This is a genomic window from Nocardioides sp. NPDC127503 (assembly GCF_040302165.1).
In the GTDB taxonomy this organism is placed as follows: Bacteria; Actinomycetota; Actinomycetes; order Propionibacteriales; family Nocardioidaceae; genus Nocardioides.
This window is the reverse complement of sequence record NZ_JBEORH010000003.1, coordinates 243,242-300,076: the sequence shown is the minus strand read 5'-3', so window position 1 is coordinate 300,076 and position 56,835 is coordinate 243,242. Positions and strand designations below refer to the sequence as shown.

Genomic DNA, 56,835 nt, shown 5'->3' with positions numbered 1-56,835 from the left:
GGCGACCTGCCAGCCGCGGTCCAGGAGCGTGCCGAGACCGAAGCGCGCGGTGTCTCCCTCGCTGATCGAGTCGGTCGTGATCAGCCCGATCTCGCCGCGGCTGAGGGCAGCGGCCCGGAGCAGGAAGTAGATGACGTAGTCGGCCCGCCTCGTCGTGCCCGCGGCGAGCGTGTGCGCGAGGTAGTCGCGCAGCTCCTGGCCGATCGCGTCCCGCACCCGCTTCACCCCGAGGTAGGGCGGGTTGCCGACCACCGCGTCGAAGCCGCCGCGGGCCATCACCTCGGGCGCGGCCAGCGCCCAGTGGATAGGCCGGACGGCGGGAACGGGCAGGCGGCGGCAGCGACCCAAAGCTGCGTACGCCTCCTCCAGCCGTCTCCCGGGCCGACCGCCCAAGGGCAGCGCGACCGCGACCATGGCATCGGCGTACGCCTTCGGGTCACCCACGCCGGTAGGCAGCTCGCCCGCGTCGACGAGCCCGACCAGCGAGTTTCCGCACAGGATCCGGTCGTCGAGGAAGGTCAGCGGGAGCGAGGGGTCCTCGCAGAGCAGCCAGAGGGACAGCTTGGCGATGTCGACCGCGACCGGGTCGATGTCGGCGCCGTAGAGACAGCGAGTGACGATCTCGGCCACCGGCTGCTGGCACGACGACGCCAGATAGCGGGCGGAGGCGAGGAGGAAGACGCCGGTCCCGGCGGCGATGTCGACCACGGCTGCATTGGCGGAGGCGACCGGTGCCAGAGCGTGGGCGACGACCTCGTCGGCGAGCTCGGGCGGGGTGTAGTGGGCGCCGTTGTCGCGCCGCGAGGAAACCTCGAGCAGCGTCTCGTAGACGTAACCGATCTCCTCCAGAACCAGATCATCGGGCACGGCCCCATCCGGGAACAGATAGTTCGACAACAGATGATCTGGCTGCGGACCGTCCGCGACGCACGACAGCAGCCCCGCAGCGTCCAAGGCCGCATCGGTGACCACCAGACCCCGCGCCTGCGCGAACCCCGCCACGACGCAACGCATCACCGTCGCCACCGCCGAGGGACCACCACCCAGCTCGGCAACCGCCGACCGCGCTCGAGTGCGCAGTGCCCGGGGGGTGATCACAGGATGAACCATAGAACGCCCGCAGGTTCGGGGAGACGAACCGATGGTGAAGAGTGACGCGCCGGGGTGCCCCCGTTCACCACAACGTCACACCGTGCGTACAGAATCCGGCGCATGTCAATCGACTCGGAGCGGCTCGGGCCCCTCCTTCACATCCGGCCCGGCACGGCACCCCGCGTGGCGATCATCTCCGCGAGCTACGGCGCGGGCCACAACTCGGCCTCCCGGGAGATCTCACGAGCGCTCGGGGAGGCCGGATGCGACGTCGAGATCTTCGACTTCGTCGACCTGATGCCCTGGCGGCTCGGGCACGGACTGAAGGTCGGCTACAAGATGCAGCTCCAGGTCAGCCCTGACTCGTGGGGCACCACGATGAGTCTGGTCATGCCCGGACGCCCGCTCCACAAGCCGTTCAACCAGGTCCTCCGTCTCTCCACGCGCAAGCTCACCGAAGCCATGTGCGGCGCTGATCTGGTCATCTCGACCCACCCGTTCTGCTCCCAGGTCATCGGCCACCTGCGCAGCAGCGGACAGCTCGCCGTGCCCGCGGTCACCTACCTCACCGACGCCGCGGTCCCGGCGCTGTGGATCAACCCCGGCATGGACCTCAACCTCGCCATCCACGAGGTCGCCGCGCGCGAGGCGCGCATGCTCGGCGGCAACGCGGCCGTGGTCCAGCCGCTGGTGCCGCCGGGTGCGGCGTACGTCCCGGGGCAGGTCTTCCCCGACCCCCTCGCGGACCTCGGGCTGGAAGGCCCGCGGGCGCTGGTCACCGGCGGCTCGCTGGGCGCCGGCGCGCTCGAGCAGACCGCCCGCGACATCCTCGAGCACAGCGACATGACCCCGGTGGTCCTCTGTGCGACCGACCCCTGCCTCAAGCGCCGCCTGGAGCGGATCCCGGGTGTCGTGGCGCTCGGCTGGCGCACCGACGTACGTGCCCTGATGGCGACCAGCGACTGCGTCGTCCAGAACGCCGGCGGCTTCACCTCGCTCGAGGCCCTGGCCTCAGGCACCCCGGTGATCACCTACCGCTCGATCTCCGGCCACGGCGCCGCCAACTCGGCCAACCTGGACCGCGCCGGGCTGATCCCGTGGGCCCGCGACGAGCTCGAGCTCGCCAAGCACCTGGAAGTCGCCGCCCAGTCGCCGCGGTTCAATCGGCTCGCGCTGGGCGTCCCCGACATCGTCCAGCTCCTCACCGACAGCTACGACGAAACCGCCGTGGCCTAGAGCGTCGGCAACCCGAAGAGCCGCGCGGCGTTCTCGTAGAGCACCCCGCGCGTCCACTCGTCACCGAGCCCGAGGCCCAAGACCCCGTCGACCGCCTCCAGATAGGGATAGGGGATGTTCGGGAAGTCGCTCCCGAACGTCACCCGCTCCCCCAACGCCTTCAGCCGCGGCAGCTCCTCGGCCGGGAAGGGCGTCGACGCCTCGGTGAAGGCGGTGAAGGCCATGGTCGTGTCCAGGTGCACCCCGTCGTACTTCTCCACCAGGTCTAGGAACCGCGAGTAGTCCGGCAGCCCCATGTGAGCGACGATCAGCACCAGATCCGGGTAGCGTCCGAGCAAGGCCTCCATGCCGGTCGGCCCGGTGAACCGACCCGGAGCGGGGCCGTGCCCGGAGTGGATCACCAGCGGCGTACGCGACTGCGAGAGCACCTCCCAGACCGGGTCGAGCAGCGGCGAGTTGGGGTCGTAGTCGCCGACCTGGACGTGCGCCTTGAAGATCCGCGCACCTGCCTCGACGGCCTCGCGCACATAGTCGCCCGCACCCGGCTCCGGGTAGAACGTCGCCGACTGCAGGCAGTCCGGCTTGTCCGCCGCGAACTCCGCACCCCACTGGTTCAGCCACGCCGCCATGCCCGGCTTGTGCGGATAGGTGAGCGCGGAGAAGTGACGTACGCCGAGGTCCCGCAGCACCTGGAGCCGCTCCTCCTCGGAGTGCCGATAGGCGATCGGCCACTGCTGCCCGGTCAGTGGCCCGACCGCGTCGAAGTAGGCCCACACCTTGTCGAGCATCCGCTCGGGCAGGAAGTGGGTGTGTACGTCGAAGATGCCGTCCAGGCCCAGCGCATCGAGCCGCGCGCGGAGCTGCGCGGGCTCGTCGGGGGCGATGGTGACCGTAGGAGGGTTCACGACGGCCGAATTTACCCCGCGGTGGCAGAGCCAGAGGCCACGGGCGCAGCGAACGTCTCCGCGATCGCCCGAGCCCTCCCTGGCACCTCGTCGGCGGTCAGCCCCCAGGTCCCCTCGGCGAAGCGACGGGCGAGCTTCGCGAGCGAGTCGGCACCCTCGTTGAGCGCCTCGCCGACGTGGCCGCGTACCCACTCGAACGAGAGCCGGTCGGCCTCGCGGCACAGGTCGTCGTGCATCCGGGTCAGCCCGGCGAGCTCGGCGCGATGCTGGGTGTCATAGCCCTTCGGCATCGACAGCTCACCTCGGAGCCAGTCCTCGATCATCGCCAGCGCGACCCGGGAGTCGGTCCGGATGGTCAACGTGCGGCGGGGCAGCGCCCGCACCGCCTCCGCGATCGCCTGAAGCTCGGCCAGGACCACCAACGAATGCGGGTCGCGGATCCGGGCGTTGGGCACCTGCCGGCCGAAGCCGTGCTGGCCGTCTCCGGCGAGCCATCCCCAGCCGATGAACCCGCGGTGCGCCGAGCCGTCGGTCGCCACCACCAGCGGCGGCAGCGGGCCGGCCCGATGGATCGCCAGCGCCTCCACCGCCTCCGAGCGGATGTCTGCGTCCTCGTCGGTGAACGGCACCACGGTGACCCCGGGATAGGCGTCCGCGATCTCGTCGGTCAGCATCCAGAACCGCGAGTTGGACGGCAGCGCGACCACGACCTGCACCGGCGCGAGCGTCTCCAGCGAGTCGTGCGCCGCCCCGACCGCCGCGATGATCGCGTCCTCGGTCCCGCGGGCACCCAGCGATCCCGCCGCGTGCAGCCGCGGACCGGCCAGAACCCAATCCCATTTCTCGGCGTCGCTGCGCTCCTTGACGACGATGAAGCAACGCATTGCTGACCTCCTGACCCGCCCGAACAAGTCGATCTCGACGTTACCGGGCGGCCCCTGAGAACGAGACCGCGGCGTCAGGATCCGGACACTGGCGGTCAGACGAGCCCGAGCTCCCGGGCGCGTACGCCGGCCTGGAACCTGGACGAGGCGCCGAGCGCCTCCATGAGCTCGGCGACCCGGCGCCGGTAGGTGCGTACGCCGAGCCCGAGGGTGCGCGCCGCGGCCTCGTCCTTCACACCCCGGCCGAGCAGGTCGAGCACCTGCGGCGCGATGTCGCGCAGCTCGGCGATCCGGGCGTCGTAGGCGTCCACCGTCGTCGCCGAGCGCCAGGCCGCGTCGAAGAGCGAGGTGACGCCCTGGACCACCTCGGGCTGGGTGACGATGCTGAAGCTGCGCTCGCCCAGGCGCGGGTCGCCGGCGAGGATCGCGATCCGGCGGTCGATCAGGATCGTCTCGTTGATCTCGTCGGGAGTGATCCGGATCTGGGCGCCGCGGACGTCGCGGATCTCGCGCAGATGGGCGGCGGAGACCGGGTCGAGCAGGACGTTGGGCCGGTAGACCTTCCGCAGCCGCACCTCTGCGCCGTCGCGACCGCACAGCGCGGCCCTGATGCCGGACTCGGTTCGCGCGGCCGACCAGGTGCGCAGGTCGATCGCCGCACAGGCGATGTCGGTGGCGGCCGCGAACAGGTGCGAGGTGCCTCGCACCAACTCCTCCTCGCCGCGTACGACGGCGACGGTCCCGCCCGTCCGGATCGTCCCCACCGTGTTGGTCACGGCATCGATTCTCCCCCGCTCGCCAAGGCGCAGGCGGCGATCGGCAACAACCTGCCAAGGGCGTGAGTACGCGGCAGCGGGTCGCGACGCTGGAGAGCATGACCACGAACCACATCACCGCCGGGACTGCCGGCACCTGGCAGCTCGGCGACAAGCGGATCAACCGCATCGGCTTCGGCGCGATGCGCCTGATCGGCAACCTGTCCACCCCGATCGCCCCCGACCGCGACAACGCGATCACCGTGCTCCGCCGCGCCGTCGAGCTCGGCGTGAACCACATCGACACCGCGGCGATCTACTTCACCCCGACGCGCTCGGCCAACGAGCTGATCGCGACCGCCCTCCAGCCGTACGCCGATGACCTGGTGATCGCGACCAAGGTCGGTCCCACCCCACGCAGCCGCGACGGCGCCTGGGAGTCCGACCCCCGACCCGAGCACCTGCGCCACCAGGTCGAGGAGAACATCCGCCAGCTCGGCCTCGACCACCTCGACCTGGTGAACCTGCGCTGGGGAGTGGGGCGCGAGCGCGGCCCCGGGTCGATCGCCGACCACTTCGGCGCCCTGCTCGACCTGCGCGAGGCGGGACTGGTCGAGCACGTCGGCCTCTCCAACATCTTCCCCGAGCAGCTCACCGAGGCGCTCGCGATCGGGCCGGTGGCCTGCGTACAGAACCAGTACGGCCTCACCACCCGCCGCGAGGACGACGCCCTGCTACGGCTGTGCGGCGAGCACGGGGTCGCGTTCGTGCCCTTCAACTCCGTCGGCGCGGCCATCGCCGGCGCGGTCCCCGGAACATCCCCCGACGAGACCGGTCGCGACATCGTCGAGGCCATCGCCGAGGAGCACTCCGCGACCCCCTCCCAGGTACGCCTCGCCTGGACCCTCCACCAGGGCCCGCACGTGCTCGCCATCCCCGGCACCGCCGACCTCTCCCACCTCGAGGAGAACATCGCCGCCGGCGCCCTCCGGCTCACCGACGAGGAGGTGAGCCGCCTGGACGCCGTCGCCGCGCCGGTGGCGCGCTGACCGACGCAAGCCCGCAAGAGGTAGTCCGGGACGTTCCATCCCATCTACCCGTGAGTAACGGACCGGATCGTCCCGGACTATCTGCGGCGCGCGGCAGCACTCACTCCTGCGCGGCGTAGAGCCCGTCGATGACGTCGGCGTACTTCTTGCTCACCACGCGCCGCTTGAGCTTCAAGGTCGGGGTGAGCTCCTCGGACTCGGCGGTCCACTCCTGGCCGAGCAGCTCGAAGGCCTTGACCTGCTCGGGGCGGGAGAGGCGGGCATTGGCGGCGTCGACGGCCTTGGCCACGGCGCCCCGGATGACCGGGTGCTGGGCCAGCTCGGCGAGCGAGCCGGCCTCGACGCCGAGCTTCTGAGCGACCACGGGAGCGATCTCGCCGTCGAGGGTGAGGACCGCGACGACGTACGAGCGGCCGTCACCGACCACCATCGCGTGGCCGACGAGCGGGCTCTCCTTGAGGAGGTTCTCAATGTTGGAGGGCGCGATGTTCTTGCCCGCGGAGTTGATGATCATCTCCTTCTTGCGGTCGACGACGGTGAGGAAGCCGTCCTCGTCGAGCGAGCCGATGTCGCCGGTGTGCAGCCAGCCCTCGGAGTCGAAGAGCGCGGCGGTGGCATCGGGGCGGTTCACGTAACCCGGGGTCATGATCGGGCCACGGAACAGGATCTCGCCGTCATCGGCGATGCGCAGCTCGATCCCGGGCTGGGCGCGGCCGACGGTGCCGAGCCGGAAGGCCTCCGGCCCGTTGCCGGTGGCCGCGCCGGTGGTCTCGGTCATCCCGTAGACGTCGTAGATCTTCAGCCCCAGGCCGGCGAAGAACTTCGCCACCTCGAGCGGCATCGGTGCGGCCGCGCTCGCGGCCCACTCGACCTTGTCGAGACCGAGCAGCGCGCGCATGGTCGACAGGACGGCCGCGTCGACCTGTTCGAACTGCGCCTGCAGCTCAGGTGAGGTGGTCTGCCCGAACTGCTGCGACTCGACGTAGGCCAGCCCGACCGCCATCGCCTTCTCGACGCCGGCCTTCTTGGTCTCGTCGGTCTCGGCGGCGAGCAGCGCGGTGACTCCGGTGCGGATCTTCTCCCACACCCGCGGCACCCCGAAGAAGCTGGTCGGGTGCACCTCCTGGAGGGTGCCGAGCAGCAGGGCGGGGTCCTGGACCAGGTAGACGTGGCCGCCGTTGAACTGCGGGATGTAGAGGCTGAGCACCCGCTCGGCGATGTGCGCGAACGGCAGGTAGGAGACGAGCACCCCCGGCTCCTCCACGCCGGAGACCGTCAGCGAGCTAGTCGTCTCGAAGACGATGTTGCGGTGGGTCAGCACCACGCCCTTCGGCTGCCCGGTCGTGCCCGAGGTGTAGAGCATCGTGACAGTGTCATCCGGGGTCACTGCGGCGCTGCGTGCGTCCAGCTCCTCGCCGACCTCGCCCAGCGCCGCCGCGCCGGAGGCCACGAAGTCGTCCCAGGCGACCGCGCGCGGATCGTCCTCCACGGCGGTGTCGATGGTGACGACGCGTACGACCTCCTCGCGCTTGAGCCCGAGCGCCCAGCGGGCGACGTGGTCGTCGGTCTCGAGTACCACGATCCGCGGGTCGGCGTGCTCGGCGACGTAGCCCACCTGGTCGGGTGCGAGGGTGTTGTAGATGCTGATCGGGACACCGCCGGCGAGCACCGTGGCCATGTCGGCGACGACGTGCTCGATGCGGTTGGCGGCCATGATCGCGACCGACTCCCCCGGCTTGAGACCGGCCGCGATGTAGGCGGCGGCGAGCTCGCGGGCGCGCTGATGCAGCTCGCCCCATGTCAGCGTGCGCCAGCCCGTGCCGTCGGCGGTGTGCCGGTCGGAGAAGGCCGGCTCGGGGCCGCGTTCGGCGACGACCTTGGCGAGTACGTCGACCATGGTCTGGTCGCCGATCTGGGACTCGATGGCGGCGCGGTCGGCGAGGACGTCGGGCATCGGGGCGCTCCTTCTATGGGTTGTGACTCGGGTCACAATCGGGGTGCCTCGACCGTAGGGACGAGTTGGCCCGGAAACAAGAGCCCGTCCGCGCTATTTGGAAATCCACCCCACTGGAGCGTTTTCCATCCAGCGGAAGAGCGCTCTGGCGGCGGCTGCCCGAACAGGGGTTGACTCACCCCATGGCAGAAGAACGTACGCAGGTTGTGATCGTCGGCGCCGGCCCCGCAGGGATGCTGCTGAGCCATCTCCTCGCCGCCGACGGGGTCGACTCGGTCGTGGTGGAGACCCGGTCGGAGGAGTACGTCGCGGCCCGGATCCGCGCCGGGATCCTGGAGCAGTCCAGCGTCGATCTGCTCACCGAGGTCGGTCTCGGCGACCGGCTGGCTCGCGACGCCGACAAGCATCGCGGGATCTACCTGCAGTGGCCCGAGGAGCGCCACCACCTCGACTTCGTCGACCTGGTCGGTCGAGCTGTCTACGTCTACGGGCAGACCGAGGTGCAGAAGGACCTGATCGACGTCCGCAAGGCCGCCGGGCAGATCATCCACTACGAGGTCAGCGACACCGCGCTGCACGACATCGAGTCCGACCGGCCCTCAGTCACCTTCACCGACGCCGCCGGGCTCCCCCAGCGGATCCGGGCGGATGTCATCGTCGGCTGCGACGGCTCCTTCGGCCCCAGCCGCGCCGCGATCCCGGCCCGGGAGAGCTGGGACCGCACCTACCCGTACAGCTGGTTCGGCATCCTCGCCGACGTCGCACCCTCGACCGACGAGCTGATCTACGCCTGGCACCCAGAGGGCTTCGCGCTGCACTCGATGCGCTCGGAGAGCGTCTCGCGGTTCTACCTCCAGGTGCCCAACGGCACCGACCCGGCGACCTGGTCCGACGACCAGATCTGGGATGCGCTCGCCGCCCGGCTCGGCCACGGCCAGAACGGCTGGAGCCTGCAGCCGGGCCGGATCACCGACCGCAGCGTCCTGCCGATGCGCTCGCACGTCTCGACGCCGATGCGCCACGGCCGGCTCTTCCTGGCCGGCGACGCCGCCCACATCGTCCCGCCTACCGGCGCCAAGGGGCTCAACCTCGCGGTCGCGGACGTGGCGCTCCTGGCGCCCGCGCTCACCGCGCTGCTCAAGGGCGACCCCCGCCTGGCCGACGACTACTCCGAGACGGCGCTGCGCCGCGTCTGGCGCTGCACCCACTTCTCCTGGGGGATGACCACGATGCTGCACACCGCTGAGGACCCGTTCGACACCCAGCTCCAGCTCTCCCAACTGCGCTGGGTGACCTCCAGCGAGCACGCCGCCGCCGGGCTCGCGGAGAACTACGCCGGTCTGCCGATCGGCTTCTGAGTGGTCCGCGGGGCCCGCCTGGTCAGCCGGTGACCAGATAGCTCACGACCTGAAGCGCCCGGTCCTTGGCGCGACTCAGGTCGTGGTGATGGCGACCTTGCCGCGTACGTCGCCGGAGTCGAGGAGACGCATGGCCTCCGGGACGCCGTCGAGCGGGAAGGTGTGGCCGAGGCTCGGGACGACGGTGCCGGCCTCGAAGAAACCGGCAAGCCGCTCCAGGTCGCTGGCGCGCTCCTTGGAGATGCACATGGCGAACCGCTGACCGATGAACGGCGTGAGCAGCAGCGCCCGGAGGGATCGGTTCATGCCTCCGGTGAGGTCGCCGCCGTGCTCGCCACCGACCAGCACCGCAGTGCCGGTCGGGGTCAGCGCTCGCCGCAGCCGGGACAGGCCGGGGTTGCCGGCGATGTCGAGGATCAGGTCGTAGCGGCTGGTGCCGTCGGCGAAGTCGGCCTGGGTGTAGTCGATGACATGGTCGGCGCCGAGCGAGCGGACCAGGTCCAGCTTCTCCGTGCCGGCGACGCCGGTGACCTCGGCGCCGAGGGCCTTCGCGACCTGGACGGCATAGCTGCCGACACCGCCGGACGCGCCGATGACCAGCACCGACTGGCCGGCTTCGAGGTGACCCTGATCCGTCAGGGCCTGCAGCGCGGTGCCGGCCGAGATCGGCACCACCGCGGCCTGCTCGAAGGAGAGCCGGGTCGGCTTGTGGGCGAGCTTGGCCTCCGGCGCGACAGCGTGCTCGGCGAAGGTGCCCCGGCCGATGCCGTAGACCTCGTCGCCGATCGCGAACTTCGTGACCGCGGACCCGACCGCCTCGACCACGCCCGCCAGGTCGCGACCCGGCACCCGGTCCTTGGGCCCCTTGAAACCCATTCCGGCGATCCGCATCAGGTACGGCTTGCCCGTCATCAGGTGCCAGGTGCCGCGGTCGAGCCCGGCGGCGTGGACGCGTACGAGAACCTCGCTGTCCGCGACCTCGGGAACCTCGATGCTCCCGAGGTGGAGGTCACCGGCATCGCCGTACCTGGTCTGGACGATCGCGCGCATCTTGGTGGACGTGGCGTTGTGCTCGGTGACCATGTTCAGCTGCTTTCAGAGGGGGTGTCCGCAAGCTAGGGGCCGAGCGGGCAACGACAGATGGCGGCGACGGTTGCTCACCGGGATTGGGTAGGGATCGCCCGAGGATGTGAGCAGCGGCTCTTGCTCGATCAGCCGCAGTCGTGTTTAGGTAAGCCTTACCTAAACAGGAGGTGCCATGGATTCGACCGCCAGCATTGCCCGCAGCATCCTGTCATGCCCCCGTGGCGGCAGCGTGGTGATCGACGGGATCCCCTACTCGATGGAGGAGCTGGAGATGCAGGGCTTCGCCGACGACGGCGGGCGCCCGACGTTCCTGTGCCCTCCCGAGCAGCGGATGGCGTACGCCGGGCGTCGCGGCAGCCATGTCGTGCTGGTCCTCCAAGGCATGCTCGGCAACGGCGAGGCGGTTCGCCTTACCGGCGCGCTGCGGTGGCTGCGTACGGATGCCTGCACGTGCTGCGAGACGGAGTGGGAGGAGGTGGTCATGGACGTCTCCAACGTCATGCTGGTCCGCCGCACGGGCGAGGCGGTCCCGATCCCCCTCAACGCATTCACCGACCGCGACCTCGACCTCAACGACGGTGTGCTCCACCGCAACCAGGACCACCTCAACAACCATCACGGCAACGAGCTGCGCGAGGCGGTCGCGACCCGTTCCTACATCCCGGTCGACACCATCCTGGCCGCCCAGATCACCGGGCTCAGCGCCGAAGGCTTCGAGTTCCAGTGGGTGGACGAGGGCGGGGCGCACAGCGCGCGCACCACGTTCGACCGCCCGGCCAGGACGCCGGATGACCTCGTCGCCGGCGTCCGGAAGGCCCTCGCCGCCGAGATCTGCTGAGCGGAACACACGCACCCAACCTGTTTCCTGGTACACAAATCCCATGTACCTTGGTGACGTATCAACGTCGTGCAAGGAGGCTCGGATGGTTGTGCAGACACTTCGCTCGATCGGTGGCTACGTGGGTGCCGTCGCCGGCACCCCGGTCCGGATGATCGCGCCGACCAGGCCCGTGCCCCGCAGGGAGTACGACGAGACGCTGCGTACGTTGTCCGAGGCGTCGGTCGAGATGTACTTCAACGCGTTCAAGGACGTCGACTGGGACGCCCCCGAGATGGCCCTGCCCGAGGACGACGAGCGCTGGATCCTGCCCACGATCGACCTGCTCGGCGCCCACCCGTGGTACCAGTCGCTGCCCAAGGCACGGCAGATCGAGGTCGGCAGGCACCGCCTCACCGCAATCGTGAAGACCGGCTCCCAGTTCGAGCAGCTGCTCCTCCTCGGCGGCACCCAGTTCCTGATGGGCGTCGACAACGGCGACCCCGAGTTCCGCTACTTCATGCACGAGCTCACCGAGGAGACCCACCACATCCAGATGTTCCAGGAGTTCACCAACCGGGTCTGCCCCGACGTCGCGGGCGCACCGGGATGGCTGATGCGCTCCATTCCGCTCGTGGGACACCTCGGCGGGCTCTACCCCGCCCTCTTCTTCGCCATCATCCTGGCCGGCGAGGAGCCGATCGACCACGTGCAGAAGGAGGCGATGCGCGCCGGCGGGACCCATCCGCTCCTGGACCAGATCATGGCCATCCACATCGCCGAGGAGGCCCGCCACATCGGCTTCGCGCACGCCTGGCTCGAGGAGCACGCCCCCTCGCTCAACCCGGTCTCGCGCCTGGCCCTCGGCCTCCTCACCCCGCTCGCGATGCGTCTGGGCTCCGACGCGATCATCATCCCCTCGCGCGCCGACCGGGAGCTCATGGGCCTGCCCGACTCGGTCGCTCGCGAGGTCTGGGGCACCGGGCCCGAGGCCGCCGCGTTCCGCCGTCATCTCTTCGCCGACGTCCGGATGCTCTTCGACAACCTCGGGCTGCGTACGCCGCTGACGCGGTGGTCCTGGAAGGTGCTCGGCGTGGATGGACGGCCGGCGCGTTTCCGCGCCGAGCCGCCCAGCGCAGCGGCCTAGGCCCAGGCCTCAGGCCGGGACCGGCAGCGATCGGCTGATGATCTCCTTCATGATCTCGGTCGTGCCGGCGTAGATCTGCTGGACGCGCAGGTCCGTGAAGGCGCGGGCGATGGGGTACTCCTCCATGTAGCCGTAGCCGCCGTGCATCTGCACGCACTTGTCGACGACCTTCATGGCCCGCTCCGAGCACCAGTACTTCGCCATCGCGACCGTCGAAATGTCGAGCTCGCCCTTGATATGCAGTTCGATGCACTCGTCGATGAACGAGCGGGCCACGCGGGCCTCGGTGGCGACCTCGGCCATCGTGAACTTGGTGTTCTGGAAGCCGAAGACCGGGCGGCCGAAGGCCGTGCGGGAGTGGACGTAGGCGATCGTCTCCGCGTAGGCGAACTCCATCGCCGCGACGCAGCCGAGCGCGACGATCAGGCGCTCCTGCGGCAGCTGCAGCATCAGCTGGACGAACCCCTCGCCCTCCTGGCTGCCGAGCAGGTTGGTCGCGGGGATGCGTACGTCGTCGAAGAAGAGCTCACAGGTGTCCTGACCCTTCATGCCGATCTTGTTCAGCACCCGGCCACGCCGGAAGCCCGGGGTGTCGGTGGGGACGATGACCAGGGAGATCCCGGCGCCCTTCTCCTCCGGGTTGGTCTTCACCGCGACCAGCACCATGTCGGCCTGGAGGCCGTTGGTGATGAACGTCTTGGCGCCGTTGACCACGTAGTCGTCGCCGTCGCGGATCGCCTTCGTCGTGATCGACTGCAGGTCCGATCCGGTGCCGGGCTCGGTCATCGCGACGGCGGCGACGACCTCCCCGCTGGCCATCTTGGGCAGCCACTCCTGCTTCTGCTCCTCGGTGCCGTACGCCACCAGGTAGTGCGCCACGATCCCGCTGTGCAGCGGGGCACCCCACGAGGAGTCGCCGACGCGGGCCTGCTCCTCGATCACCACGGCCTCGTGGGCGAAGGTGCCGCCACCGCCGCCGTACTCCTCGGGCACGGAGAGGCAGAGCAGGCCGACCTCGCCGGCCTTGCGCCACAGATCGCGGTCGACCTGCTTGTTGGCGATGAACGACTCGATGTTGGGCTTGATCTCCTTCTCGCAGAAGGTGCGGGCGAGGTCGCGCAGGTCCTCGAGGTCCTGGTCCATCCAGGGAGAGCGGCGGGTCACGGGCATTCCTTCCGGTCGGCACCCACAAGTACGTGGGACACGATGTGCTGGATACAGGTTGTATCACCGTACCGGAACCGGATACAAGGTGTATCAGCGCTACGGTGAACACGTGGTGGACGTTGCGAAGTGGGTCGACTCGACAGTGCGGCGCCGCTCGGCGAAAGAGGCCCTCGAGGACGACTCACGACGCTCACGCGTGGTGCTCGCGGCGGTCGAGGCGATCGAGGAGGCCGGCCCCACGGTCGGGATGGCACAGATCGCCGAACGAGCCGGGCTGCCGCGCCCCAACGTCTACCGGCACTTCGCCAGCAAGGACCAGCTCGACGCCGAGGTGACCCGATTCGCCGCGAACGAGCTGCTGCGCCGCGTACGTCCCAACCTGGCTCGCACCGGAACACCGCGCGAGGTGATCGGCGGGGTCATCGCGCCATGCGTCGACTGGGCCGCCGAGCATCCCAACCTCTACCGCTTCGTCGCCGCCCAGCAGCAGACCAAGGCACTGCACCGCGCCCGGATGGGGCGCACCCGGTTCCTCAACGAGCTCGTCGAGGCGATGCACGGCTACCTGAGCGAGTCCGAGCTCAACGGTGAGCCGCCCGACGGCGTCCTCGCAGGCCTGATGGGGATGGTCGACGCCAGCATCATCTGGTGGCTCGACCACGAGGACGAGACCCGCGACGAGGTGGTCGAACGGCTCACCCGGCAGGTCGCCGGGGTGCTTTTCGACCTGCTCGCCCAGCTCGGGCTCGAGATCCCCGAGGACATGGTGTTCACCCCACGGGCATGATGGTGGCGACCCTGCCCGTCAACAGACGCAGCATAGAAGCAGCAACGAGGAGCAGCGATGCCGAACACCGACAACAGGTCCGCGAACATCGGCGTGGTGGGCCTGGCCGTGATGGGGTCCAACCTGGCCCGCAACCTCGCCTCTCGCGAGGGCAACACGGTGGCGGTCTACAACCGCACCTACGCCCGCACCGATGAGCTCATCACGGAGCATCCCGAGGCCGGCTTCCTCGCCTCCGAGACAATCGACGACTTCGTCGCGACGCTGGCCAAGCCGCGTACGGCGATCATCATGGTCCAGGCCGGCAAGGGCACCGACGCGGTGATCGAGCAGCTGGCAGAGCGGTTCGAGCCGGGCGACATCATCGTCGACGGCGGCAACGCCAACTTCAACGACACCATCCGCCGCGAGCGCGAGCTGCGTGAGCGTGGCCTGAACTTCGTCGGCACCGGCATCTCCGGTGGCGAGGAGGGTGCGCTCAACGGCCCCTCGATCATGCCCGGCGGCTCGGCCGAGGCCTGGACGACGCTCGGCCCGATCCTGAAGAGCATCGCCGCGGTCGCCGAGGGCGAGCCGTGCGTGACCCATGTCGGCACCGACGGCGCCGGCCACTTCGTGAAGATGGTCCACAACGGCATCGAGTACGCCGACATGCAGCTGATCGCGGAGGCCTACGACCTCCTCCGGCGGGTCGGCGGGCTTTCGGTCGAGCAGCTCGTGGACGTCTTCAAGGACTGGAACACCGGCGACCTGGAGTCCTACCTGATCGAGATCTCCGCGGAGGTGCTCGCCCAGAAGGACGCCGAGACCGGCCAGCCGCTCGTGGACGTCATCCTCGACGAGGCCGGCTCGAAGGGCACCGGCGTCTGGACGGTGCAGAACGCGCTCGGCCTCGGCATCCCCGTCTCCGGCATCGGCGAGGCCGTCTTCGCCCGGGCGGTCTCCTCCAAGCCCGCCCAGCGCGGCGCGATGCGGGCCTCGGTCACCTCACGCCCGAAGACGCCCGAGGTCCCCGACACGTTCGTCGATGACGTACGCGCTGCCCTCTACGCCTCGAAGGTGGTCGCCTACGCACAGGGGTTCGATCTGATCGTGGCCGGGGCGAAGGAGTACGGCTGGGACATCGACCTCGGTGCGCTCGCCAAGATCTGGCGCGCCGGCTGCATCATCCGGGCCCGCTTCCTCAACCGGATCGTGGACGCCTACGCCACCAAGCCCGACCTGGAGACGCTGCTGGTCGACCCCTACTTCGCCGATGCGGTCGCGTCCGGCGAGGAGGCGTGGCGGCGCGTCGTCGGGATCGCGGTGGCCTCCGGTGTACCCGCCCCCGGGTTCTCCTCGGCGCTCGCGTACTTCGACTCGCTCGCCGCCGACCGGCTCCCGGCCGCGCTCATCCAGGGCCAGCGGGACTTCTTCGGCGCCCACACCTACAAGCGCGTCGACAAGGACGGCACCTTCCACACGCTGTGGTCCGACGACCGTTCGGAGATCCCGACGACGCCCTCCACCCACTAGCGCGCACCCGGAGATACCGAACTTGGGGCTGTCGGCGTAGCGAACGGCGGACCTAGCCTGAAGCATGGCGTTCGACGTGGCCGCAGAGAGATACGCCCGCTTCATGGGGCGCTACGCCGAACCCCTCTCTCCCCACTTCGCCGAGTTCGCCCGGGTCAGCATGGGTCAGCGTGTGCTCGACGTCGGCTGCGGCCCGGGCACGCTCACCCGTCATCTCGTGACTCTCACCGAGGCGCACCTGGTGGCCGCCATCGACCCCTCGCCGCCCTTCATCGAGGCGGTCGCGCGGCAGCTTGCCCGGGTTGACGTGCACACCGGCGTGGCCGAGGCGCTGCCCTTCGCCGACAACTGGTTCGACGCCTCCTTGGCCCAGCTCGTCGTGCACTTCATGACCGACCCGGAGGCCGGCATCAAGGAGATGATCCGGGTCACCCGGCCCGGCGGCACCGTCGCGGCGTGCGTCTGGGACGGCGACACCGGTGCCGTCGCGCCGTTCTGGGCGTGCGTGCACGAGATCGACCCGGAGGCCGAGGACGAGGCACTTCTCGCCGGCTCCCGGCTGGGTGATCTCGAGAAGCTGTTCAAGAAGGTCGGCCTGCGCAAGGTCGAGCCCAGCGGCCTGGTCGTACGCGTCACGCACCCCACGTTCGAGGACTGGTGGGACCCCTACACCTTCGGGGTCGGGCCTGCCGGCGACTACGTGCAGTCCCTCGACGACGCCGGGCGCACCGCGCTCGAGGAGGTCGCTCGGCGCCGGTTCGGCAACGGCCCGTTCACCGTGACCGCGACGGCCTGGGCGGCCCGCGGCACCGTCGCCTAGCAACACGCCGGGTACTGCCGGATTTGCATCGGACCCCTATCCTCCATATGGTTGTAAAAGTCAACCAACTTGGAGGGATGATGATCGGGCACGCGACGTACCAGGAGCTGATCCATCAGCTCAGCGAGGTCGGAGCCGTACGGAAGGGCCTCGTACGCAGGCTTCCGCCCGAGCTGTCGGCCGGCTCCGCGGGGGTGCTGACGATGCTGCGCCGGCACGGCGACATGACCATGAGCGAGCTCACCGAGTTGCTCGCCGTGGACATCTCGGTGACCAGCCGACACGTGGCGTGCGTCGCCGACCAGGGCTGGATCGAGCGCTCCCCCAACCCGGCCGACGGACGCTCCCGCATCCTCCGTCTCACCGACGCCGGGCGCGACCTGCTCGACGACGCCTCCCACCAGCTCACCGACCTGATCGCAGACCGGCTCAGCGGCTGGGACGAGAGCGACGTACATGAACTCGTACGGCTCGTCACCAAGCTCCGCGACAGCCTCGGCCACTGCGGCACCACCAGCAACTAGCCAGCACCACCAGAAAGGAAGTCCATGGCAACGACGACAGCCGAACGGACTCACGCCGGTCCACCGGGAGGCCCGTCCGCGGGCTCGCCCACCTCGCACGGTCAGATGTCTCACCGCGAGATCATGGAGGCGCTCTCGGGTCTGCTGCTCGGCATGTTCGTGGCGATGATCTCCTCCACGATCGTCTCCAACGCTCTGCCCGAGATCATCGCCGACATCGGCGGCGGGCAGTCTGCCTACACCTGGGTGGTCACCGCCTCCCTGCTGACCATGACGGCCACCACCCCGCTGTGGGGCAAGATGGCCGACCTGTTCAGCAAGAAGCTGCTCATGCAGATCGCGCTGGTCCTCTTCGTGGCGGCCTCGGCCGTCGCCGGTCTCGCCCAGAATCCGGGGCAGCTCATCGCCGCCCGGGCGGTCCAGGGCATCGGCATGGGCGGTCTGACCGCCCTCGCTCAGGTCATCATGGCCGCGATGATCTCCCCGCGTGAGCGTGGCCGCTACTCGGGCTACCTCGGCGCCGTCTTCGCGGTCGCCACCGTCGGCGGTCCGCTGATCGGCGGGGTCATCACCGACGCCGACTCGCTCGGCTGGCGCTGGTGCTTCTACGTCGGCATCCCGTTCGCGGTCATCGCCTTCATCGTGCTGCAGAAGACCCTGCACCTGCCCGTCATCAAGCGCGACGGCGTCAAGGTCGACTGGGCCGGCGCGTTCTTCATGGCGGCCGGCGTCTGCCTACTGCTCGTCTGGGTCACCTTCGCCGGCGACAAGTACGACTGGACCTCCTGGGAGACCGCGGCCATGGTCGGCGGCTCCGTGCTGCTCCTGCTGATCTTCGTCCTCGTCGAGTCGAAGGCCGCCGAGCCGATCATCCCGCTGCGACTCTTCGCCAACCGGACGATCACGCTCTCCTCGCTCGCCTCGCTCTTCGTCGGTGTGGCGATGTTCGCCGGCACGATCTTCTTCAGCCAGTACTTCCAGCTGGCCCGCGGCGAGTCGCCGACGATGGCCGGCGTGATGACGATCCCGATGATCGCGGGGCTGTTCCTCTCCTCGACCATCTCGGGCCAGGTCATCACCCGGACCGGGAAGTGGAAGGCCTGGCTCGTCGTCGGCGCGATCCTCATCGTCGGTGGGCTGGGCCTGCTCGGCACGATCCGCTACGACACCGAGTACTGGCACGTCGCCGTCTTCATGGCGCTCCTCGGCCTCGGCGTAGGCATGACGATGCAGAACCTGGTCCTCTCCACGCAGAACCAGGTCGCGCCCGCCGACCTCGGCGCGGCCAGCTCCATGGTGACGTTCTTCCGCAGCCTCGGCGGCGCGATGGGCGTCTCCGCGCTCGGCGCGCTGATGGCCCACCGGGTCACCGACTACGTCCAGGACGGCCTCGCCGACCTCGGTCCTCGCTACGCCACGCTGGCCCAGGGCACCTCGGGCGAGATCCCGGACATCGACAAGATCCCCGAGCCGCTGCGGACCGTGCTGGAGAGTGCGTACGGCCACGGCATCGCCGACATCTTCCTGGTCGCCGCCGGGGCGGCCGTCGTTGCGCTGCTGTTCGTGGTGTTCATCAAGGAGGTCCCGCTGAAGACCAAGGGCGGGCTCGCCCAGGCTGCCGAAGAGGCGGCCGAGGTCGACCGGCCCGCAGCGGTCGCCGAGGCCGTCGCCGGGGTGCCCGAGCAGCACGCCGCCGCCCCTGCGCCGGTCGCCAACGGGATCGCGCTGCATGGCTTCGTCCGCGGCTCCGGGAGCATCCCGATCCCGCACGCAGCGGTCACCCTGATCTCGCTCTCCGGGCGCCAGCTCGGCCGCTCGGTCGCCCACGCCGACGGCTCCTACGCGGTGGACGCGCCGGGGCCGGGGACGTACGTCCTGATCGCCTCGGCCGACGGCTTCCAGCCGCAGGCCTCCACGGTGGTCGTGGGCGGTGAGCCGGTGGCGTACGACCTCCTGCTCAGCGGCACCACGGGCCTCAAGGGGATCGTGCGCGGCGGCGAGGACGGCGCGCCGGTCAAGGACGCGATGGTGATCGTGACCGACGTACGCGGCGACCTGCTCTCCACCGGCACGACCGTCGCGGACGGCACCTTCTTCATCGATGAGTTGGTCCCGGGACCGGCGACGGTCGCGGTCAACGCCGAGGGCTACCGCCCGCGCGCGGTGCCGATCGAGATCGGCGCCACCGGTGTGACCCGGATCGAGGTGGAGATGGTCACCGGCGCTCGCCTGACCGGTGTCGTCAAGGCGGCCTTCGGGCCCCTCGCCGACGCTCGGGTGACGCTGGTCGACGCGGCCGGCAACGTGGCCGGGACCGCGACGACGGGAGCAGACGGGGCGTACGCCTTCGCCGACCTCGACGGCGGCGAGTACACGGTCCTGGCGACCAGCTACCCGCCGGCGGCCAGCGCCGTGAGCCTCACCGGTCACGGCGTCGACGGCCACGAGATCGTCCTCTCCCACCCCGAGGACTGATCCGCGATGGCTCTGACCGCACAGATCCGCACCCGCGACGGCTGGGCCGTCGCGCACGCGGTCGTCACCCTCACCGACACGGCCGGCGGTCAGGTGCTGCGCGCCGAGGCCGACGAGGACGGTGTCGTCACCGACGACACCGTCCTCTCCCCCGGGCCGTACGTCGCGATCGTCACCGCGATCGGGTGGTCCCCCACCGCGGCGACCGCGATCGTCACGGCCTCGGGGAAGGCTGCGCTCGGCACCGTCACCCTGACCCGTCAGGGAGACACCTCGCTCCCGGCCCCTGGTCCGTGGACGATCGACCCCGCCCACTCCACCGTCGGCGCGGTCGCGCAGCACCTGGGCATCTCCAGCGTGCGCGGCCGGTTCACCGACTTCGCGGGGGTCGTCGAGATCGCGCCGGACCATCTGGAGAAGTCACGCGTCGAGGCAGTCATCCGTGCCGCCTCGATCGACACCGGCAACCGGATGCGCGACGACCATCTACGCAGCGGGGACTTCCTCGATGTCGAGGCGTTCCCCGAGATCGTCTACCGCTCCACCGGCCTCACCTCGGCCGGCTCGGACCGCTGGACCGTCCACGGCGAGCTCTCGATGCACGGCCAGACCCGCTCCGTAGACCTCGACGTCGCCTACCTCGGCACCGGCCCCGACGCCTGGGGCGGCACCCGAGCCGCCTTCCGCGCGACCGCCCAGCTGCGCCGCGAGGACTTCGCGATGAACTACAACCAAGCCGTCGCCGCCGGCATCGCCGCCATCGGTACGACCCTCAAGGTGGAGCTGGACATCCAGGCCGTCCAGGGCGACTCCCTGCCAACCTGAGCCGAGACGTCAGTTAGGTCGGCCGAGACGTCAGTTGCGTCGGCCGAGTTGGCAATGCGGTGCCATCTCGGCCGACGTACGTGACGCCTCGGCCGACGTACGTGACGCCTCGGCCGGCGGGGGTGACGGCTCGGCAGGTTGATCACTGACGGCCGACTGAGACTCTGCGAATATGAGTGCATGGAGCTGCGCCATCTTCGCTACTTCGTCGCGGTCGCCGAGGAGCGCCATTTCGGCCGCGCGGCCGAGCGGCTCCACATGGCGCAGCCGCCGCTGTCGCAGCAGATCCGCCAGCTCGAAGCCGAGCTGGGGCTGACCCTGCTCACCAGGACGACGCGACGGGTCGACCTGACCCCGGCCGGGGCTGCGTACCTGGAACGGGCGCGGGAGATCCTCGGCGCCGTGGACGCCGCCGCCCACGAGGCCGCGAGCATCGCCTCGGGGCGGCGCGGGCGTCTGCTGATCGGGTGCGTCGGGTCGGCGACGTACTCGCTGCTGCCGGCCCTGGCGCGCACCCTGCGCGCCGAGCTGCCCGAGGTCGAGTTCGGGTTCCGGGGCGAGATGCTCTCGCCGGACCAGGCCGGGGCGCTCATCGACGGCACCCTCGACCTCGGCCTGCTTCGTCCTCTGCCCACGGGCAACTCCGGGGGCCCCGGCCTCTCGATGACCCACCTGCGCCAGGAGAGCCTGCTGGTGGCGATGCCGAAAGACCACCGGTTCGCTGGCCGTCGCCGCGTACGCATCGCCGACCTCGACGGCGAAGGCCTCGTCATCCACGCCGGCAGCGGCCGCTCGGCGATGAACGCGATGATCCAGGAGCTCTTCGACGCCGCCGGGGTCCGCAGCCACATCGCCCACGAGGTCGCCGAGACCTCCACCCTGGTCACCTTCGTGGCCGCAGGTCTCGGCGTCGCCATCGTCCCCGAGCCCACGGCGGCCCTCGCCGTCCCGGGCGTCGTGTACGTCCCCCTCACCGGCACCCCCGGCGTCGAGCTCGTCGCCGCCACCCGCGCCGGCGACGAGAGCCCGCTGCTCGCCCGCGCGCTCGCCATCCTGGCCGGCCTCAGCAACAGCTAGCCGACTCGGCGCGGGCTCAGCGGCAGCGCAGGGTCTGCGAAGGCGTCACACCGTAGGTCTGCCGGTAGGCGGCGGCGAAGCGGCCGAGGTGCGTGAAGCCCCAGCGGTACGCGACCTCGGCGACCGTGTCGCCACGGCTGGCGAGGAGATCGGCGTGGACCCGTTCGAGGCGGATCTCCTGCAGCTTCTGGGTCGGGGTGCGGCCGAGGTAGCGCTGGAAGCCCTGCTGGAGTCGACGGATGCCGACGTCGGCCTCGCGGGCCAGATCGGAGACGGCCCACTCGCGCGCCGGGTCGGCCTCCATGGCCTCGACGACACGGGAGACGATCCGCGGCTGGACGGAGCCGACGGCCGGCTCCTCGGGGAAGCAGGCGGCGACGAAGGCCGCGGTCAGCGTCCCCGCCAACCGGCGACGCACCCGCTCGTCGCCCACCAGCGCCGGGTTGCGCATAGCCTCGGTGCCGAGCGAGCCGAGCAGGCCGATCCAGGCCCGGGCGCCATCGGCACGCAGGTCGAGCTGGGCGGGCAGCCGGTCGGTGTGCAGGCCGACCAGGGCCGCCACCTCCTCGACCAGGTAGTCACGGTCGACGCGCATCCCGACGATCGAGCAGTCGGCCGACCAGCGCGTCATCTTCGTCTGCCGGTCGGGAGGGCACACCGTCGCCTGGCCGTCGAGCGAGAGCACGTGGGCGCCGCCGACGTTGGCCTCGAGCACACCGCTGCGCGGGACGTTGACCGCCCAGGCACCTGGATGATCCGACTCCACCGACACCTCCGCGCCCCAGCCGATCCGGGTCAGCCGGACGGGGCCGAGGTCGACCGCACGAAGCTCCGCCGGCCGCGCTGGCCGGCCGCGCATGATCAGGGCATGCGGAAAGTACGCCCGGGCGACCTCGTCGGAGAAGCTCTCCATGTCGCCGGACGAGCCGGATGATGCGGTGAGTGTGCTGGTCACGCCCATCTGTCACCCCCTAGTGACGTCCTTCACATTAACAGCGCATCCACCCCTCGCCGAGAGCGTCCGGAAACCCGGTGCGCAATCCGGATAGCCCGTTCGCCCAGCGGATCGCCGCCCTCGTGATCCGGATCTAACGTCGCCTCCAACGTGACCGCCGCCACAGACCCGCGGCCCCGACGAAGGAGGAGCACCATGGACCCACGCACCTTGCGGTCGACCTTCGGCCGCTTCGCGACCGGCGTCACCGTGATCACCTGCCGCACCCCCGACGGCGCCCACCACGGCGCCACGGTCACGGCCTTCACCCCGATCTCGCTCGACCCGCCGCTGGTGCAGGTCGCCCTGACACGTACGTCCAAGGCGGCCGCCTATCTCGAGGGCGAGGCCTTCGCGGTCAACGTCCTGGCCGCCGACCAGAGCGATGTCGCCATGCACTTCGCCGGCCGCCCCTGCAGCGACCCTCTCCCCTGGCGCGAGGGCGCGACCGCGCCGCGGCTGGGCGGGACAGCCGCGACGCTGGTGTGCCGGCCGTGGCGCACCGACGACGGCGGGGACCACCTGCTGTTCCTCGGGGAGGTCGTCGAGGTGATCACCACCGACCGCAAGCCGCTGCTCTTCCACGACAGCGCCTTCCACCACATCGGCAACCCGTCCTCGGAGGTCGTCTGGCTCGGCTGCCAGGACGACCCGAACACCGGCTGGTTCGACGCGACCACGTCGTTCACCGCCATCGAAGTCCCCGCGATCCCGCGATCCACCCACTACTGATCCGACCGAGACCCGATCCAAGGAGAAAGACCATGACCGACACCCTCGCCCCGGAGACCCAGCCCGACGGGCCGCCGACCGTCAATCCGGCCGCCGGCTCGCCCGCGAACCAGCAGACCAACTTCGCCTCCCGCCCGATGACCGGCGATGAGTACATCGAGAGCCTGCGCGACGGCCGCGAGATCTACCTGCACGGCGAGCGAGTCGAGGACGTCACCACGCACCCGGCCTTCCGCAACCCGGTGCGGATGACCGCGCGCCTCTACGACGCGCTCCACACCGGCCCGCACGTCGACGAGCTCACCGTGCCGACCGACACCGGCAACGGCGGCATCACGATGCCGTTCTTCAAGACGCCGACGTCCTCGGCCGACCTACTCAAGGAGCGCGACGCGATCGCACGCTGGGCCCGGATGACGTACGGCTGGATGGGCCGCTCCCCCGACTACAAGGCCAGCTTCCTCGGCACCCTGCACGCCAACAAGGAGCTGTACGCCCCGTTCCAGGACAACGCCGAGCGCTGGTATCGCGAGTCCCAGGAGAAGGTCCTCTACTGGAACCACGCGATCATCAACCCGCCGGTCGACCGCCAGCTGCCGCCGGACGAGGTCGGCGACGTCTACATGAAGGTCGAGAAGGAGACCGACGCCGGCCTGATCGTCTCCGGCGCGAAGGTCGTGGCGACCGGTAGCGCGATCACCAACTACAACTTCATCGCCCACTACGGACTGCCGATCCGCAAGAAGCAGTTCGCGCTGATCTGCACGGTCCCGATGGACGCCCCCGGCATCAAGCTGATCTGCCGCTCCTCCTACACCGAGCAGGCGGCCCAGAACGGCGAGCCGTTCGACTACCCGCTGTCGAGCCGGATGGACGAGAACGACACCATCTTCATCTTCGACAAGGTGCTCGTGCCCTGGGAGAACGTCTTCATGTACGGCGACGTCGACCGGATCAACGCGTTCTTCCCGCAGTCGGGGTTCCTGCCGCGGTTCACCTTCCAGGGATGCACCCGCCTGGCCGTCAAGCTCGACTTCATCGCCGGCCTGCTGATGAAGGCGCTCGACGCCACCGGCTCCGGCGGCTTCCGCGGCGTACAGACCCGGGTGGGTGAGGTGATCGGCTGGCGCAACCTGTTCTGGTCGCTGACCGAGTCGATGGCCCGCGACCCCGAGCCGTGGGTCGGCGACGCGGTCATCCCGAAGCTGGAGTACGGCCTGACGTACCGGATGTTCATGATCCACGGCTATCCGCGGGTCAAGGAGATCATCGAGCAGGACGTCGCCTCCGGGCTGATCTACCTGCCCTCCGGCGCCGCCGACTTCAAGAGCCCCGAGGTGCGGCCGTACCTGGACAAGTACGTCCGCGGCTCCAACGGCATCACCGCCGTCGACCGGGTCAAGGTCATGAAGGCCCTGTGGGACTCGATCGGCTCCGAGTTCGGCGGCCGCCACGAGCTCTACGAGCGCAACTACTCCGGCAACCACGAGAACGTGAAGGCCGAGCTCCTCTTCGCCGCCCAGAACCGCGGCGGGGTGGACGCGATGAAGGGACTCGCCGACGAGTTCCTGGCCGAGTACGACCTCGACGGCTGGACCGTGCCCGACCTGTTCTGACCTGCTCCCCGCTGAGGGCGGCGCCTCGATCGGACGCCTTGATCAGGCGTTGCCCTCAGCGCAGCACGATCCAGAGGCCCACGGCGGCGGGCAGGATCCCGAGGATCAGCCAAGGCGTGAATGGGCTGCGCCGGTGGATGAGGAACCCGCCGGCCAGACCCAGCAGCCCGAAGGCCGCCGCGATGATGCACAGCCCGATCCGTGAGCTCTGGTAGACCGGGTCGATCGCCACGGCACCGATGACGAGCCCGACCGCGAGGTGGGCGACGGTGAACACGACGAGCACGGACGCGACCCACTGCTTCACGTGAGTGAGCGACTTGTCGTTGACCGGCCGGATCGGGTTGTCCGGGTCCATCAGGTGGCGTGGTCGTCGCGGTTGATCGTTCACGGTCTAATACTTACCAGGCGAACTGTTTGTGCACCAACTATTGGTACGCTAACTCACATGCCGACGAAGAAGGATCCGCTCTCGGAGATCGAAAACCCGCTGGCTCTCGATCAACAGGTCTGCTTCGGCCTGGCCGTCGCGGCCCGCAGCGTCATCGCCCTCTACCGACCGCTGCTCGAGCCGATGGGGCTGACCCACCCGCAGTACCTGGTCATGCTGGCCCTCTGGGAGGAGGAGCCTCTCCGGGTCTCCGAGCTGAGCCGCAAGGTCCAGCTCGATCCCGGCACCCTCTCCCCGCTGCTGAAACGTCTCGAGGCCCAGGACTACATCCGCCGCGAGCGCAACAAGCTCGACGAGCGCTCGCTCGCCGTCGTGCTGACCGAGCGCGGGCGCGCGCTCCGTGACGACGCCGAGAAGATCCCGCCCGCGATCGTCGAGCGTCTCGACATGAGCGTCGATGAGCTCATGGAGCTCCACCGCCGGCTGCTGGAGGTCATCGCCGCAGCGACCCAGTGAACCCAGGCGCAGGGTTCTAGGAGCCGGACGCCAGCGCGCCCGCAAGCGAGTCGAGGACACCGGGGACGATGGAGAAGTAGGCCCACCGGCCGCGCTGCTCGCGGGTGACGAGCCCGGCCTCGACCAGCAGCTTCATGTGGTGGGAGACCGTCGGCTGGGACAGCCCGACCGGCTCGGTGAGGTCGCAGACGCACGCCTCCTTGTCCTCGGCGGCCGCGATGATCGAGAGCAGCTTGACCCGGTTGGGGTCGCCGAGCGCCTTGAACATCCGCGCCAGCGCCTCGGCCTGGGCGTCGTCGAGGACGCCTGCGGTCACCGGCGAGCAGCACGCGACGGCGGCGGACGGAAGCACGGGAAGAACGGTCATGAGGACGAGTCTACCGAATGATATTGACGAACGTCGATACGTCGCCTAGGGTCGCCGTCATATCGACGTTCTTGAATCTGAGGAGCATCATGACCGACCTTCCCGTTGCCGTCATCGGCGCCGGCCCCCAGGGCCTCGCGGCCGCTGCCCATCTCCTCGAGCGCGGCCTGACCCCGCTCGTGCTCGAGCAAGGGAGCGAGCCTGCGGCAGCTGTCGCCGAGTGGGGCCACGTACGTCTCTTCTCGGCCTGGCCCGAGCTCGTCGACAAGGCCGCCGCCCGGCTCCTGGAGCCGACCGGCTGGACCGCGACCGAGAAGGGATACCCCACCGGTGCGCAGTGGCGCGAGCGTTACCTCGCTCCGCTGGCGGACGCCCTCGGCGACCATGTCCGCTACGGCGCCACGGTCACCGGCGTCTCCCGCAAGGGCCGTGACCGCCTGGTCGACGCCGACCGCGCCGAGCAGCCGTTCGTCCTGCACGTGACCGGTGCGGACGGCACCGAGGAGCGCATCGAGGCGCGAGCCGTGATCGACGCCTCCGGCACCTGGCGCCGGCCCAACCCAGCCGGCGCCGACGGGCTCCCGGCGCTCGGGGAGCGGGCGGCACACGCCGCGGGCGCGCTCGGCTACGCCGTCCCGGACCGCGCCCACCCCGAGGCGTACGCAGGCCGACACACGGTCGTCATCGGCGCCGGTGACTCCGCCTTCAACGCCGTCAACGAGCTCACCGCCATCGCCAAGGAGCAGCCGGGCACGAAGATCACCTGGGCGATCCGCCGCGCGGTCTCGACGAACACCTTCGGTGGCGGCGAGGCCGACGAGCTCCCGGAGCGGGGCGCCCTCGGCGTACGAGCCAGGAAGGCGGTCCAGGACGGCTCGGTCGAGCTGGTGACCGGGTTCCGCACGGAGCGGGTCGACGGCGCCACGGTCACGGCCGAGGACGGCCGCACGATCGAGGCCGACCAGATCGTCGTCCTCACCGGCTACCGTCCCGACCTGGGATTCCTGAGCGAGATGCGCCTCGACCTCGACCCGACGCTGGAGGCGCCGCGGAACATCGCGGTCCAGATCGACCCCAACCTGCACTCGTGCGGCTCAGTCAGCGCGACCGGAGCCAAGGACCTCGCCCAGCCCGAGCCCGACCTCTACCTCGTCGGGATGAAGTCCTACGGCCGCGCGCCGACCTTCCTGGCGATGACCGGCTACGAGCAGGTACGCAGCGTGGTGGCCGAGCTCGCCGGCGACCACGACGCAGCCGCCCGGGTGGAGCTCGAGCTCCCCGACACCGGGGTCTGTGGCGGCGCCGGCGTCTTCGACGACCCGGAGAGCGCCAACGGCGGCGGCTGCTGCGGGACCGCCGCGCCGAGCGAGGAGATCTTCACGATCAGCCGGACGCCGATCACTCTCTCGTGATCGAGCGCTGCGGGGTCACGCCGAGCTCGTCGAGCAGGGTGAGCACGCGCTGCTCGATCTCGTCGCGGATGCCGCGTACGTGCTCGATGCCGCCGCCCTTCGGGTCGGTGACCTTCCAGTCCTCGTAGCGCTTGCCGGGGTAGAACGGGCAGGCGTCGCCACAGCCCATGGTGATGACGGCGTCGGCGCTGCGGACGACCTCGTCTGTCCAGGGCTTCGGGAACTCCCCGGAGATGTCGATCCCGAGCTCGGCCATGACCTCGACGGCGACCGGGTTGATGGCCGCGGCCGGAGCCGAGCCCCCGGACCAGCCGATCGCCTGGTCGCCGGCGTAGTGGGCGAAGAAGCCGAGCGCCATCTGGGAGCGGCCGGCGTTCTCGACGCAGAGGAAGAGGACGCCCGGCTTGTTGTCGGTCGGTGATGCATCAGCGTTCATCGAGGCACTCCTGGGGGTGAGGGGGATGTGGGGGTCAGGAATCGAAACGGGTGGCGAGCGTCCTGATGCGGCGCTCGAGCTCGATGTACGCGGCGTCGAAGGCCTCGGGGCCCTTGTCCACCGGGTCGGGGATCGACCAGTGCAGCTCACCGCGGACCTTCGGGGTCTCGTGGGCGCGGTCGCACACGGTGACCACCAGATCGTCCGGGTCGAGCACGTCGTCGAGATGGCGGGGATCCACGACGGGGAGATCCAGGTGGTGGCGGGAGGCGACCTCGACCGCGCCTGGATTGATGTGCTCGGCGGGGTGGGTGCCGGCGGAGGCTGCCGGGATCGGGCTGACCTGGCGCCACAGCGCCGCGGCGAGATGGGATCGCGCCGAGTTGCCGGTGCACACGAACAGGACGCGCCTGGGCACCGCCACGGGGGACGCGGTGCCCAGGCTCTCGAGCGCATCCTGCTCGAGGTGCAGGTACGTACGCCTCCCGTCGCCCTCGGAATGATGACGGGACACGACACCTGCGCTCACCAACGTCTGCACGTGGTGAGCAAACAAGTTCGACGAGACATTGAGCATCCCGGCGAGCTCTGTGGGGGAGGCATCACTGATCTGGAGGCTGTCGACAATCCGGAGACGCACCGGATCACCGAGCGCTGCGTGCATCTTGGCCCGGCGTACCAGCTCCGGCTGTCTCTCAACCTCCATTGACTCAATGTTGACTGAGTAATCGTCGAACGTCAAGAATGCGGACGTGATCTCTTCCCTCCCGCGCCGACTGCTGGCCGAATTCCTGGGCACTGCCCTGCTCGTCGCCGTGGTCGTCGGGTCAGGAATCGCCGCCCAGCAGCTCTCCCCCGACGACGTCGGCCTGCAGCTTCTGGAGAACTCGATGGCGACCGTCTTCGGGCTCGCCGCGCTGATCCTGATGTTCGGCCCGGTCTCGGGGGCGCACTTCAACCCGGTGGTGTCACTGGCCGACTGGTTCCTCGGCCGCCGCGCCGGGAAGGGGCTCTCGCTCGCCGAGGTCGGCGCCTATGCGATCGCCCAGATCCTCGGGGCGGTCGGTGGTGCGTTGCTGGCCAACCTGATGTTCGACGTCGACCAGGCGATCTCGACCAAGGACCGCGCGACCAGTGGCCACTTCGTGGCCGAGATCGTCGCCACCGCCGGTCTGGTGGCCCTGATCTTCGCCCTCGTACGCAGCGACCGCGGCGCCCTCGCCGCGCCCGCGGTCGGCGGCTACATCGGCGCCGCCTACTGGTTCACCAGCTCCACCTCGTTCGCCAACCCGGCGGTCACCATCGGCCGGATCTTCTCCGACACCTTCGCCGGAATCGCGCCGGGCTCGGTGGCCCCGTTCATCCTCGCGCAACTCATCGGACTGGTCGTCGGCGTACTCCTGATCCTGGCTCTCTACCCTGGTGCCGGCGACAAGGCCGACGACGTCGTCGTCCCGCATCCCTGAGCTGCGACCTACCCTGCCCACCGGAACGGATACGCCATGGCGCTCGAGAAGGCACGCACGAACGACGTGATCCCGCTGCGGGAGGCGACCCGCGCGTGGTTCGCGATCTCCTTGCAGACCTTCGGCGGGCCCGCCGGCCAGATCGCGGTCATGCAGCACAAGCTGGTCGACGAGAAGCGCTGGATCGGGCAGCAGCGGTTCCTCCATGCGCTCAACTACTGCATGCTGCTGCCCGGCCCCGAGGCCCAGCAGCTGGCCATCTACGTCGGCTGGCTGCTCAACGGCACGCTCGGCGGGTTCATCGCCGGCGTCCTGTTCGTGCTGCCCGGCGTCGTCGCGCTCCTCGCCCTCTCGGCGCTGTACGTCGGCGCCGGCTCCACCGCGCTGGTGACCGGGCTCTTCGCCGGCCTCGCGCCCGCGGTGATCGCGATCGTGGTCCAGGCAGTGCAGCGCGTGGGCAAGCGAGCGCTGCACCATCCGATCCTGGTGGCGATGGCGGTCGCCTCGTTCGTCGCACTGACTGTCTTCAAGGTCCCGTTCCCGGTCGTGATCCTCGTCGCGGCTCTGCTCGGCTGGCTGGCCGGCACGCGGGTCCCCGCCTTCACCCGGAGCAAGGGTCACGGCGGCACGGACGACGGTCCTGAGCCGCTGATCAGCGATGACGCCCTGCACCACGACGCCCCCTCGAAGGCTCGCGGCCTGAAGGTCCTCGTCCTCGGCCTCGTGCTGTGGTTCGCCCCGGTGGCGGTGGCGGCGGTCCTGTTCAGTCGCGACAGCGTGTTCGTGGACCAGGGCCTGTTCTTCTCCGGCGCCGCCGTCGTCACCTTCGGAGGCGCGTACGCGGTCCTTGCCTACGTCGCCCATCAGGCTGTCTACGTCTTCGGCTGGTTGAAGGCCGGCGAGATGGTCCGCGGTCTCGCGCTCGCCGAGACCACCCCGGGACCGTTGATCATGGTCGTGCAGTTCGTCGCCTTCGTGGGCGCCTACCGCAACCCCGGCTCTCTCGACCCCTGGGTCGCCGCCGTCATCGCCTCGCTGCTGGTGACCTGGGTGACCTTCGTCCCCTGCTTCCTGTTCATCTTCCTGGGTGCCCCGTACGTCGAACGGCTTCGGAACAACCACCACCTCACCGCGGCGCTCACCGGGATCACCGCAGCAGTGGTCGGCGTGATCGCCAACCTCGCGCTCTTCTTCGCGCTGCACACGCTGTTCGACCGCTCCCGCACCCTGGCGTGGGGACCGGTCGACCTCGACCTGCCGGTCCTGTCCTCGTGGGATCCGGTCGCGTTCGCGATCACCGCGGTGGCGATCGCGCTCGTCTTCTGGCGTGGGTGGAGCACGATGCGCACCCTCGGCGTCTGCGCGCTGCTCGGACTCGGCTCGACCCTCATACCTCTCTGACCGCGGTGAGCAGGTGCGGCCAGGCCACGGAGGTCGGGTCACCCCAGGCGGCGTGGTCGGCGCCGTCGACCACCTCCAGACGTACGCCGGGGTGTGCCGCCGCGTAGCGCTCTGAGATCGCGAGCGGGATCACGGTGTCGGCGGCGCCGTGCAGGATCCGCACGGGGACCTGTGGGGCGAGGCCGAGCGGGTCGGCGGCGGCGTACGCCTCGGGCTTCTCGGGCGGGGTGCCACCGAGGAACTCCTCGACCGCGCCGTCGCCGAGACCGTCCTGGCTCATCGCGGCCAGCGCGGCGGCGGGAGCCAGGGCCACGACGCCGGTGACGGGGGTGCCTGCCCGGGCGGCCGCCCACAGGGCGAGCTGGCCGCCGGAGGAGTGTCCGACCAGGGTGATCCGGCGGGGTGCGTCGTTGTGGATGGTCCACTCCCGGCCGCTGAGCTGGATCGACTCGATCGCGGTCTCGATGTCCTCGAAGGCCTGCCGCCACTGGCCGGGTCCGTGCCGGTACTCCACCGTCGCGGTCAGATGGCCCGCCTCGGCCAGCGCCCGGCCGGCGGACCAGGTGCGCATCCGGTCGGAGTCGCGCCACATCCCGCCGTGGAGCAGCAGGACCAGCGAGTCGGTCGCCTCCGCCGGCTCGAAGACGTCGGCGACCTGGCGGGCGGTGGCGCCGTAGCGCATCGTCGCGTCGGGATAGGTGGTGTCGGTGGTGATCATGACTTCTCCCTGCTGTTGTTTCGGCTGTCGCGGTCGAGCAGCAAGCTCACCGCGGCACCGACCACCAGCCCCCAGAAGGCGGAGCCGATGTTGAAGACGGTGATGTCGGCGACGGTCACCAGGAAGGTGACCAGCGCGCCGGTGACGTAGGGCCCGCTGAAGGCGGTCTGGAAGGCGCCCTGGAGCGGCTTGAGCATGGCCAGGCCGCCGAGCACGGCGACGTACGCCTCGGGCATGGTGGTGATGACCCGCACCATGCCGGGGGCGAGCAGGCCGAACCCGATCGCGAGTACGCCGCACCAGATCGCCGCGGCATAGTGCCGTCGTCGCTCGCCCGAGGCGGTGACCAGCGCGTTGGTCGGCCCGGCCAGGCAGGTGGAAACGCCGCCGAACGGGGCCGCGACCAGCGAGGTCACCCCGCACCAGCCGGTCACGTGGTTCATCCGCGGGTCGTGGCCGGCGGCCCGCAGGACCGCCATGCCCTGGCCGTTCTGGACGACCAGGACGGTGATCAGCAGGGGGATGGTGAGCTCGCTGAAGGCGGACCCGGTGAAGACCGGCGTGGTCCAGACGGGCTCGATCACCCAGCGGCCGGAGACCTCGACGGCGGGTCGGTCGGCGAGGCTCACCGCGACCGCTCCGACGGCGAGCGCGACCAGCACCGCCGGGAGCCAGCGTGCCAACCGTGGGACCGCGCTGACGGCGAGGAAGGCGACCACCATCGGCCCGGCGACCGCCAGGTCGCGGTCGACGGCGAGGACCAGGTCGGTGCCGAAGCGGAGGAAGACACCGGCCACCATCGCCATCACGATCGGCATCGGCAGCAGGTGCATGACCCGGTCGACCTGCCGGGTCAGGGCCAGCGCGACCAGGAGCAACGCGGCCATGATGAAGCCGCCGACCGTCTCCGGCCAGGTGGTGCCGGCGGCCATCGCCTGGCCGACGACCACGGTGCCGGGGATCGTCCAGAAGTAGACCAGCGGCTGCCGGCTCCAGCGCGAGGCGATGATCGTCAGCACCCCGTTGAGGCAGAAGACCGCGCTCACCCAGGAGGCGACGACACCGGCGGAGAGCCCTGCCCCTTGGCCGACGGCGAGAATCACGGCGACCGGTCCGGTGCAGGAGAAGAGGAAGCCGATGAAGCCGTTGACCAGCTCGTGACCGCCCAGGTCGCGCCGCAGGCCGGGTCGGGCTTCTCGGACGTCGAGGTCGGTGCTCATGGCTCCTCCGTCGGCTCGGCCGCCATCGCGGCGAGCTCGGTCCGGCTGCGTACGCCGAGCTTCGCGTAGATGCGGGTCAGGTGGTACTGCACGGTCTTGGGCGAGACGAAGAGCTGTGCGGCCACCTCGCGGTTGGAGAGCCCCGAGGCGACCATCTCGGCGACGGTCTCCTCCTGCGGGGTCAGGTCCACCGGGCCGCGCTGGCCGCGAGGCGCCCGCACTCCCCCGGCGCGCAGCTCGCGCTGGGCGGCGTCGACGTAGGTCAGCGCCCCGAGCCCGTCCCACAGGTCGCGCGCGGAGGAGAGCAGCGCCTCGGCGTCACGACGACGGCCGGCCCGGCGCAGCGCCTGCCCGTAGGCGAAGGTGATCCGGGCGCGCTCGTAGCGCAGCGGCATCCCGTCGAGCAGGCCGAGCGCGCGGTCGAACGTGTCCCGGACCCCGGCGAGGTCGCCACGGGCGCCGTGCCAGCGGCCACGGGCGGTGGCCAGCCTGGCCTGGGCGGAGCGGTGCTGCTCCTCGCGGGCGCGGGTCTCGTGCGGGCGGAGGAAGTCGTCGGCCTCCTCCAGCCTGCCCTCCGCGATCAGCGCGGCGGCGTACGTCTCGGCCCAGGGCCAGATGGCCGGCTCGGTCAGCGCACTGCCGGCCGGGGCCTGGGTGAGCGGCTCGAGGATGCGGAGAACGGCACGGAAGTCGCTGCGGGCCTCGGCGATGTGGGCGCGAGCGAGCAGCGCGGGGACGCGCATGATCTCGTAGCCCTGCGCCCCGATCTCGGCGGCGCGGGCGGTGCGGGCCGCCTCCTCCCAGCTTCCGCGCAGCAGGTGGGTCTCGGTGGCCGTCCACTCCAGCAACGGGGTGACCAGGGCGATGCCCGACTCGGCGGCCAGAGCCCGCCCGGCCGCCACCGTCTGCAGGGCCGCGTCGCCCTCACCGGTCAGGAACTGCACCCGCGCCAGCCAGGCCAGGGCCCACATCGAGATCCGGGTCGAGCCACCGAGGACCCGCGGGTCGGTGACGCCCTCCAGGCGGCTGCGGGCCTCGTCAGGCTCGTCGGAGAGCACGTCGAGCCAGCCGCGGCCCATCGTGACCCGCTGGGTCTGGGCGCTGTGCCCGACGCGGCGGGCGGCCAGGGCGTACGCCTCGTGGGCCTCCTCGAACCGGCCGGCCATCGCCAGCCCGAGCCCGCGGATCGCCGCCGCCTCGACGCCCGCCGCCGAGTCCCGGCCGGCCAGCGAGATCGCCCGGTCGGCCCAGGTGACCAGCTCGTCGCCCCGGCACAGCGCCAGAGAGTGCAGCACGTGCCGGGTGGCGATCAGCGCGGCGGTCTCCGGCTCGCGGTCGGCGTTGACGATGTCCCAGGCCCGCTTGAGGCGCACCTCGGCCTCCGTCGCGCGGCCGCGCAGGATCGCCAGATAGGCGAGCACCGCGTCGCGCAGCGGCGTCTCGCGCAGGCTCTCGACGATGGGGACCAGCGCCGCGGCGCCCATGCCGTCGCCGGCCGCGACGAGGGCGTCGACGGAGCGGATCAGGCGGTCGTCGCGCCGCACGGGGTCCTCGGTGAGCCGGCTGGAGTCGCGGTAGAGGGCCGCGGCCTCCGCCCAGGCGCCCTCGTCGCCGCGGCGTTGGGCCAGCCGGGCGACCTCGTCGGCGAGCTCGGCGTCGGGCAGCGGGGTCGCGGCGACGAGGTGGCGCGCCCGGTGGACCTCGTCGTCGACGATCGCGGCGGCGCGCTGGTGCGCGTCGGCGGACCGGCGAGCGCCCATCGTCGCCAGCACGGCGACACCGACCAGCGGCGTACGCCATCGGGGGCGGTGGTCGCGGGTCCTCTCGACGAGCCCGGCCGAGGCCAGGGCGTCGACCGCGGAGAGCGGGTCCTCGAGGCCGGCAAGGGCCGCGGCCTGACCCAGCGACGCGTCCTCTCCCAGGATCGCGAAGGCCTCTGCGAGCGCGCGTCCGGCGGCACCACATCCGGCGAGGGCGAGTTGGACCTCGTCGCGTACGTGGACCGGGGCCGGCAGCTGGGTGTCGGGCCGTGCCCAACGGGCCGGCGGCAGCTCGTCGAGCAGCGCGACCGCGTCGCGCGGGCTGCCCGCCGTGTGGCGGGTGAGGACCTCGGCCATCGACGGGTGCAGGACCCGCCCGCGCAGCGAGGCGAGCTCGGCGACCGCGGCCGCGTCCAGCCCTTCGATGCGTACGGTCTCGGTGGCGATCTCGCCGAGGAACGCGGTGCTGCGGGTGGCCGCCAGCACCACCAGCACCGGTGCCTCGCGGTGGCGGCGCAGCGCGGAGGCGATCGCCTGCAGCGAGAGCGTGTCGGCGAGGTCGGCGTCGTCGACCAGGACCAGGCCGGGCTCGTCGGCACACCCAGCCAGGGCCCGCACGACCAGGGCATCGGCCGCGGCGACCGGGTCGGCCGGCGGGTTCTCGCCGAGCAGCTGGCGGAGCACCGCGCCGGGCGAGTCCTGCTCCCATGCGCCGGCGCGGGCCCTCAGCGCCGGCGTCGCGACCCGGTCCGCCAGGCCGCGCAGCAGCGCGGTCTTCCCCAGCCCCGGGTCTCCGAGGAGCAGGACGGCGGCGGAGCCGGAGGTGCGGGTGGCTGCCAGCCGCGAGGTGAGCTCGACGAGCTCCTCCTCGCGACCGACACACCCAGCTCGTTCTATGAGCACGGTCACACCCTAGGCCCCTCTCATGCTGGTACGCCGTCGTCGAGCGTGACGCTCACGACGGTCTCTTCCGGGGACCGGGGCACGGCGGAGGCGACCACGGCACCGAGCACCGCGACTCCCGCGAAGATCTGGAAGGCGGTGGTGCCGCCCACCCCGGCGGCGACGAGTGCCCCGCCGATGATCGGTCCGACGATGCCGCCCAGCCGGCCGAACCCGGCACACCACGCGACGCCCGCGCCGCGGGCCCGGGTCGGGTAGTAGTTGGCGACGAGCCCGTAGATGAGCACCTGCGTACCGATCGTGCCGACGCCGGCGATCGCGACGGCCGGGAACAGGATGGCGAGCGGCAGCCCGAGGGGCAGCAGCAACAGCATCAGGCCGGCGAGCACGAAGGTCGTCGAGACCACCTTCTTGGCACCGGTGCGGTCGGCGACATAGGAGGCGAGAAGACCGCCGATGATGGCGCCACCGTTGAGCACGAGCAGGAAGGTGAGGGCGTACGCCTTGCCGTAGCCGTTGTCCTCCATGATCTTCGGCAGCCAGGTGTTCAGGCCGTAGGTCAGCAGCAGACCGGAGAAGCTCATCAGCCCGAGCACCATGGTCGGGAACGCGAGCGGGCGGCGGGCCAGGGCGCTGAAGCCGACCGCCTCCTGGGCGGTGCTGGTCGACGCGACCCGGCCGCGGGAGTCGAGCCACAGCTGCGACTCGGGCAGCTTGGCGATGGCGAAGGGCAGCAGGAGCACCAGCGGGGCGGCGCCGATCGCCATCAGGATCCGCCAGTTGGAGCCGCTCGGGTCGATGATGAGCGCCATCACGGAGGCGGCCACGCCACCCGCGGGGATGCCGCTGTAGACGATCGCGTTGAGCCGGTTCTTCCGCTCCGGCGGCGCGAACTCGGCGACCAGGGCGCCGACGGTAGCCAGGATCGCGCCCAGCCCGATGCCGGTGAGGAAGCGGAGCATGCCGAAGACGGCGATCGACTGGGCGAACGCGGTCACGGCCATCCCGAGCGAGAACCAGGTGATGCTGGCGAGCACGACCTTCCGGCGGCCGATCCGGTCGCTGACCGCTCCGGCGCTCAGCGCGCCGACGAGGACCCCGACCAGCGCATAGCTGCCCAGCGTGCCCGCCTGGCCCGCGGAGAGCTGCCCGATCTGGGAAGGATCGGCCATGAGGGTCGGCAGCACCGTGCCGTAGACCACGAGGTCGTAGCCGTCGAACATCAGGGCCAGCGCGGAGAGCGCGACGACCCAGGCGAGCTGGCGCCCGGTCTTGGCCCGAGTGATTTCATCGGTGTTTTCGGACATGGGTGTCTCCATGGGTCACGCGAGCGCGCTCGCGAAGGGAGGGACGGCCCCGAGAGAGGACCTGGTGGCTCAGCCGAGGTCACCGCCGGCGACGGGAAGAACCGTGCCGGTGATGTAGGAGGCTTCCTCGGAGGCGAGGAAGCAGATCGCGGCGGCCTGCTCGTCGAGCGTGCCGTAGCGGTGCATCAGTGAGGTCTCGAGGGTCTGGTCGATGTGGGCCTGGAACCAGGCCTTCTCGGTGTCGGTACGCGGCTGTGGTGTGCCCCGGGAGATCCGGCGTGGCGGAGCCTCCGTACCTCCCGGGGCCGTCGCGGTGACCCGGATACCCGAGCCGGCGTACTCCAGCGCGAGCGAGGCGGTGATCGCGTTGATCCCGCCCTTCGCCGCGGAGTACGGGATCCGGTGGATGCCGCGGGTCGCAGCCGAGGAGACGTTGACGATGACGCCGTGGCCGCGCTTGACCATGCCCGGCAGGGCGGCCCGGCAGGCGTACAACGTGGTCATCAGCGACCGGGTGATCTCGGCGTCGATCTGCGCAGGCGTGAACTCGGTGAACGGCTTGAAGTTGATCGCGCCGCCGACGTTGTTGATCAGCACGTCGATCCGGCCGTACGTCTCCACAGCCTGCTCCACCAGCGCGGCAGCGCCCTCGTAGTGCTCGAGGTCGCACTCGACCGCGCTGGCCCGGGTGCCCTGGCCGGAGAGCTCGCCGGCGACCTCGCTCACCAGCGGCGAGCGGTCCGCGAGCACGACGGTGCCGCCCTCGGCTCCGACCCGGCGGGCCACCTGGGCGCCGATGCCCTGGGCCGCCCCGGTGACCACCACGACCTGGCCGGCGAACCGGCCCGGCGTGAAGAACAGCGGCCTGGTCGCGGCGGCCGACTCGGCCATCGCGCGCCGCATCGTCTCCTGGGACCGCTCGCTGTGGGCCTTGATCAGCTCGCGGGCTGCCGCCCGGTCGCCACGCTCGAAGGCCTCGACGATGTCGAGGTGATCCTGGGTGCACCGCGGGTGGCACCAGGTGGCGTTGCGCAGCACGTCCTCCATCCGGCCCTTCACCCCGAGCGCCTGGTAGGCGGCGAGCAGGTGGCTGTTGCCGGTGAGGGTGAACAGGTAGTCGTGGAACGCCGCGTTCGACTCGGTGTAGCCGTGGGCGTCGAGGAACCGGTCGCCCTCGACGTACGGGAGGGTCGACTCGGCGAGCAGCCGGTAGCCGGCCAGCTGCTGGGAGTCGAGCCGTCCGATGGTCAGATCGAGCGCCCCCACCTCCAGCGCCGCCCGGGCCTCGAAGATCGCATCCGAGGCCGAGATGTCCGGATGCTCCTCACCGATCGTGTAGCCGTCCGCCGTCGTCGAGGCGTCTCCCCCGTCGGCCGAGGCGTCAGTCGCGTCGGCCGAGCGGTCATCTCCGGCCGGGAACACCTCCTGGCCACCGATTCGCCGGGCGCCGTCGGTCACAGTCAGGGCGTCGTCCTCGAGCACGACACCGCCGACTCCGTCGAGTGCGGGCGGCGCGACCAGCTGACCAGCGATCCGGCGTACGACATCGCCGTCGTCGCGAGCCACGGCAGCCGATCCGCTGGGTTCGAGGTCGAGCGCCGGAAGCACCTGCTGCCCAGCGATGGCCCGCGCCTCCGGATGGGTCTCCAGCTCGACGGGCACGGGTGACGCCTCGGCCGACGCGGGCGACGTCTCGGCCGCCGCGTCTGACGCCTCGGCAGTGGCGGGGACGGCGAGGGCGAACTTCTCGTAGTAGAAGCCGGTGGGCTGGATGCCGGCATCGGCGACATGCGTACGCACCGCCTCGACCATCGGGGGCGGGCCGCACAGGTAGATCGCGACGTCGCCGTCGTGCAGGTCCTCGTCGCCGATCAGGCTCATCACGTAGCCCTTGTTGGCGGCGGTCGAGGCAGGGTCGGAGACGCAGTGGTCCCAGCTGAACCCGGGCAGCCGCGAGACCAGCTCACCGACCTCGTCGAGCTTGACCAGATCGTCGTCGGTGCTGACGCCGTAGACCAGGCGGCCGCCGCGGTCGCAGCCGTCGACCTCGAGCTGGCGCAGCATCGAGAGCACGGGCGCGAGCCCGGTGCCACCGGCCAGCATCAGCAGCGGCCGGCGCGCCTCGCGCAGGAAGAAGGAGCCGTTCGGGCCGGTGAAGGTGACCTCGTCACCGACGGCGGCGCGCTCGGTCAGCCAGGTCGACATCGCGCCGCCCGGGGTGAGCTTGACCAGGAAGACGAGCCGCTCCTCGTGCGGGGCGTTCGCGAAGGAGTACGACCGGGTCACCTCGGTGCCCGGCACGGCGATGTTGACGTACTGACCGGGCAGGAAGGCGAGCTCGCCGCGGTTGGGGATGTCGATGGAGAGCTCGACCGTGGTCGGGCTCAGTCGGTCCAGGCCGACGACGGTGCCGGTGTAGCTCGCGGCGCCGGTCTTGGCGACCTCGGAGGTGGTGGCGATCTGCAGCGCGAGGTCCGAGCGCGGCTTCATCGAGCACGGCAGGGCGTACCCCTCGGCGGCCTCCGCCTCGGAGAGCGCGTCCTCGATGTAGGTGCCGCCGTCGTACTCCCCCGACTCGCACAGCGCCTTGCACGTCCCGCAGGCGCCGTCGCGGCAGTCCAGCGGGATGTTGATCCGCTGCCGGTAGGACGCGTCGGCGACGGTCTGGTCCTCACGCACGGTGATGAACCGGGTCACCCCGTCCTCGAAGGACAACGCGACCTGGTGGGTCGCGATCTCGGTCTCGATTGCAGTCATCGCAGGTGCCTCAGACGTGGTAGATGTCGACGACGTGGTGGATGTAGTCGTTCTTGAGCACCACGCTCTTGCGGCGGATCAGCGGCTGCTCGCCGGAGAAGTCGACGGTGTAGAACGACGTGCCGTAGTAGGGGTCGACGGTCTTGTAGCGGAAGTACATGGTGTGCCAGTTGAAGCGCACGTCGACCAGGTCGCCGCGGCGCTCGATCACCTCGACGTTGCTGATGTTGTGCGACGTACGCGGCTCGGGCAGCGAGGTGGCCGAGGACCGCTCCGTACGGATCCGGAAGACCCGGTCCTCCAGGCCACCCTTATTGGGGTAGTAGATGAGCGACATCTCGGTCTGCGGGTCCTCGGTCAGGAGGTCCGCGTCGTCCCAGCAGGGCATCCAGTAGACGACGTCGTCGGCATAGCACTCGAGCCACTTCTCGAACTCGCGGTCGTCCAGGAAGCGCGCCTCGCGGTAGAGGAACTGCTCGATCATGCCGTGAGTGATGAGCTTCGCTCCGGCAGGAGCACTCTGCGTGATGGTCATGATCAGTTGCCCTTCTCGTTCTCGACGGCCTGGCGCATCACGTCGGCCCAGTAGCCGTGCACGACGGGGTAGAGGCCCTCGTCCTCGTTCTTCGCGCCGGCCGAGATGACGCCCGGCATCTCCAGCGCCTCGGCGACCTCGTCAGGCCCCGTGAGCCAGTGCGAGGCACCACGGCTCATGTCGTTCCACGGCGCGGCGGAGGCCTGGTACGTCACGTAGCAGGAGCGGAACTCCTCCAGGTCGTCGGGCGTGGCCATGCCGGAGGCGTTGAAGAAGTCCTCGTACTGCCGGATCCGCCAGGCCCGCGACTCGGGGCTCTCGCCCTTCGGGGCGATGCAGTAGATGGCGACCTCGGTCTTGTCGACCGAGATCGGCCTGAAGTGGCGGATCTGGGTCGAGAACTGGTCCATCAGATACACGTTCGGATAGAGAAGCAGGTTGCGCGAGCCCTTGACCATGAACTCGCCCTTGGCCTCGCCGAACTTCTCCTTGAGCACGTCCATCTGGTCCCACAGCGGCCGGTCGGCGGGGTTGGCCGCCCAGGTCCACAGGCACAGATGGCCGTTCGGGTAGGACCAGTAGCCGCCACCCGCCTTGCCCCAGCTGCCGGCGTCGACGGTCTTGGTGGTGTTCTTCGACTCGCCGGTGTTGCGGCGCGAGGTCGTCGCCGCGTAGTTCCAGTGGGTGGCGGTGACGTGGTAGCCGTCGGCGCCGTTCTCCGCCTGGACCTTCCAGTTGCCGTCGTAGGTGTAGGTCGAGGAACCGCGCAGCACCTCGAGCCCCTCGGGTGACTGGTCGACGAGCATGTCGATCACCTTGACGGTGTCGCCGAGGTGCTCCTCGAGCGGCAGTACGTCCTGGTTGAGCGAGCCGAACAGGAAGCCGCGGTAGCTGTCGAAGCGGGCCACGTGGGTGAGGTTGTGCGAGCCCTCGGTGTTGAAGCTCTCCGGATAGCCCGCGTCGTCGGGGTCCTTGACCTTGAGCAGGGTGCCGTCGTTGCGGAACGTCCAGCCGTGGAACGGGCAGGTCAGGGTCATCCGGTTGTCGGTCTTGCGCCGGCACAGCATCGCGCCGCGGTGGGCGCAGGCGTTGATCATGCAGTGCAGCTCGCCGTCCTTGTCGCGAGTGATCACCACCGGCTGCCGCCCGATGTAGGTGGTGAAGTAGTCGCCGGGGTTGGGCACCTGGCTCTCGTGGGCGAGGTAGATCCAGTTGCCCTCGAAGATGTGCTTCATCTCCAGCTCGAAGATCTCCTCGTCGGTGAAGATCCGGCGGTTGGCGCGGTAGATCCCGGCCTCGCGATCCTCGACCACGGCGTCCGACAGGACGTTCTCGATGTGGCCCAGGCTCTCGGTGAGTGGTGCGGTCATGGTGATGCCTCCAACGGGTGACGGTCACCACACCTTCGCAAGACGTGGCGACCGTCACACCAGGCGAATGCCCAGTTCCGACCTAGGCATCCATTGATCATTCGAATCAATCAATGGGCGGCAGTTTCGTCCTTGTTGTTTATCTATCGCGGTCCTAGTGTGGCGGTCATCACCACCTCGTGAGGAGCGCTTCATGGAGCTACGCCACCTGCGGTATTTCGCCGCTGTCGCCGAGACCTGCCACTTCGGGCAGGCCGCGGCGCAGCTGCACATCGCCCAGCCGGCGCTCTCCCAGGCGATCCGCCAGCTCGAGTCCGAGCTCGACGTCACCCTGTTCACCCGGACGACCCGGCAGGTCTCCCTCACCCCGGCCGGCGAGTTCCTCCGCACCGAGGCCGCCCGCGTCCTGGCCGCCGTCGACGACAGCGTCCGAGGCGTACGCCGCATCGGGGCCGGCCGCCACGGCCTGGTCCGCCTGGGGCTGACCGGCACCGCCTCGTTCTCGCACCTGCCGGGCATCGCCCGGGTGGTCAAGCGCGAGCTGCCCGAGGTCGCGCTCGAGATCCACGCCGACCTGCTCACCCCGGCCCAGTGCGAACGGCTGCAGAGCGGGGCGCTCGACCTCGGCGTACTGCGGCCGCCGGCCACCGGCGAGGGACTGACCCTGCGCACCCTCGAGGTCGAGCCGCTCGCGCTCGCCATCCCCGTCGACCACCGGCTGGCCGTCGAGCCCGTGGTGGCCCTGGCCGACCTTCGCACCGAGCCGTTCGTGGCCTACAGCGCCCGCGACTCGGCGGTCAACGAGGCGGTCCTGCGCAGCTGTCGCGAGGCCGGGTTCGTGCCGCGCCGCGAGCACGAGGCACCGAGCACCGCGGTCCTGCTGGCGCTGGTCGCCGCGGGCCTCGGCGTCGCGGTCCTCCCGGCCTCGGTCCGGGCCCTTCCGCTGGAGGGCGTGGTCTTCCGCGACCTGCTCGACGCGGGCAGCGTCGAGCTCTCCCTCGCCTACCGCACCGACGACGACAACCCCGTCGTCGACTCCGTCATCGAGGTCCTCGAGGCCGCCGACCTGTTCACCGCACCCCGCCTGGAAGCTCCCCGATCATGAAGATCACCAAGGTCGAGGCGATCCCGTTCGCCATCCCCTACCGCAAGCCGCTGCGCTTCGCCTCCGGCGAGGTCCACACCGCCCAGCACGTGCTCGTCCGGGTGCACACCGACGACGGCGTCGTGGGTGTCGCCGAGGCGCCGCCGCGACCGTTCACCTACGGCGAGACCCAGACCGGGATCATCGCCGTCATCGACCAGCTCTTCGCCCCGCAGCTCGCCGGGCTCACCCTGCTCGAGCGCGAGACCGCCCGCGTCCTGATGGAGCGCACCGTCGGCAACCCGACCGCCAAGGCCGCCGTCGACATGGCCATGTGGGATGCCCTCGGCAAGACCCTGGACCTGCGGGTCGTCGACCTGCTCGGTGCCTTCACCGACCGGATGCGGGTCTCCCACATGCTCGGCTTCGACGGGCCCGAGGCGATGGTCGCCGAGGCGGAGCGGATGCGGGAGACGTACGGGATCTCGACGTTCAAGGTGAAGGTCGGCCGCTCCCCTATCGAGCTCGACACCGCCGTAGTCCGTGCGCTGCGCGAACGGTTCGGCGCCGAGATAGAGCTGTACGTCGACGGCAACCGCGGCTGGACCGCGGCCGAGTCCGCCCGCGCGATGAAGCAGATGGCAGACCTGGACCTGCTCTTCGCTGAGGAGCTCAACCCCGCCGACGACGTGCTCGGGCGGCGCTGGCTGGTCAGCCAGCTGGACGTGCCGTTCATCGCCGACGAGTCCGTCCCGACGGCGGCCGACGTCACCCGCGAGGTGCTCGGTGGCTCCGCGACCGCGATCAGCATCAAGACCGCGCGCACCGGCTTCACCGGCTCGCAACAGGTGCTCCATCTCGCCGAGGGCCTCGGGCTGGAGGTCGTGATGGGCAACCAGATCGACGGCCAGCTCGGCAGCGCCTGCTCGATCGCCTTCGGCGCGGCTCACCGGCTCACCTCCCGCCGGGCCGGCGAGCTCTCCAACTTCCTCGACATGGCCGATGACCTGCTCACCGAGCCGCTCGAGATCCGCGACGGCGAGCTCGCCGTACGTCCTGGTGCCGGCCTCGGGGTCGAGATCGATCCGGAGAAGCTCGATCGCTACCGCACCGACAACTGAACACCTGACCCCACCGCAACACGAGAGGACACACCCATGACCACCGACCAGACCCTCGAGTCCACCGAAGCAGCCTCCGCGGCCGCCTCGGGCGCGTCTGCCACCGAGCGGTTCGCCGCCGACAAGTCGCCCTTCGACGCCGTCAAGGACACCCCGCCGGAGCGCGTCGACAGGCTGGCCAAGCGCGTGCTCAACGCCGTCTACGACACGATCCGCGAGGAGAAGGTCAGCTACGACGAGTACAACGCGCTCAAGGCGTGGCTGATCCAGGTCGGCCAGGACGGCGAGTGGCCGCTCTTCCTCGACGTCTGGGTCGAGCACGAGATCGAGAAGGTCGCCACCGAGCACCGCGAGGGCAACAAGGGCACCATCGAGGGCCCCTACTACGTCCCCGCGGCCCCGGAGCAGGGCGCGAACGGCACCATCCCGATGCGCGACGGCGAGGCCGGCACCCCGCTGACCTGGACCGGCACGATCACCTCCACCGACGGCACCCCGCTCGACGGCGCCAAGGTCGAGCTCTGGCACGCCGACGCCGACGGCTTCTACTCACAGTTCGCCCCCGGCATCCCGGAGTGGAACCTGCGCGGCAGCTTCACCGTCGGGGCCGACGGCGCCTTCGAGATCCACACGATCCAGCCGGCGCCCTACCAGATCCCGACCGACGGCTCCTGCGGCAAGCTCATCGCCGCCGCCGGCTGGCACGCCTGGCGTCCGGCGCACCTGCACGTCAAGGTGTCGGCCCCGGGCCACGAGCTGCTCACCGCCCAGCTCTACTTCCCCGGTGACGAGCACAACGACGACGACATCGCCTCGGCGGTCAAGCCCGAGCTGGTGCTCGCGCCCGTCGCCAACGGGGACGGCTCGGTGAGCGTCGACTACGGCTTCGTGCTCGACCCGGCTCGCGGCTGATGCTCTACCACGTACGCATGGACGTCCGGATCCCGCACGACCTGGATCCGGACGTCCGCGACGACACGATCGCCCGCGAGAAGGCCTACGCCCAGGAGCTCCAGCGCGCCGGGAAGTGGCCGCATCTGTGGCGGATCGCCGGGGAGTACGCCAACTTCTCGGTCTTCGACGTCGAGTCCCACGACGAGCTCCACCAGATCCTCTCCGGCCTGCCGCTGTTCCCCTACATGGACGTCCAGGTCACCCCGCTGGCCAAGCACCCCTCCAAGGTCGACTAGAGCTGTTCGAGCACCCGGTCGGCTTCGCGCCGCAACGGCGCGAAGCCGTGCTCGGCGGCCAGCTGCCGGCCCCGGCGGGCGTGCACCCTTGCTGCCGTGGTGTCGCCCTCTGCATGGAGCGCCTCGGCCAGCCCGATCCGGGCCCGGGTCTCGGTGAACGACGCGACGTGCGTGTGGCTGAGCCGGACCGCGTACTCGTAGGTCTCGGCGGCGTCGCGGTGGTTCCCGGTCGCATCGAGGGCGGCGGCATAGCTGCACGCCGTCGACGCGACGAAACGTACGTCTCCGTGGGCCCGCGCGGTCAGGTGGGCCCGCTCGGCGAGCTCGAGCGCCGAGGCGTGGTCGCCACGGACCAGGGCGAGCAGGCTGAGCTCCTCGAGCGCGTTGGCCTCGGCGAACGGGCTCCGGTTGCGGGTGGCCTGCGCCAGCGCCGACTCCAGCCGGGCGCCGGCTGAGTCCAGCATGCCGAGGGAGCGCTCGGCCGCGGCCAGCGTGGCGAGCTCGAGCGGGGTGGCGCTGCCCTGTGCCTCGCTCAGCTCGACCGCCTGGAGATGGTGGACGCGCCCCTCCTCGAAGCGACCCTGCTCGGTGCAGGCGATGCCGAGAGCCTGATGCGCCCAGGCCCGCAGCCCCTCGGAGCCCTCGACGTCGCCGAGGATCTTCAACGCGTGCGTGTAGGCGACCTCGGCCTCGCGTCCGGAGTCCGCGACCCGGTGGCGGTGGCCGTCGACGATCGCCGCGAACGCCAGCCCCTGCGTCCACCCGCTCGTGTCGAGGAGACTCCACGCGCGGTCCGACTCCGCCCAGGCCTCGTCCATCCGTCCCAGGACCCCGAGCACATCGGCTTGCAGCGTACGCAGGAAGGCCTCGGCCCGCGCCTCGTCTTCCAGCATCGCGGCCTCGGCCCCGACCGTCACGAGCTCGAGGTAGGTGGTGACGTCGAGGCGGGTCCGGTAGTGGATCCTGGCTTGGTCTACGAGCTTCCAGGCGTAGTGGCGCCGGTGCGGGTCGGTCGCCGCCTGCTTCGCGAAGGCGATCAGCAGCTGCGCCTCGCGGTCGAGCCAGGTGCGGGCGTCATCGGCTGAGTCGAAGCGGCTTTGCGGTGAGGGCTCGATCTCCAGCGCGCGCAGGCGGCCCGGATAGGCGGTGCCGGCGGCGCTGACCGTGGTGTCGAGCAGCCAGTCGGCCAGCCGGCGCTGCGCCTTCGGCTGCTCGGGGTCGGCGGCGGCCAGATCGCCGGCATGGAGCCGGAGCAGATCGTGGTAGTGGTAGCGACCGACGCCGTCGTCGGCTCTGTCTTTGGGACTGGCGGTCTGCAGCATGTTGGCGTCGACCAGGTCCTCGAGCAGCCGCTGCGTGGTGGCCGGGTCGCGGTCGAGGAGGGCGCACGCCGGAGCAGGGTCGAAGTCGTAGGCCGAGATCAGCGAGCACAGCCGGAAGGCCCGCTGTGCCTCGGCGGGCATCGCGGCGTAGGAGATCTCGAGACTGGCCGCGACGCTCACCTCACCGACGGCCAGCTCGGCCAGCCGGTGGGAGCTCGCGCTCAGCCGGTCGGCGTACGTCTCGATCGACCACTCCGGGCGGCTCAGCAGCCGAGCCGCGGCGATCCTGAGCGCCAGCGGGAGACGACCGCACGCCAGCGCCAGCGACTCGCTCGCGCGCGGTGCTGCGGCCACGCGCTCGCGACCGACGATCGCGCCGATGAGACGGATGGAGGCGTCGGTGCTGAGCTCGCCGAGATGGATCTGGCGGCCCAGGTCGATCGTCCCCGCGAGGGCCGGCAGCCGATGGCGGCTGGTGAGGATCGTCCGGGTGGTGCCGGGTCCGGGCAGCAGCGGGATGACCTGGCTGGGGCTGTCGACGCTGTCCAGCACGATCAGCATCCGGCGGTCGGAGAGCTCGCTGCGGAGAAGGGCGGCGGCGTCGGCGTCGTCGGTCGGGATCTGCTGGCCGGAGAGGCCGAGCGAGCGCAGGAAGCGCCGCAGCACCGATCCGGGCTCCACCGCCTCGCCCGAGACCCCGTGGAGGTCGGCGTAGAGCTGGCCGTCGGGGAAGTCGCCGGCCAGCCGGGCCGCGGCGGTCAGCGCCAGCGCGCTCTTCCCGGAGCCGGCCGGCCCGGTGACCAGCACCGCGGCGCCGCCGCCTTCGCCGAGCCCGGCCGCCAGCATGGCGAGCTCGGTGTCACGCCCGATCAGCGCCGGTGCCGCCGGCACCTCACGAGGGGCGTCTCGACGGCGGGCACCCTCGACCAGCGTCGGTCGCCGGGTGTGCCAGCGTCCTTCCAGCGTCCCTTGGCGTACGTCCTCGAGGACCGGGCTCGGATCCAGCCCGAGCTCCTCGGCCAGGACGGAACGGACCGTGTCGTAGGCGGCGAGCGCCTCGGCCTGCCGCCCGGCCGCCGCCAGCACCTTCACGTACGCCGCCCACAACGGCTCGTCCAGCGGCCGCAACCGGGCGAGCTCGCCCACGACCGGGAGCGCCTCGATGGCCCGGCCCTCGGCCACGCCCAGGGTCGCCCATCTGAGCACGACCGCGACGTACTCGTCCTCGATCGTGCTGGACAGCCACGGCGCCTGATCGAAACCTTCGGGACGCCCGCGCCACAGGCCGACGGCCTCGGTCAGTGGGGCCATCTCGTCAGTCCTGGTCAGCTCCCGGAAGCGGACGAGGTCGAGCTCATCGGCCGAGGCGTCGAGACGGAGGGCGCTGCCGTCCTGGGTGACCGCGACAGGCGCGAGGAGGGCGCGCAGGCGCCGCAGCAGCTGGGCCAGCCGCCTGCCCGACTCGGCGGAGGCGAGCTCGGGCCACAGCAGGTCGAGCAGCTCGTCGCGCCCGACCCTCTCCCCCGGTTCCAGTGCCAGCCGCCGCAGCAGCAGCCCGACCTGATCGGGTACGTCGACCGGCACCCCGTCGCGGACCACCACGGTCGGGCCGAGGACGGCGATGCTCACCACCGCGCCGTCGGCCTCGCGAGCGGGTGTGAAGGCCTCGGCGAACCGCGCCTTCTCCTCATCGCTCAGGCCCAGCGCCTCGGCGAGCGCACGCAGCGAAGCCGCCCTCGGACGCCTCGTCCTGCCCTGCTCGAGGTCGCGGATCGAGGCGACGCTGACCCCCGCGGCCCGCGCCAGCGCGCCCTGTGTCAGCGAACGCGACTCGCGCAGCCGGCGGAGCCTGGGGCCGAACATGCCCTCATGGCGCACCCCGGCCTCCGTCAAGACCCCGAGCCTGGCGAATCACCACAAAATCCTATCGGGTCGAGCGTCGTCGGGCGTGCAGGATCGTCGTACCTGCAAGGATCGCAGCGAGGTGATGAGATGTCGATGATCGACTATGCGGCACCCGCGGGTCCGACCCGCGGCTATCTTTCGGTTCCCGAGGGACCCGGGCCCTGGCCCGCTGTCGTGGTCGTGCAGGACATCCTCGGCATGACCTCGGACATCAAGCGGATCGGTGACCGGTTCGCGGCCAACGGCTACCTGACACTGACCCCCTCGCTCTACGAGCGGGGTCCGAAGGTCGGCTGCGTCGTCACCACGATGAAGTCGCTGGTGACCGGCAAGGGCACCGCGGTCGACGACCTGATCGCAGCTCGCGACCACCTCGCCGACGACCCGCGCTGCACCGGCAAGGTCGGCGTCGTCGGCTTCTGCATGGGTGGCGGCTTCACCCTCCTGCTGGCCCCGCGCGGCATCTTCGACGCTGCTGCGCCCAACTACGGCATGCTGCGCAGGGACGTGTCCTCGCTCAGCTCCTCGTGCCCGATGGTGGCCAGCTACGGCGCCAAGGACCGCACCCTGCCCGGCGCCGCGGCCAAGATCGAGGCGGCGCTCGCCGAGGGCGACGTGCCCCGCGACGTCAAGGAGTACCCCGGTGTCGGGCACAGCTTCATGAACGACTGGGGCTTTCCCCGGCCGATGCCCGACCTGGAGCGCGTGGTCGGCTTCAACTACTCCGAGCCCGAGGCGGAGGACGCCTGGCGGCGCATCCTCGCCTTCTTCGGCGAGCACCTCGACCCGAAATAGCGCGGAAACCTCGGCCCTCTACTGTGGTGGCGCCCGAGTTCAACGGACAGCAAGGCCTCCTGGCCGGGAAAGCGGACACCTCCGGGCACGACCACCCGTCTGCTCCGAGCAAGGAGAGCACCCGTGAGCGAGCGTCAGCGAGCGAACCGTCAAAACATCACGCGACCGTGTCCGTATTCTGGCGCTTGCGCTACGGGGGCGGTCGCGTGAGCACGTTCCACGTCCCCGCCGTCGACATCGCTGCGTACGTCCAGGGCGGAACGCCCCAGGAGAAGGCGGCCGTCGCGGCCGCCATCGACACCGCCTGCCGTGAGGTCGGCTTCATCCAGATCCTCGGCCACGGCGTGGCTCCGTCCGCGGCCGATGGTCTGGCCGCGGCCATGGACGACTTCTTCGCCCTGCCGCCGGCGGAGAAGGCCCGGTGGCGCCGCCCGGCCGCCGAGAACCGTGGCTACACCCCGCCCAAGTCGGAGACGCTCGCGCTCAGCGCCGGTGTGCAGTCCGAGACGCGGATGAAGGACTTCTTCGAGGCCTTCAACGTCGGCTCGTCGGTCTCCGACCACCCCGAGGTCGATCTCGTCGCGGCGCACTACGCGGAGAACACCTGGCCCGAGGTGCCGGACTTCCGGGCGCGCATCGACGCCTGGCGCACCGAGGCCGCCCGCGTCGCGCGCACCATGGTCACGATCTTCGAGGACGCACTCGACCTGGAGCGCGGCGCGATCGCGAGCCTCGCGGCCCACCCGATCGAGGTCCTGCGGATGAACAACTACGCCCTTCCCGAGGGCACCCGGGTCGAGGTCGATGAGGACATGATCGGGATGGGCGAGCACACCGACTACGGCATCGTCACGATCCTGTGGGCCGACCGGGTCAAGGGCCTCCAGGTCCTGCACGGCGGCGAGTGGCACGACGTCAGCCCGGCCGAGGGGGCGCTCCTGATCAACCTGGGCGACCTCACCACCCGGCTGACCAACGAGCAGTGGCTCTCGACCCTGCACCGGGTCAAGCCCCCGATCGTCGATGGCACCATCCAGCGACGCCGGTCGGCTGCGTACTTCTTCGACGGCGACGCCGAGGCGATGATCGGCCCGCTGCCGCGGTTCGTCGACGACGAGCACCCCCGCCTCTACCGTGACGTCTCCGTCGACGAGCACATCGCCGCCAAGCTCGCGGGCTCCCGTGCCGGGGTCCTCAACGCCACCGCCGGCCGGGAGGCGGCCCGCGTGCTCACCGCGGGCTACTGACCGGCGCCTCCTCGGTGTGCCGGCGGGCGATCGCGGCGGGCCACCAGATCCTGTCGCCGACCAGCGCGAAGACCGCCGGCACGACCACGGTGCGGACGAGGAAGGTGTCCAGCAGGATGCCCAGGCCCACGATCAGGCCCACCTGGGTCAGCGTGATCAGGGGCAGCACACCGAGCACCGCGAAGACCGAGGCCAGCACGATGCCAGCACTGGTGATGACGCCACCGGTCAGCCCGACCGCCATCACCATTGCGTCGACGGTGTCGTGCTCGGCGGTCTCCTCCCGCGCCCGCAGGACGAGGAACACCGTGTAGTCGACGCCGAGCGCCACCAGGAACAGGAAGGCGTAGATCGGTGTGCTGACGTCGAGCGCGGGGAACCCGAAGACGTGGGTGCTCATCCAGGCGCCCAGGCCGAGGGCGGCGAAGGTGGCGATCACGCTGATGGTGACGAGCACCAGCGGTGTCACGATCGACCGCAGCACCGCGAAGAGCACCAGCAGCACCACCAGCAGGATCAAGGGCACGACGACCTTGAGATCTCGCTCGGCGCCGTTGCGGCTGTCCAGGTCCTTGGCCACGCTGCCGCCGACCAGAGCGCTGGTGCCGGCCAGCTCGCTGCGCATGGTCTCGATGGTCTCGATGCTCTCGGAGGTCGCCGGCGCGTCCTCGAGCGTCGCGGTGATCTTCACCAGGTCGCCGCTCTCGCCCGAGGGGCGCGCGCTGTCGACGCCGTCCAGCTGGTTGACCTGCGCGAGAACCGCGTCGGCCTCGTCGGCCTTGACCACGATCGTCACCGGATCGGAGGCACCGGGCGGGAAGTGCTTCGAGAGGGTGTCCAGACCGTCGACGGACTCGGCGTCGACTCGGAACTGGTCGGTCTGCGAGAGCCCGACCTTGACGCCCAGAAGCCCGGAGGCGAGTACGCCGAGGATCACCGCGGCGACGGCCAGCACCGCTGCCGGGCGGCTCACCACGGTGCGGGCGATCCGGAACCAGACGCCGTCGCGAGACTTCTCGTCCTCGCCGTTGCGCGGTACGAACGGCCAGAAGAGGCCACGACCGAACAGCGACAGCGCTGCGGGCAGGGCGAAGAGAGCGAAGAGCAGCGCCACCAGCAGGCCGATGGCAGCCGAGACCCCCAGGGACCGGGTGTTGGGCGCGACGCTGAACAGCAGGGCCAACAGCGCGAGCACGACCGTGAGGTTGCTGGCCACGATCGCCTCGGCGGAACCGCGTACGGCGGCGGCGAGGGCGTCGCGATGGTTTGCGTGCCGGCGGAGCTCCTCGCGGTAGCGCGAGACCAGCAGGAGCGCGTAGTTGGTGCCGGCCCCGAAGACCAGCACGCTGGTGATCCCCGACGTCGAGCCGTCGAGCCCGTTGCCCGTCCAGTCCGCGACGATCTGGGTCACCACCGAGGCGGTGCGATCGGCGACCGCGATCACGATCAGGGGCACGAGCCACAGCACCGGAGAGCGGTACGTCAGGATCAGCAGGATGGCGACGACCGCGGCGGTGACGAGAAGCAGCCGCACGTCGGCACCTTCGAACGCCGAGGAGATGTCGGCGGCGAAGGCGGCGCCGCCGGTGAGCTGGACCGTGAGGCCGTCGGGCCGGTCCTCGTCGACCGTCTCCCGCAGGTCGCCGACGAGCTCGGTGAGATCGAATCCGGTCACATCGGCATCGACGTCGATGGCGACGATCAGGGCATCGCCGTCGGTCGCCGGGATCGGCGGCGAGACCTCGTTCCCGGAGATCTCTGCCCAACGCTGCGACACCTCGGCGACCCACGCCCGGTCGTCCGCGGTGAGCCCACCGGCACGCTCGACCACCGCGACCGCGGGCAGCACGTCCCCACCCGGAAAGCTCTGCTGCAGCTCCGCGACCCGGGCCGACTCGGCGTCCGCCGGCAGCGGGTCAGGCGCCGAGCTGGCGGACTCCAAGGAAGATCCGACGAACATCACCGCACCGGCCAGGAGGACCGTGATCACCAGGACCAGCCATGCCGTGGCCTTTCTCGTGGTGACTTGTGCGAGAGCTGCTAGCGCGGAGCGCATGGCCGGGCCTTTCGGGTAGAGGTGGTGGGTGCTTCGGGTGACATCGGAGCTAGGACCTGTCCAGGCCGGCGGCAGCCGCCGCCCATCTCCACAGCGCCTCGGCCTCTCCGCGACCGGGACGGGTCGCGGACCGGTAGCTCGTCGGACGCTGCCGGCGGTCGTGCCAGAAGGTGCCGGACGGCGGGGCGGGCTCGGTGGCCGCGAGCCACACTGCCGTGTCCGCGCCCTCCTCGGCCGGGCGCAGGAACGGTCGGGTCAGCGTACGGAAGGCGGGGAGCGATCGAGCGAGGCCAGGTGTGTCCGCCCAGCCGGGGTGCATGACGAAGGTGGAGATCCGGTCCGGCGACCAGCGCCGGTCGAGGATCGGTGCCAGCTCCACCTGCATGCGCTTGGACCGCGCGTAGGCGACGGCGCCCTGGTAGGTGCCTTCTGCGAACTCCGGGTCGTCCACAGGCAGGGGCTGCGTGTACATCCCGCCCGAGGCGACGAAGACGACCCTGGCGCCGTCCTCCGAGCGGCGCAGGGCCGGCAGCAGCCGCTCGGTCAGCCGGATCGGCCCGAGCACATGGGTGGCGACGGACAGCTCGTGGCCCTCGACCGACTCGGTCCGCTCGGGCGGCATGACCCCCGCGTTGTGCACGAGCACGTCGAGAGCGGTGCTGCCGCCGCTACGCGCGCAGAAGTCTGCGGCGAACGCGTCGATCATGGCCGGATCGGAGACGTCGCAGCGCTCCGTCCGAAGCTCCGCGACGAGCCCCTCGTCGCGCAGCAGCCGCTCGATCCGCGCGACCGCGGGCGCGGCGCGTTCGGGCGAGCGTACGAGGAGGTGGACGCGGGCGCCGAGCCGGGCCAGGCCCAGCACGGTGGCCTCGCCGAGACCGCTGCCGCCGCCGGTGACCACGGCGGTCCGTCCTGCCAGCACGCCCGGACGCGGGTCGCCGGCGGCCCAGCGACGGCGACGGATCGCGTAGCCGAGGCGGGAGTAGCCCAGCACGACGGTGCGGTCGAGCACACGGTCGAGACCCTGGTCAGACTCTGCGGCGTGCCTCATGTGCGTACGCCTCCGAGGACATGTCGCAGCGCCTGCTCGGCCTCGACGAACCGGAAGCGGTGGTCGATCCCGAGGAGGCGCTGCGGGATGACCCGCTGGTTGGCGAAGGCCACCTCCTGCGCTCCTTCATTCCCCAGGAGCAGACGGGGACCGAACGACGGCGTCGGCAGGATCGCCGGGCGGTGCAACGCTCGGCCCAGGGCGGCGGCGTAGGCACGCTGCCGCAGAGGCTCTGGAGCGACGGCGTTCACCGGGCCCGAGAGGCCCTCGTCCACCAGCGCTCGGTGGTAGATGTCGACGAGGTCGTCGATCGCGATCGACGACTGCCACTGCTCCCCCGACCCCATCGGGCCGCCGAGGCCGGTGGCGAACAGCGGCCGCTGCAGGCGCAGAGCTCCCCCTCGCGGGCTCTGCACGATCCCGGTGCGCACGAGTACGACCCGCATCCCGGCATCCGCCGACGTCAGTGCCGCCTCCTCCCAGTCGCGGACGACATGGGCGAGGAAGTCGTCGCCGGGTGTGGAGTCCTCGGTGAGGACCTCCTCGCCGCGGTCGGCTCCGTAGATCCCGATCGCCGACGCGCAGACGAAGACTCCTACCCCTGCCTTAGCACTGGCCTGGGCCAGCAGGCGGGTGGGCCCGATGCGTGAGTCGCGGATCAGCTCCTTGTGCCTGTCCGTGAAACGGCCGGCGATGCTGTGCCCGGCCAGGTGGACGACGGCGTCGACTCCGGTCAACGAGGCGGGGTCGGGGTCGTCCGGGTTCCAGGCACGCTCGTCGGGTTCGGTCGGCCGGTGGCGCACGAGCCGGACCACGGTGTGTCCGCCGGTGGTGAGGAAGGCCGAGACCGCGCTCCCCACCAGGCCGGATGCTCCGGTGAGCGCCACGGTGAGCCGAGGGGTGCCGGCCGACGAGCGGTGAGCCGCCAGGTCGTCGGCGAGCTGGCGCTGCCGGTAGGCGAACATCGGCTCGAGCAGCCGCCTCGGCAGCGTCGTCGTGACCCTGTCGACCACGGTGGTGCCGTCCCCGGTGCTCTCGAAGTCGTGCCGGTGGTGCCACGACACCGGCACCAGGAACGGACGCGAGACCAGGCGGTCGGCGAAGCGGTGGCCGGGGACGTACTCCTTGGGAAGGTGCTGGGCCACCCAGCGCCGGCCGGCCGGAAATTCGAGCACCGCCGTCCCGTCGGCGAGGTCGCGGGCCTCCTCGGCGATCCGGACCGGCTGCCACGGGGGCACCAACCGCTGGAACGCGCCGGGTCGGCCGTGCCAGTCGAAGACGACGTCGGCCGCGTCCGGCACGGTGTGCCGGAACTCGTGGGTCGTCGTACGCAACAAAGTCATAAGGTCGAGTCCTTCAGCTCTGTCAGCCGGGCCAGCGCCTCGCGACGCTCCTCGGCGTGGTCGACGACGCGTTCAGGGTAGCCGTTGGTAAAGCCCTCGGGGTGGCGCCACGGCTCGTGGGCCGCCGCCCCCGGAAGGTGGCGAAGCTCAGGTACCCAGCGCCGGACGTAGTCACCCTGCGGGTCGAACCGAAGCCCCTGGGTGATCGGGTTGAAGACTCGGAAGTAGGGCGCGGCGTCGGTGCCGGTCCCGGCCACCCACTGCCAGCCGTGGCTGTTGGAGGCCATGTCGCCGTCGAGGAGATGGTCGAGGAAGTGCCGGGCGCCGACCGGCCACCAGATGTGCAGGTCCTTGATCAGGAAGCTCGCCACGACCATCCGCACCCGGTTGTGCATCCAGCCCTCCGCGAGCAGCTGACGCATGCCGGCATCGACGAACGGGAAGCCGGTGGTTCCCGACTTCCAGGCCTCCAGCAGCTCGGGGTCCTCGTCGTACTGCATCCCTCGCAGCCCTCCCCGCAGGTCGCGCCAGGCCGACCGGGGGTCGTGCCAGAGCACGTCGGCGTAGAACTCGCGCCAGGCGAGCTCGGCGACGAAGCGCTCGACGTCCTCTCCAGAGGCACCGGTGCCGTGCCCGCCCAGATCGGCGAGGAGCGTACGCGGGTGGATCTCGCCATACTTCAACGCCGTCGAGAGGCGGCTGGTCCGGTCGAGGTCGGGCCGGTCCCGGGCCGAGGCGTAGCCGGCCAGGTCCTCGGCGCAGAAGTCCTCCCAGCGGTCGAGCGCCGCCCGCTCGCCGGCCTCCAGGTCGAGATGCTCGGAAGGGGCGGGCAGCGGGTCCGACTCGAGCTTGTCCATCCACTCGACCCGAGGATCACCGGCGGGCGCCCGCCATCCGTGCTCGCGCCATGCCCGCAGGAAGGGTGTGAAGACGCGGTAGGGCGCCCCGGTCGCGTTCCGGACCCTGCCCGGTGTCACGGCGTACGGGCTGCCGGTGCCGATCAGCCTGATGTCGTCGGCCGCCAGACGCTGCTCCACCCTCGCGTCGCGTCGCCGGCCGAAAGGGGTCGTCTCGGTCGATACGTGCACCTGGCTCGCTCCGGCCTCGGCTGCGACCTGGGCCACCACGTCGACCGGGTCGCCCTGACGGATCACCAGTGCCCCACCCGTCTCCTCGCGCAGAGCGGCGAGCGAGGCCAGCAGTCGCTCCCACCGCAGCCCGGTGCCGGACAGGCGCGGGTCGAGCACGAAGAGCGGCACCACGTGTCCATCGGCGGCCGCGGCCTGCAGAGCGGGATGGTCTCCCAGCCGGAGATCCCGCCGGAACCACATCAGCGACGTCGTCATGGGCGGTCCCCTCCCTCGGCCTCCAGGCGGATCTGGGCGACGTCGATGGCCCCGGTCCGGAAACCCGCCTCGCAGTAGGCAAGGTAGAACTCCCAGGTGCGCCGGAACTCGTCACCGAAAGCCTCGGACCGGATCGCCGGCCACGCGGCCAGGAAGGCGGAGCGCCAGCGGCGGAGCGTCTCGGCGTAGTCGGCGCCGAACCTGTCGGTGCGGGTCACAGCCAGGCCGACCTGTCCGGCCTGCTCGGAGATGACCGTGGTGGACGGGATCAGCCCGCCCGGGAAGATGTGCTTCTGGATCCAGCCGTAGGAGTTCCGGGTCGTCAGGTAGCGCTGGTGCGGCATCAGGATCGCCTGCAGGGCGATGGCACCGCCGGGACGGACCAGGCGGGACAGGGCCGCGAAGTAGTCGGGCCAGTAGCGCTCGCCGACCGCCTCGATCATCTCGATGCTGACCACGGCGTCGAAGGTTCCTGCGACGTGTCGGTAGTCCTGCACCAGGACCTCGACCCTGTCGGTGTATCCCGCGTCCTCGATCCGCTCCCTGGCCAGCGCCGCCTGCTCGACCGACAGCGTGATGGTGGTGACCCGGGCGCCGCGGCGTGCTGCCTCGATCGCAAGGGTCCCCCACCCCGTACCGATCTCCAGCACGTCGTCACCGGCACCGACGCCCGCCAGGTCGAGCGCCGCGTTGACCTTGCGCAGCTGTGCCTCCTGCAGGTCCTGCTCGGCCACCGGACGACTGCGGTCGAACAGCGCCGAGCTGTAGCTGAGGCTGGGGTCGAGGAACGCGGCGAACATGTCGTTGCCCAGGTCGTAGTGGGCGGAGATGTTCTCCTGGGTGTGCTCCACCGCGCCACGCTGGTCGGCGGGGATCGGCAGGTCGACCAGGCGGCTCAGCCGCAGCATCCAGCCCGGCACCAGCCCGGAGAGGCGTGCGGCATACGGCGCCAGCGCGTCCGCGAGGTCGGTGCCCTCGGCCGCGTGCCAGTCCCCGGCCGT

The 56,835-nt window shown here is 70.7% G+C and carries 49 protein-coding genes (2 of these 49 only partly in view); 24 read left to right on the top strand and 25 right to left on the bottom strand.

Annotated elements, in window-relative coordinates; translation table 11 throughout:
• A protein-coding gene (locus ABTW65_RS08495) for an Eco57I restriction-modification methylase domain-containing protein (RefSeq protein ID WP_350659596.1) crosses the window boundary here: on the bottom strand, nt 1-1,098 show its 5' portion. The gene continues 1,200 nt to the left of window position 1, outside the view; only the first 1,098 of its 2,298 coding nucleotides appear in the window; it begins with the start codon at nt 1,096-1,098; its stop codon lies beyond the left edge, outside the window.
• Nucleotides 1,099-1,212: 114 nt separating this feature from the next.
• Between ABTW65_RS08495 and ABTW65_RS08490 the strand changes: the two genes are divergently transcribed.
• Nucleotides 1,213-2,328, top strand: coding sequence for an MGDG synthase family glycosyltransferase (locus ABTW65_RS08490; protein WP_350659595.1), 1,116 nt, complete (start codon nt 1,213-1,215; stop codon nt 2,326-2,328).
• Here ABTW65_RS08490 and ABTW65_RS08485 read toward each other — a convergent pair.
• The 3 genes from ABTW65_RS08485 to ABTW65_RS08475 all read right to left on the bottom strand — a co-directional run bounded on the left by ABTW65_RS08485 (nt 2,325) and on the right by ABTW65_RS08475 (nt 4,893).
• The gene (locus ABTW65_RS08485) at nt 2,325-3,233 is read right to left on the bottom strand and encodes an amidohydrolase family protein (RefSeq protein WP_350659594.1); all 909 of its coding nucleotides are present in this window, start codon (nt 3,231-3,233) and stop codon (nt 2,325-2,327) included. The genes ABTW65_RS08490 and ABTW65_RS08485 overlap by 4 nt on opposite strands.
• A gap of 11 nt (nt 3,234-3,244) precedes the next feature.
• Entirely contained in the window at nt 3,245-4,117 is an 873-nt protein-coding gene (locus tag ABTW65_RS08480) for a ribonuclease HI (RefSeq protein WP_350659593.1), read from the bottom strand.
• 95 nt (nt 4,118-4,212) lie between these two features.
• Nucleotides 4,213-4,893 carry a DNA-binding response regulator gene (locus tag ABTW65_RS08475; protein ID WP_350659592.1) on the bottom strand — a complete coding sequence of 227 codons (681 nt, stop codon included), beginning with the start codon at nt 4,891-4,893 and terminating at the stop codon, nt 4,213-4,215.
• 98 nt (nt 4,894-4,991) lie between these two features.
• On the opposite strand from ABTW65_RS08475, the gene ABTW65_RS08470 reads away from it, so the two are divergent.
• Nucleotides 4,992-5,921, top strand: coding sequence for an oxidoreductase (locus tag ABTW65_RS08470; RefSeq protein ID WP_350659591.1), 930 nt, complete (start codon nt 4,992-4,994; stop codon nt 5,919-5,921).
• Between the two features lie 100 nt (nt 5,922-6,021).
• Here ABTW65_RS08470 and ABTW65_RS08465 read toward each other — a convergent pair whose 3' ends face one another.
• Entirely contained in the window at nt 6,022-7,875 is a 1,854-nt protein-coding gene (locus ABTW65_RS08465) for an AMP-dependent synthetase/ligase (RefSeq protein ID WP_350659590.1), read from the bottom strand.
• A 182-nt stretch (nt 7,876-8,057) separates the two neighbouring features.
• Between ABTW65_RS08465 and ABTW65_RS08460 the strand changes: the two genes are divergently transcribed.
• Nucleotides 8,058-9,233: a 4-hydroxybenzoate 3-monooxygenase gene (locus tag ABTW65_RS08460; protein WP_350659589.1), complete on the top strand. Its 1,176-nt coding sequence runs from the start codon at nt 8,058-8,060 to the stop codon at nt 9,231-9,233.
• A 75-nt stretch (nt 9,234-9,308) separates the two neighbouring features.
• Here ABTW65_RS08460 and ABTW65_RS08455 read toward each other — a convergent pair whose 3' ends face one another.
• Entirely contained in the window at nt 9,309-10,316 is a 1,008-nt protein-coding gene (locus ABTW65_RS08455) for an NAD(P)-dependent alcohol dehydrogenase (protein WP_350659588.1), read from the bottom strand.
• Between the two features lie 175 nt (nt 10,317-10,491).
• Here ABTW65_RS08455 and ABTW65_RS08450 point away from each other — a divergent pair, with 175 nt between their 5' ends.
• Nucleotides 10,492-11,157, top strand: a complete 666-nt coding sequence (locus ABTW65_RS08450) for a DUF2470 domain-containing protein (protein WP_350659587.1) — start codon at nt 10,492-10,494, stop codon at nt 11,155-11,157.
• An 85-nt stretch (nt 11,158-11,242) separates the two neighbouring features.
• A complete protein-coding gene (locus tag ABTW65_RS08445; protein WP_350659586.1) occupies nt 11,243-12,283 on the top strand; it encodes an AurF N-oxygenase family protein in 1,041 nt (346 codons plus the stop codon).
• Between the two features lie 9 nt (nt 12,284-12,292).
• On the opposite strand, the gene ABTW65_RS08440 is transcribed toward ABTW65_RS08445, so the two are convergent.
• Nucleotides 12,293-13,447, bottom strand: coding sequence for an acyl-CoA dehydrogenase family protein (locus ABTW65_RS08440; protein WP_502890552.1), 1,155 nt, complete (start codon nt 13,445-13,447; stop codon nt 12,293-12,295).
• A gap of 112 nt (nt 13,448-13,559) precedes the next feature.
• Here ABTW65_RS08440 and ABTW65_RS08435 point away from each other — a divergent pair, with 112 nt between their 5' ends.
• The 7 genes from ABTW65_RS08435 (at nt 13,560) to ABTW65_RS08405 (ending at nt 21,473) form a co-directional block, all read left to right on the top strand.
• Nucleotides 13,560-14,237 carry a TetR/AcrR family transcriptional regulator gene (locus ABTW65_RS08435; protein WP_350659583.1) on the top strand — a complete coding sequence of 226 codons (678 nt, stop codon included), beginning with the start codon at nt 13,560-13,562 and terminating at the stop codon, nt 14,235-14,237.
• 57 nt (nt 14,238-14,294) lie between these two features.
• Nucleotides 14,295-15,752: an NADP-dependent phosphogluconate dehydrogenase gene (gnd, locus tag ABTW65_RS08430; protein ID WP_350659580.1), complete on the top strand. Its 1,458-nt coding sequence runs from the start codon at nt 14,295-14,297 to the stop codon at nt 15,750-15,752.
• A 64-nt stretch (nt 15,753-15,816) separates the two neighbouring features.
• Nucleotides 15,817-16,572, top strand: a complete 756-nt coding sequence (locus ABTW65_RS08425) for a class I SAM-dependent methyltransferase (protein WP_350659578.1) — start codon at nt 15,817-15,819, stop codon at nt 16,570-16,572.
• A 77-nt stretch (nt 16,573-16,649) separates the two neighbouring features.
• Complete coding sequence (locus ABTW65_RS08420; RefSeq protein WP_350659576.1) at nt 16,650-17,096, top strand: MarR family winged helix-turn-helix transcriptional regulator; 447 nt, start codon at nt 16,650-16,652, stop codon at nt 17,094-17,096.
• 24 nt (nt 17,097-17,120) lie between these two features.
• Complete coding sequence (locus ABTW65_RS08415) at nt 17,121-19,571, top strand: MFS transporter (RefSeq protein ID WP_350659574.1); 2,451 nt, start codon at nt 17,121-17,123, stop codon at nt 19,569-19,571.
• 6 nt (nt 19,572-19,577) lie between these two features.
• Nucleotides 19,578-20,396, top strand: a complete 819-nt coding sequence (locus tag ABTW65_RS08410) for a YceI family protein (protein WP_350659572.1) — start codon at nt 19,578-19,580, stop codon at nt 20,394-20,396.
• 180 nt (nt 20,397-20,576) lie between these two features.
• Entirely contained in the window at nt 20,577-21,473 is an 897-nt protein-coding gene (locus ABTW65_RS08405) for a LysR family transcriptional regulator (RefSeq protein ID WP_350659570.1), read from the top strand.
• 16 nt (nt 21,474-21,489) lie between these two features.
• On the opposite strand, the gene ABTW65_RS08400 is transcribed toward ABTW65_RS08405, so the two are convergent.
• On the bottom strand, nt 21,490-22,434 hold the full coding sequence (locus ABTW65_RS08400) for an AraC family transcriptional regulator (RefSeq protein ID WP_350659569.1): 945 nt from the start codon (nt 22,432-22,434) through the stop codon (nt 21,490-21,492).
• Between the two features lie 189 nt (nt 22,435-22,623).
• On the opposite strand from ABTW65_RS08400, the gene ABTW65_RS08395 reads away from it, so the two are divergent.
• A complete protein-coding gene (locus ABTW65_RS08395; protein ID WP_350659567.1) occupies nt 22,624-23,199 on the top strand; it encodes a flavin reductase family protein in 576 nt (191 codons plus the stop codon).
• 32 nt (nt 23,200-23,231) lie between these two features.
• On the top strand, nt 23,232-24,815 hold the full coding sequence (locus ABTW65_RS08390; protein ID WP_350659565.1) for a 4-hydroxyphenylacetate 3-hydroxylase family protein: 1,584 nt from the start codon (nt 23,232-23,234) through the stop codon (nt 24,813-24,815).
• A gap of 55 nt (nt 24,816-24,870) precedes the next feature.
• Here the strand turns inward: ABTW65_RS08390 and ABTW65_RS08385 are convergent, their stop codons facing one another.
• Nucleotides 24,871-25,206, bottom strand: a complete 336-nt coding sequence (locus tag ABTW65_RS08385) for a hypothetical protein (RefSeq protein ID WP_350659562.1) — start codon at nt 25,204-25,206, stop codon at nt 24,871-24,873.
• Between the two features lie 57 nt (nt 25,207-25,263).
• Between ABTW65_RS08385 and ABTW65_RS08380 the strand changes: the two genes are divergently transcribed.
• Nucleotides 25,264-25,722, top strand: coding sequence for a MarR family winged helix-turn-helix transcriptional regulator (locus ABTW65_RS08380; protein WP_350659560.1), 459 nt, complete (start codon nt 25,264-25,266; stop codon nt 25,720-25,722).
• A 16-nt stretch (nt 25,723-25,738) separates the two neighbouring features.
• On the opposite strand, the gene ABTW65_RS08375 is transcribed toward ABTW65_RS08380, so the two are convergent.
• Nucleotides 25,739-26,089, bottom strand: coding sequence for an ArsR/SmtB family transcription factor (locus ABTW65_RS08375; RefSeq protein WP_350659559.1), 351 nt, complete (start codon nt 26,087-26,089; stop codon nt 25,739-25,741).
• Between the two features lie 89 nt (nt 26,090-26,178).
• Here ABTW65_RS08375 and ABTW65_RS08370 point away from each other — a divergent pair, with 89 nt between their 5' ends.
• Nucleotides 26,179-27,501, top strand: a complete 1,323-nt coding sequence (locus ABTW65_RS08370; protein WP_350659557.1) for an NAD(P)-binding domain-containing protein — start codon at nt 26,179-26,181, stop codon at nt 27,499-27,501.
• Here ABTW65_RS08370 and ABTW65_RS08365 read toward each other — a convergent pair.
• Entirely contained in the window at nt 27,488-27,937 is a 450-nt protein-coding gene (locus ABTW65_RS08365; RefSeq protein ID WP_350659555.1) for an arsenate reductase ArsC, read from the bottom strand. The two genes, ABTW65_RS08370 and ABTW65_RS08365, sit on opposite strands and share 14 nt — an antisense overlap.
• A 34-nt stretch (nt 27,938-27,971) precedes the next feature.
• Nucleotides 27,972-28,643 carry an arsenate reductase/protein-tyrosine-phosphatase family protein gene (locus ABTW65_RS08360; RefSeq protein ID WP_350659552.1) on the bottom strand — a complete coding sequence of 224 codons (672 nt, stop codon included), beginning with the start codon at nt 28,641-28,643 and terminating at the stop codon, nt 27,972-27,974.
• Nucleotides 28,644-28,689: 46 nt separating this feature from the next.
• Between ABTW65_RS08360 and ABTW65_RS08355 the strand changes: the two genes are divergently transcribed.
• The gene (locus ABTW65_RS08355) at nt 28,690-29,403 is read left to right on the top strand and encodes an MIP/aquaporin family protein (protein ID WP_350659551.1); all 714 of its coding nucleotides are present in this window, start codon (nt 28,690-28,692) and stop codon (nt 29,401-29,403) included.
• A gap of 36 nt (nt 29,404-29,439) precedes the next feature.
• A complete protein-coding gene (chrA, locus tag ABTW65_RS08350; protein WP_350659549.1) occupies nt 29,440-30,804 on the top strand; it encodes a chromate efflux transporter in 1,365 nt (454 codons plus the stop codon).
• On the opposite strand, the gene ABTW65_RS08345 is transcribed toward chrA, so the two are convergent.
• From ABTW65_RS08345 to benA, 7 genes are all read right to left on the bottom strand, one after another.
• A complete protein-coding gene (locus tag ABTW65_RS08345) occupies nt 30,791-31,522 on the bottom strand; it encodes an alpha/beta hydrolase family protein (RefSeq protein WP_350659547.1) in 732 nt (243 codons plus the stop codon). The two genes, chrA and ABTW65_RS08345, sit on opposite strands and share 14 nt — an antisense overlap.
• Entirely contained in the window at nt 31,519-32,742 is a 1,224-nt protein-coding gene (locus ABTW65_RS08340) for a benzoate/H(+) symporter BenE family transporter (RefSeq protein ID WP_350659545.1), read from the bottom strand. The genes ABTW65_RS08345 and ABTW65_RS08340 overlap by 4 nt, the downstream gene beginning before the upstream one ends.
• Entirely contained in the window at nt 32,739-35,405 is a 2,667-nt protein-coding gene (locus tag ABTW65_RS08335) for a helix-turn-helix transcriptional regulator (RefSeq protein ID WP_350659543.1), read from the bottom strand. The genes ABTW65_RS08340 and ABTW65_RS08335 overlap by 4 nt, the downstream gene beginning before the upstream one ends.
• A gap of 20 nt (nt 35,406-35,425) precedes the next feature.
• A complete protein-coding gene (locus ABTW65_RS08330; RefSeq protein WP_350659541.1) occupies nt 35,426-36,712 on the bottom strand; it encodes an MFS transporter in 1,287 nt (428 codons plus the stop codon).
• Between the two features lie 69 nt (nt 36,713-36,781).
• Nucleotides 36,782-39,469 (bottom strand): benzoate 1,2-dioxygenase electron transfer component BenC, encoded by a 2,688-nt coding sequence (gene benC / locus ABTW65_RS08325; RefSeq protein ID WP_350659539.1) that lies wholly within the window; start codon nt 39,467-39,469, stop codon nt 36,782-36,784.
• A gap of 10 nt (nt 39,470-39,479) precedes the next feature.
• Nucleotides 39,480-40,004: a benzoate 1,2-dioxygenase small subunit gene (gene benB, locus ABTW65_RS08320; RefSeq protein WP_350659537.1), complete on the bottom strand. Its 525-nt coding sequence runs from the start codon at nt 40,002-40,004 to the stop codon at nt 39,480-39,482.
• Between the two features lie 2 nt (nt 40,005-40,006).
• Nucleotides 40,007-41,374: a benzoate 1,2-dioxygenase large subunit gene (gene benA / locus ABTW65_RS08315; protein ID WP_350659536.1), complete on the bottom strand. Its 1,368-nt coding sequence runs from the start codon at nt 41,372-41,374 to the stop codon at nt 40,007-40,009.
• 193 nt (nt 41,375-41,567) lie between these two features.
• On the opposite strand from benA, the gene ABTW65_RS08310 reads away from it, so the two are divergent.
• The 4 genes from ABTW65_RS08310 to catC are packed head-to-tail and all read left to right on the top strand — an operon-like array spanning nt 41,568 to nt 44,769.
• Nucleotides 41,568-42,479 carry a LysR substrate-binding domain-containing protein gene (locus tag ABTW65_RS08310; RefSeq protein ID WP_350659534.1) on the top strand — a complete coding sequence of 304 codons (912 nt, stop codon included), beginning with the start codon at nt 41,568-41,570 and terminating at the stop codon, nt 42,477-42,479.
• Nucleotides 42,476-43,579: a mandelate racemase/muconate lactonizing enzyme family protein gene (locus ABTW65_RS08305; RefSeq protein WP_350659532.1), complete on the top strand. Its 1,104-nt coding sequence runs from the start codon at nt 42,476-42,478 to the stop codon at nt 43,577-43,579. The genes ABTW65_RS08310 and ABTW65_RS08305 overlap by 4 nt, the downstream gene beginning before the upstream one ends.
• Nucleotides 43,580-43,615: 36 nt before the next feature.
• Nucleotides 43,616-44,491, top strand: a complete 876-nt coding sequence (gene catA / locus ABTW65_RS08300) for a catechol 1,2-dioxygenase (protein WP_350659530.1) — start codon at nt 43,616-43,618, stop codon at nt 44,489-44,491.
• Nucleotides 44,491-44,769 (top strand): muconolactone Delta-isomerase, encoded by a 279-nt coding sequence (gene catC, locus ABTW65_RS08295; protein ID WP_008361945.1) that lies wholly within the window; start codon nt 44,491-44,493, stop codon nt 44,767-44,769. The genes catA and catC overlap by 1 nt, the downstream gene beginning before the upstream one ends.
• Here the strand turns inward: catC and ABTW65_RS08290 are convergent.
• Nucleotides 44,766-47,984 (bottom strand): BTAD domain-containing putative transcriptional regulator, encoded by a 3,219-nt coding sequence (locus ABTW65_RS08290; RefSeq protein WP_350659528.1) that lies wholly within the window; start codon nt 47,982-47,984, stop codon nt 44,766-44,768. The genes catC and ABTW65_RS08290 overlap by 4 nt on opposite strands.
• A 99-nt stretch (nt 47,985-48,083) precedes the next feature.
• Between ABTW65_RS08290 and ABTW65_RS08285 the strand changes: the two genes are divergently transcribed.
• Nucleotides 48,084-48,791 (top strand): dienelactone hydrolase family protein, encoded by a 708-nt coding sequence (locus ABTW65_RS08285; protein WP_350659526.1) that lies wholly within the window; start codon nt 48,084-48,086, stop codon nt 48,789-48,791.
• A gap of 206 nt (nt 48,792-48,997) precedes the next feature.
• Complete coding sequence (locus tag ABTW65_RS08280) at nt 48,998-50,038, top strand: isopenicillin N synthase family dioxygenase (protein WP_350659525.1); 1,041 nt, start codon at nt 48,998-49,000, stop codon at nt 50,036-50,038.
• On the opposite strand, the gene ABTW65_RS08275 is transcribed toward ABTW65_RS08280, so the two are convergent.
• The 5 genes from ABTW65_RS08275 to ABTW65_RS08255 form a co-directional block, all read right to left on the bottom strand.
• Nucleotides 50,022-52,028: an MMPL family transporter gene (locus ABTW65_RS08275; RefSeq protein ID WP_350659524.1), complete on the bottom strand. Its 2,007-nt coding sequence runs from the start codon at nt 52,026-52,028 to the stop codon at nt 50,022-50,024. The two genes, ABTW65_RS08280 and ABTW65_RS08275, sit on opposite strands and share 17 nt — an antisense overlap.
• Before the next feature lie 115 nt (nt 52,029-52,143).
• On the bottom strand, nt 52,144-53,145 hold the full coding sequence (locus ABTW65_RS08270) for an SDR family NAD(P)-dependent oxidoreductase (protein ID WP_350659522.1): 1,002 nt from the start codon (nt 53,143-53,145) through the stop codon (nt 52,144-52,146).
• Nucleotides 53,142-54,488 carry a TIGR01777 family oxidoreductase gene (locus ABTW65_RS08265; RefSeq protein WP_350659521.1) on the bottom strand — a complete coding sequence of 449 codons (1,347 nt, stop codon included), beginning with the start codon at nt 54,486-54,488 and terminating at the stop codon, nt 53,142-53,144. The genes ABTW65_RS08270 and ABTW65_RS08265 overlap by 4 nt, the downstream gene beginning before the upstream one ends.
• Nucleotides 54,485-55,834: a cryptochrome/photolyase family protein gene (locus tag ABTW65_RS08260; protein ID WP_350659519.1), complete on the bottom strand. Its 1,350-nt coding sequence runs from the start codon at nt 55,832-55,834 to the stop codon at nt 54,485-54,487. Before ABTW65_RS08260 ends, ABTW65_RS08265 begins: the two co-directional genes overlap by 4 nt.
• On the bottom strand, nt 55,831-56,835 hold the 3' portion of the coding sequence (locus tag ABTW65_RS08255) for a class I SAM-dependent methyltransferase (protein WP_350659517.1). Its footprint extends 264 nt past the window's final position; 1,005 of the gene's 1,269 nt are visible here — the last part of the coding sequence; its start codon lies off the right edge, out of view; it ends in the stop codon at nt 55,831-55,833. Before ABTW65_RS08255 ends, ABTW65_RS08260 begins: the two co-directional genes overlap by 4 nt.

Excerpts from the sequence above, each read along its gene's own strand:
- ABTW65_RS08360 (WP_350659552.1), bottom strand. The coding sequence starts at position 28,643 with ATGGAGGTTGAGAGACAGCCGGAGCTGGTACGCCGGGCCAAGATGCAC.
- ABTW65_RS08375 (WP_350659559.1), bottom strand. The coding sequence starts at position 26,089 with ATGACCGTTCTTCCCGTGCTTCCGTCCGCCGCCGTCGCGTGCTGCTCG.
- ABTW65_RS08470 (WP_350659591.1), top strand. The coding sequence starts at position 4,992 with ATGACCACGAACCACATCACCGCCGGGACTGCCGGCACCTGGCAGCTC.
- ABTW65_RS08445 (WP_350659586.1), top strand. The coding sequence starts at position 11,243 with ATGGTTGTGCAGACACTTCGCTCGATCGGTGGCTACGTGGGTGCCGTC.
- ABTW65_RS08490 (WP_350659595.1), top strand. The coding sequence starts at position 1,213 with ATGTCAATCGACTCGGAGCGGCTCGGGCCCCTCCTTCACATCCGGCCC.
- ABTW65_RS08460 (WP_350659589.1), top strand. The coding sequence starts at position 8,058 with ATGGCAGAAGAACGTACGCAGGTTGTGATCGTCGGCGCCGGCCCCGCA.
- ABTW65_RS08310 (WP_350659534.1), top strand. The coding sequence starts at position 41,568 with ATGGAGCTACGCCACCTGCGGTATTTCGCCGCTGTCGCCGAGACCTGC.
- benB (WP_350659537.1), bottom strand. The coding sequence starts at position 40,004 with ATGACCATCACGCAGAGTGCTCCTGCCGGAGCGAAGCTCATCACTCAC.
- ABTW65_RS08480 (WP_350659593.1), bottom strand. The coding sequence starts at position 4,117 with ATGCGTTGCTTCATCGTCGTCAAGGAGCGCAGCGACGCCGAGAAATGG.
- ABTW65_RS08285 (WP_350659526.1), top strand. The coding sequence starts at position 48,084 with ATGTCGATGATCGACTATGCGGCACCCGCGGGTCCGACCCGCGGCTAT.
- ABTW65_RS08425 (WP_350659578.1), top strand. The coding sequence starts at position 15,817 with ATGGCGTTCGACGTGGCCGCAGAGAGATACGCCCGCTTCATGGGGCGC.
- ABTW65_RS08330 (WP_350659541.1), bottom strand. The coding sequence starts at position 36,712 with ATGTCCGAAAACACCGATGAAATCACTCGGGCCAAGACCGGGCGCCAG.
- ABTW65_RS08405 (WP_350659570.1), top strand. The coding sequence starts at position 20,577 with ATGGAGCTGCGCCATCTTCGCTACTTCGTCGCGGTCGCCGAGGAGCGC.
- ABTW65_RS08305 (WP_350659532.1), top strand. The coding sequence starts at position 42,476 with ATGAAGATCACCAAGGTCGAGGCGATCCCGTTCGCCATCCCCTACCGC.
- ABTW65_RS08270 (WP_350659522.1), bottom strand. The coding sequence starts at position 53,145 with ATGAGGCACGCCGCAGAGTCTGACCAGGGTCTCGACCGTGTGCTCGAC.
- ABTW65_RS08390 (WP_350659565.1), top strand. The coding sequence starts at position 23,232 with ATGACCGACACCCTCGCCCCGGAGACCCAGCCCGACGGGCCGCCGACC.
- ABTW65_RS08395 (WP_350659567.1), top strand. The coding sequence starts at position 22,624 with ATGGACCCACGCACCTTGCGGTCGACCTTCGGCCGCTTCGCGACCGGC.
- ABTW65_RS08455 (WP_350659588.1), bottom strand. The coding sequence starts at position 10,316 with ATGGTCACCGAGCACAACGCCACGTCCACCAAGATGCGCGCGATCGTC.
- ABTW65_RS08340 (WP_350659545.1), bottom strand. The coding sequence starts at position 32,742 with ATGAGCACCGACCTCGACGTCCGAGAAGCCCGACCCGGCCTGCGGCGC.
- chrA (WP_350659549.1), top strand. The coding sequence starts at position 29,440 with ATGGCGCTCGAGAAGGCACGCACGAACGACGTGATCCCGCTGCGGGAG.
- ABTW65_RS08410 (WP_350659572.1), top strand. The coding sequence starts at position 19,578 with ATGGCTCTGACCGCACAGATCCGCACCCGCGACGGCTGGGCCGTCGCG.
- benC (WP_350659539.1), bottom strand. The coding sequence starts at position 39,469 with ATGACTGCAATCGAGACCGAGATCGCGACCCACCAGGTCGCGTTGTCC.
- ABTW65_RS08420 (WP_350659576.1), top strand. The coding sequence starts at position 16,650 with ATGATGATCGGGCACGCGACGTACCAGGAGCTGATCCATCAGCTCAGC.
- ABTW65_RS08450 (WP_350659587.1), top strand. The coding sequence starts at position 10,492 with ATGGATTCGACCGCCAGCATTGCCCGCAGCATCCTGTCATGCCCCCGT.
- catC (WP_008361945.1), top strand. The coding sequence starts at position 44,491 with ATGCTCTACCACGTACGCATGGACGTCCGGATCCCGCACGACCTGGAT.
- catA (WP_350659530.1), top strand. The coding sequence starts at position 43,616 with ATGACCACCGACCAGACCCTCGAGTCCACCGAAGCAGCCTCCGCGGCC.
- ABTW65_RS08260 (WP_350659519.1), bottom strand. The coding sequence starts at position 55,834 with ATGACGACGTCGCTGATGTGGTTCCGGCGGGATCTCCGGCTGGGAGAC.
- ABTW65_RS08370 (WP_350659557.1), top strand. The coding sequence starts at position 26,179 with ATGACCGACCTTCCCGTTGCCGTCATCGGCGCCGGCCCCCAGGGCCTC.
- ABTW65_RS08400 (WP_350659569.1), bottom strand. The coding sequence starts at position 22,434 with ATGGGCGTGACCAGCACACTCACCGCATCATCCGGCTCGTCCGGCGAC.
- ABTW65_RS08380 (WP_350659560.1), top strand. The coding sequence starts at position 25,264 with ATGCCGACGAAGAAGGATCCGCTCTCGGAGATCGAAAACCCGCTGGCT.
- gnd (WP_350659580.1), top strand. The coding sequence starts at position 14,295 with ATGCCGAACACCGACAACAGGTCCGCGAACATCGGCGTGGTGGGCCTG.
- ABTW65_RS08465 (WP_350659590.1), bottom strand. The coding sequence starts at position 7,875 with ATGCCCGACGTCCTCGCCGACCGCGCCGCCATCGAGTCCCAGATCGGC.
- ABTW65_RS08365 (WP_350659555.1), bottom strand. The coding sequence starts at position 27,937 with ATGAACGCTGATGCATCACCGACCGACAACAAGCCGGGCGTCCTCTTC.
- ABTW65_RS08345 (WP_350659547.1), bottom strand. The coding sequence starts at position 31,522 with ATGATCACCACCGACACCACCTATCCCGACGCGACGATGCGCTACGGC.
- benA (WP_350659536.1), bottom strand. The coding sequence starts at position 41,374 with ATGACCGCACCACTCACCGAGAGCCTGGGCCACATCGAGAACGTCCTG.
- ABTW65_RS08415 (WP_350659574.1), top strand. The coding sequence starts at position 17,121 with ATGGCAACGACGACAGCCGAACGGACTCACGCCGGTCCACCGGGAGGC.
- ABTW65_RS08265 (WP_350659521.1), bottom strand. The coding sequence starts at position 54,488 with ATGACTTTGTTGCGTACGACGACCCACGAGTTCCGGCACACCGTGCCG.